This is a genomic window from Yoonia sp. R78084 (genome assembly GCF_044595625.1).
Lineage (GTDB): Bacteria > Pseudomonadota > Alphaproteobacteria > Rhodobacterales > Rhodobacteraceae > Yoonia.
In genome coordinates this window covers 840530-897667 of sequence record NZ_CP138993.1, presented here as the reverse complement: position 1 = coordinate 897667, position 57138 = coordinate 840530, and the positions used below count along the sequence as shown (strand labels likewise).

Here is a 57138-nt window from a genome sequence, read left to right as displayed (position 1 = left end):
TGGTGTGGATTATCGCAGCGTGATGCCCACCAATCTCTATGGTCCGGGTGATAATTTTCATCCTGAAAACAGCCATGTCCTGCCCGCGCTGATGCGCCGCTTTCATGAAGCCGCACAGCAAAGCCGCGATGAGGTTGTGATCTGGGGCAGTGGCACGCCACGGCGCGAATTCCTGCATGTCGACGATATGGCCACGGCCTCGCTCTTTGTGCTGGACCTGCCAAAGACCGACTATGACGCAAACACCGATCCGATGCTGAGCCACATCAATGTGGGCACCGGCACCGATATTTCGATCCTTGACCTGGCGCAGGCCGTGGCAAAGGTCACAGGATTTCAGGGCCGGATTACAACCGATCCTTCCAAACCTGACGGAACGCTGCGCAAACTGATGGATGTGGGACGACTGGCCAAAATGGGCTGGCGCGCGCAGATCAGTCTTGAGGATGGGATTGCGGAAACCTACCAATGGTATCTGGCGAATATCGAAAACCTGAGGGGTTAAAGGCTTATGGCGAACAAGATCAATCCGGTTCTGCTCTGCGGTGGTGCAGGGACACGGCTCTGGCCATTGTCGCGCAAATCCTATCCTAAACAGTTTGTAAAACTGATCGGCGAAGAAAGCCTGTTTCAGGCCTCGGCACGCAGGCTGTCTGGCGCGGATTTTACCGCGCCGTCAGTCGTGACAGCCGCGGATTTCCGGTTTGTTGTCCTGGAACAATTGGCAGCAGCGGAAATCGCCCCTGCCGATATCCTGATCGAACCTGCTGCCAAAAACACCGCGGCCGCGATTTGTGCTGCCGCATTGGCCCTTGAGGCCCGCACACCCGGCGCGCTGATGTTGATTGCCCCGTCGGACCATGTGATCCCCGACGCAGACCGGTTTCGCGCGACGGTCGCGGCCGCTGTGCCCGCAGCACTGGATGGCCAACTGGTCACCTTTGGCATCCGGCCAGACCGTCCCGAAACAGGATATGGCTGGCTTGCGCTCTCCAGTGTCCCAACAGCCGAGTTCGCACCGACACCACAACCGTTGAAGGGTTTCGTGGAGAAGCCCGATCTTGCGACGGCAGAGGCACTCTTGGCCGGCGGGATGCACCTGTGGAACGCAGGCATATTCCTGTTCTCGACAACCACGATCCTTGCCGCCTTTGCCGCGCATGCACCCCAGGTTCTCGCCGCGACCCGCGCCGCCTTTGAAACCGCCGAGGCCGATCTCTCCTTTACCCGCCTTGCCCCCGACGCTTGGGCCGATTGCCCCGAAATTTCCATCGACTACGCCGTGATGGAGCAGGCCAAGAACCTGACCGTCGTGCCCTATGGCGGCGCATGGTCCGACCTTGGTGATTGGCAGGCGGTGTGGCGCGACGGCAAAGCAGACGCGCAGGGTGTCGTTACATCCGGTCCGGCCACATCCATCGACTGCAAAGACACGCTGCTACAGGCAACCAGCGGCGCACAACAACTGGTTGGCATCGGGCTTGAAGGGTTGGTGGCCATCGCAATGCCCGATGCTGTTCTGGTCGCCCATAAAGACCGCACGCAGGACGTCAAAGAGGCGGTTATCAAACTCAAGGCCGCCGCTGTCCCGCAAGCCGAAACCCTGCCCCGCGACTACCGCCCTTGGGGGTGGTACGAAAGCCTCGTGGTCGGAACACGTTTTCAGGTAAAACGGATCGTCGTGCATCCGGGTGCGGCACTCTCGCTGCAAAGCCACCATCACCGCGCAGAACACTGGATCGTTGTCGAAGGGACCGCGAAAGTGACCATCGACGACAGTGTCCAGCTGTTGAGCGAGAACCAGTCTGTCTACATACCGTTGGGTGCCGTGCACCGCATGGAAAACCCCGGCAAGCTGCCACTGACACTGATCGAGGTGCAGACAGGGGGCTATCTGGGTGAAGATGACATCATCCGATACGACGATGTTTATGCCCGCGGTCAAGGAGCAAAAGGATGAGTGCGCTGACCTGCTTCAAGGCCTATGACATCCGCGGGCGGCTTGGCATCGATCTGGACGCTGGGATTGCCTACCGCATTGGCTGCGCCTTCGCCGAAGCCTTGGACGCAAAGACAGTCGTCCTCGGGCGTGATGTCAGGGCCTCGTCTGAGGAACTCGCGGCAAATGTTGCGCGCGGGTTGATGGATGCGGGATGTGATGTGCTTGATCTGGGGCTTGCAGGCACCGAAGAGATGTATTTCGCCACAACCCATTTCAATGCGGATGGCGGCATCTGCGTAACTGCTTCCCATAATCCGATGGATTATAACGGGATGAAAATGGTGCGGGCGGGGTCTGCGCCATTGGATGCAGCGAACGGTCTGGCGCGGATCAAAGCGCTGGCCGAGAAAAATGAATTCGCGGTTGCCGACACCGCTGGTGTGTTGCGTAATGTCGCTGCAGAAGCGCGTGTCGCCTATGTCGATTGCATGATGTCTTTCGTTGATCTGGACGCACTCAATCCGCTCAAGATTTTGGTAAACGCCGGACACGGGACGGCCGGACCGACCTTTGATGCCATTGCCGCAAAGCTTGAGGCACTTGGTGCGCCCCTGACATTTGAACGGCTGTTCCATGCGCCCGACGGCACCTTCCCGCAAGGTATCCCCAACCCGCTCTTGCCCGAGAACCGCCCCGCAACAGCATCGGCCGTGATCCAATCAGGCGCCGATTTCGGCGTCGCATGGGACGGCGATTTTGACCGCTGTTTCTTCTTTGACCACACGGGCAATTTTATCGACGGGGAGTATGTCGTGGGGCTCTTGGCCGAGGCGTTTCTGGCCAAAGAACCGGGGGCGAAAATCATCCATGATCCACGCATTATCTGGAACACCCAAGACATCGTCACCAAGGCAGGTGGGCATGCCGTGCAATCGCCCACAGGCCACGCATTTATCAAACAGGCGATGCGCGATGAGAACGCAATTTACGGCGGTGAAATGTCAGCGCACCACTATTTCCGTGACTTCGTGTTTTGTGACAGCGGTATGATCCCCTTGCTCTTGGTTGCAGAACTGGTCAGCCGCAACGGTCCTCTCGCGGATCTCGTGGCGCAGCGCAAGATTGCCTTCCCCTCATCGGGAGAAATCAATTTCTCGCTGGACGATCCAAAGGCCGCAATCGCCCGTGTGCGTGCGGAATATGCCCCGCACGCCATGGAGATCGACGAAACCGACGGTCTGGGAATGATCATGGGGGATTGGCGGTTCAATCTGCGCAGCTCTAACACCGAGCCGATTGTCCGGTTGAATGTCGAAGCGCGCGGAGATGCCAGTCTGGTCAGCGAAGGTGTTGCGCGTTTGACTGCGCTTCTGGTGCCCTAGACTCTCAGGTCAGGTCTCACGCAACCTCTGCCGAAACGCGCGTACCGATGGCATCGCGACCAAATAGGACCCGAAGAAGGCCGCCAGGAACGCCAGCACCGCCAGGAACGCGGCACGATTATTATTCCAGAGCAGCACCCCGCACACCTGCGGCGCGATGACAAATGGCGCAAGCACGAGAGTCGTGAGCGGGTTGGCAATATGCCGACGTTTCCGACCTAGCAAGCAAATCTCCAACCCGCGCATGACTAGTTGGTGAAAGTGCAAACGGTCCGGTGACATCGCATCTCTGTTTGCCCGGCTTCGCCGAAACATTGCAAAAAGAGTGTCCGCGAGTGGCCAGAACAGGGTCAGCAAAATCGCCCATGCGGATACTGCGGGGGCAAAAATCAGGATGGCGATGCCAAACCAACAGAGCACAAACCCGATCGTGTAGGCCCCGGCATCCCCAAGGAAAATCAAACCGAACGGGAAATTCACCATAAAGAACCCGAACACCACGGCAGCAAGCATCATGCTGAGCATGACCATCGTTGCATGCCCAGCCTGTAGCGAAATAAGGGCGATGGATACCGCAGCGCCGATCGCAGTCAGCGCTGCGAGACCGTTGACACCATCAATCAGGTTAAAGCCGTTCGCAACGCCCGCTGTGATCAACAAGGTGAATGGAACACCGATAAACCAATACTGCATCAGCAGGTCAAAATAAGGCACGCCAATACGTGGCAACCAGACGCCAAGCAGGACGATGACAATCAAACTGGCAAGACAAACCGCGAGCAGGCGCCTGCGCGGCGAAACCCGAAAGCCCAGATCTTCGCTGAGCCCGACAAGGAAAAGCAGCGTTGTTGCGATGATTACGCCCAGATAACTCTGCACGATCGTCGTTGGCGCAAAGACCACACTCAGGGCCAAAGCAAGAAAGATCGCCACGCCACCGATGCGAGGTGTCGGACGCGAATGCATTGATTGAACTGCATTCTCATCGTCCCCGCGGCCGCGCAACCGCGGGAAAACCTGCGCCAGTGCAATGATGCCCAAGCACCCCACAAACGATATCAACGCCAGATAGCCCTGATAATACTGGAAGAGTGGGGCCACTTCGGACTGCATCAATACCGCCAAATCTTCAATTCTAGATAGATTTATAGGGCCTCTTATACAGCAACACTGTCGTCATCAATAGTAATGCAAGGCAACTCTGGCTTGCGACGCGGCGAGGTTCCGCCTGTGCAGATCACGCGCCAGACACGCGCGTGACTAGAGGGGGCCGGTAACTATAAGCAAATTTGTTGCTTTGAATTTCAGGGGGCCAGGCCCTAGAACGGCACGTCATCGGCTTTGTCTGCACTTACCACATATTGCGCCACCACATGCTTTGATCCGGCCTTGTCGAATGCGATCACCAGCTTGTCACCCTCGATCCCGATCACTTCGCCATAGCCGAATTTCTGATGGAACACGCGCTCGCCTTCCGTAAAGGCGCTGACGGCGGTCATATCAATAGTCATATTGCGTGCTTCGGACGGCATTGCCATGCCGCGCTGTTGGCTGCGTGACTGCAACCGCCGCCAGCCGGGAGAGTTGTAGACATCCGCACTATGCGCCTTTTCATGCAGGTCGGACCCCACCATGCCCGCCATTGCGGGCGATGCGCTTGCCGCCATGCCGGCCGCACCATAGCCGCCGCCATAAAGACCCGGCGGCGTCAGCACCTCCACATGATCTTCTGGCAGTTCGTCGATAAAGCGGGACGGCATCGCCGATTGCCATTGGCCGTAAACACGCCGGTTTGCGGCAAAAGACACGATGCAAATCTCTTCGGCGCGGGTGATGCCGACATAGGCCAGTCGCCGCTCTTCTTCGAGGCCTTTGACCCCGCTTTCGTCCATTGAGCGTTGCGACGGGAACAACCCGTCCTCCCAGCCCGGCAGGAAGACAGCGGGGAACTCAAGGCCCTTGGCCGCGTGCAGGGTCATGATGCTGACCTTCTCGCCCTGCTCTTCGGTCTCATTGTCCATGATCAGGCTGACATGTTCGAGAAACCCTTGCAGGTTCTCAAAATTCTCCAGCGCTTTGACGAGCTCCTTGAGGTTCTCAAGCCGCCCCTCCGCCTCAACATCCTTGAATTTTCGTTGGTCTCCACGCGCAATTTCCACGTCGGTCTGCGGTGCAAAGAATGAGTTGATATAGCCGCTTTCCTCTAGTATCAGCTCGGCCAACTCTACATGGCTGTATTCACCTGCCGAGACTTGATCGTTCCATTGCGAAACGCGATCAAGAAATTCTGATACTGCGGTTGCAGCCTTTCCCTTCAGGCTGCCACGTTGAATGGCATGGGCAGCGGCGTCGATCGCGCTAATTTCCAAATCAGCAGCTAGGTCACTAATCGTTCGAATGTTCTTCGGTCCCATCCCCCGCTTCGGAACGTTGACAACCCGATCAAAAGCCATTTGATCGACCCTGTTCACGGCCAGCCGGAAATAGGCCATCGCATCCCTGATCTCCATGCGCTCATAGAAACGTGGCCCGCCGATCACACGGTATGGCAGGCCGATGGTCAGGAACCGGTCCTCAAAGGCCCGCATCTGATGGCTGGCGCGCACGAAGATCGCCATGTGATCAAGGCCCATGGGCGCCATGCCGCGCGTCCCGCGTTGCATCGCCTCCACCTCTTCGCCGATCCAGCGTGCCTCTTCCTCGCCATCCCAATGGCCGATCAGACGAACCTTTTCGCCGTCAGTCCGAGACGTGAACAAGGTCTTGCCCAACCGCCCCTTGTTGGCGGCAATCACACCGGAAGCCGCCGCCAGAATATGCGGTGTCGAGCGGTAATTTTCCTCCAACCGTACCACATGGGCGCCCGGAAAATCCTTCTCGAACCGCAGGATGTTGCCCACTTCGGCCCCGCGCCAGCCATAGATCGACTGGTCGTCATCGCCCACACAGCAGATATTCTTATGCGCGGCCGCCAACAGGCGCAGCCACATATATTGAGCGACGTTGGTATCCTGATACTCGTCCACCAGAATATAGCGGAACCAGCGTTGGTATTGATCCAGCACATCTTCGTGCTTTTGGAAAATCGTCACCATGTGCAAAAGGATATCGCCGAAATCGACCGCGTTCAGGTCCAGCAAACGGCGCTGATAGGCGGCATAAAGCTCGACCCCTTTGTGATCAAAGGCACCGCTATCGGCGACAGGTATCTTATCCGGCGTCAGCGCCTTGTTCTTCCAGCCATCAATAATGCCCGCCAGCATCCGCGCAGGCCAGCGTTTGTGATCTATGCCTGCAGCCTCGATCAGTTGCTTCATCAGGCGGATCTGATCGTCGGTATCCAGAATGGTGAAATTCGACTTGAGCCCCACCAGTTCGGCATGACGGCGCAACTGCTTGGCGCAAACCGAATGGAACGTCCCCAACCAAGGCATCCCCTCGACCGCTTCGCCCATCAAACCGCCGATGCGCGATTTCATCTCGCGCGCGGCTTTGTTGGTAAAGGTCACCGCCAATATCTCATGCGGGCGCGCCGTCCCTGTCGCTAGAAGATGGGTGATACGGGTGGTCAGCGCCTTCGTTTTTCCGGTCCCTGCCCCCGCCAACATCAAGACAGGCCCGCTCAAGGTCTCGACCGCCTCGCGCTGCGCGGGGTTCAAACCGTCCAAATAGGCCGCACTCGGCCGCGCCATCGCCCGCTGGCTCAGTGGCACGGCAGCCGCCTCAAAGGCATCATCTTCGGAAAAACTGCTCATCCTCCACACATAGCGCCAACGGGCGCGGGTGAAAAGCCTTGTTCTACTTCCGTTCTCATCGTTATTATTGGCCCGAAAAATATCCCCGCCGGAGGCTCCGACCCATTGCCAAGCACACCTGAGCCGCAATAGCGTCAGCCAATGACATACCATAGCCGCTACCCCGCCATTTCCGATCTCAAGGCCCGCGCGCGCAGGCGGATCCCGCATTTCGTGTGGGAATACCTCGACAGCGCCACAGGGGTAGAGGCCACACAGAGACGCAACCGCGCGCAGCTGGATCAGGTCTTATTCAACCCCTCGATCCTGCATGGCGAATTCAAACCCGATCTTTCGACAACCCTGCTGGGCCACACCCACCCGCTGCCGATTGGCATCGCTCCTGTTGGCATGTCCGGGCTGATCTGGCCCGGCGCGGAACAGATGCTGGCGCGCACGGCCGCCGCCGAAAACATCCCCTACGGGCTTTCCACTGTCGCGAGCCAGCTGCCGGAAGACGTAGGCCCCCATGCAGGCCCGCACGCATGGTTCCAGCTCTATCCGCCGCGCGACCCCGGCATCCGCGATGATCTTCTCAAGCGTGCCCGCGACAGCGGGTTCACCGCCATCGTGCTGACGGTGGATGTTCCCGTTGCATCGCGCCGCGAACGCCAGACCCGCGGAGGGCTGACACAACCGCCGAAACTCACGCCAAGACTGGCAATGCAGGCAGCGCAATGTCCCGCATGGCTGAACGGGATCCGCAAAACCGGCATGCCACGGCTGCGGCTGATGGAGAGCTATTCGGACATCAAAGGCACCCTGCCTTCGAACGAACATGTGGGGTATCTTTTGCGCACCTCGCCCGATTGGGATTATTTCAAAGCGCTTCGCGATGCATGGGACGGTCCGCTCATCGTCAAAGGCGTCAGTCTGCCCGAGGATGCCGCGCGCCTGACAGCGGAAGGCGCCGATGTGATCTGGGTCAGCAACCACGCAGGCCGACAGTTTGACGGCGGGCCTGCGACCATCGAAACCCTGCCACAGGTCCGCGCGGCTACCGATTTGCCAGTGATCTTTGACAGCGGGATCGAAGGTGGCCTCGACGTGCTGCGCGCGCTCGCATTGGGTGCGGATTTCGTCATGCTTGGCCGTGCCTTCCATTATGGCGTGGCTGCCCTGGGTGAACCGGGGGCCGCCCATGTGCTTGATATCCTACGACAAGACATGATCAGCAATATGGGCCAATTGGGCACACGGACTTTGGCCGATGTGCCCGCACGCCTACGCAAACCACCGCAATCGTCCTAGACGCGCGGCAGATTGCCGCTTAGTAATGCTGCAACTGCAAAGGAACGATCTATGGCTGACTTCAAGAAAATTCTCATCGCGAACCGCGGCGAAATCGCCATTCGCATTATGCGGGCTGCCAATGAAATGGGCAAAAAAACGGTCGCCGTCTTTGCCGAAGAAGACAAGCTGGGCCTGCACCGTTTTAAAGCCGATGAAGCCTACCGGATCGGCGAAGACCTTGGCCCCGTGGCGGCCTACCTCTCGATTGATGAAATCATCCGCGTCGCCAAGATGGCCGGTGCGGATGCGATCCATCCCGGCTATGGCCTTCTGTCCGAAAACCCCGATTTCGTCGATGCCTGCACCGCCAATGGCATCACCTTTATCGGGCCAAAGGCCGAAACCATGCGCCAGTTGGGTGACAAGGCTAGCGCACGCCGCGTGGCGATTGAAGCTGGCGTGCCCGTGATCCCCGCGACCGAAGTGCTGGGCGAAGACATGAAAGCGATCAAGAAAGAGGCGGCCGAGGTTGGCTATCCGTTGATGCTCAAGGCATCCTGGGGTGGTGGCGGGCGGGGCATGCGCCCCATCATGTCCGAAGCCGAACTGGAAGAAAAAGTTCTCGAAGGCCGCCGCGAGGCCGAGGCCGCTTTCGGCAATGGCGAGGGGTATCTCGAAAAGATGATCATGCGCGCCCGCCACGTGGAGGTGCAGATCCTCGGCGACAGCCACGGCCATATCTATCACCTGTGGGAGCGGGATTGTTCCGTCCAACGCCGCAACCAGAAGGTCGTGGAACGCGCCCCTGCCCCGTACCTCAGCGGCACCCAGCGTGAACAGCTGTGCAATCTGGGCAAGAAAATCTGCCAGCATGTGAACTACGAATGCGCAGGTACGGTCGAATTCCTGATGGATATGGACAGTGGCGAATTTTACTTCATCGAGGTGAACCCTCGCGTGCAGGTCGAACACACCGTGACCGAAGAGGTGACCGGCATCGACATCGTGCGCGCACAAATCCTGATCGCGGAAGGCAAATCACTCGTCGAGGCGACCGGTTGTGCCAGCCAGTATGATGTGAAACTTGACGGTCACGCCCTGCAATGCCGTGTGACGACCGAGGACCCCCAGAACAACTTTATCCCCGATTACGGGCGTATCCAGATGTACCGGTCTGCCACGGGTCCGGGCATCCGTCTGGACGGGGGCACTGCCTATTCCGGTGCCGTAATCACGCGCTATTATGACAGCCTGCTGACCAAAGTGACCGCCCGCGCGCCCACGCCTGAGATGGCGATTGCGCGGATGGACCGTGCCTTGCGTGAATTCCGTATTCGCGGCGTGTCGACCAATATCGCTTTCGTGGAAAACCTGCTCAAGCATCCGACATTCCTGAACAATGAATACCATACCAAATTCATTGACGAGACACCGGACCTTTTCAAATTTTCCAAGCGCCGTGACCGTGCCACGAAAATCCTGACCTATATCGCGGATATCACCGTGAACGGGCACCCCGAAACCACAGGCCGCCCGCGTCCTGCCGCGGATGTGAAACCACCGCGCCCGCCGGTCAAGCCGACCACCGACGTCACCCCCGGCACCCGCAATATCCTTGACGAATTCGGACCAGAGGCGGTCGCCGATTGGATGCGTGAGCAAAAACAGCTTTTGATCACTGACACCACGATGCGTGACGGGCACCAGTCTTTGCTGGCCACGCGCATGCGCTCGATTGATATGATCAACGCAGCGCCCGCCTATGCCGCCAAAATGCATCAGCTTTTCAGCGTCGAATGCTGGGGCGGTGCGACCTTTGATGTGGCGTATCGTTTCTTGCAGGAATGTCCTTGGCAGCGCCTGCGCGATATCCGCGCGGTGATGCCCAATATCATGACACAGATGTTGCTGCGCGCCTCGAACGGCGTGGGCTACACCAACTACCCTGACAATGTGGTGCAAAGTTTTGTGGCGCAGGCGGCAAGTTCCGGCGTGGATGTGTTCCGCGTCTTCGACAGCCTGAACTGGGTTGAAAACATGCGTGTCGCCATGGACGCGGTGATCAAGGCCAACAAAGTCTGTGAAGGCACGATCTGCTACACGGGCGACCTGCTGGACCCGAACCGCTCCAAATACGATCTGAAATATTATGTCGGCATGGCCAAAGAGCTGGAGGCCGCAGGCGCGCATGTGCTGGGTCTGAAGGATATGGCGGGTTTGATGAAACCTGCGGCGGCAACAGCGCTGGTGAAGGCACTGAAAGAAGAGACTAACCTGCCGATCCATTTCCACACGCATGACACTTCGGGTGCAGCTATTGCAACCGTGCTTGCGGCCACTGCCGCGGGCGTGGATTGTGTGGATGCGGCGATGGACGCGCTGTCGGGCAATACTTCACAACCCACCCTGGGCTCGATTGTCGAGGCGCTGCGCGGTGACGCCCGCGACACAGGCCTTGATATCGCGGCGATCCGCGAGATCAGCAACTACTTCGAACAGGTCCGCGCCCATTACACGGCGTTTGAAAGCGGACTACAGGCCCCGGCATCCGAGGTTTACCTGCACGAAATGCCCGGCGGTCAGTTCACCAACCTCAAAGCGCAGGCGCGGTCCTTGGGGCTTGAGGAACGCTGGCACGAGGTCGCACAGACCTATGCCGATGTGAACGCGATGTTTGGTGATATCGTGAAGGTTACGCCCTCGTCCAAAGTTGTGGGCGACATGGCATTGATGATGGTCAGCCAGAACCTGACGCGCGCACAGGTTGAAGACCCTGATGTTGACGTGGTTTTCCCCGACAGCGTCGTCGACATGATGCACGGCGATCTGGGGCAACCACCGGGTGGGTGGCCTGCGGCAATCCAGAAGAAAATCCTGAAAGGCGAAAAACCGATTACGGACCGTCCGGGCAAGCACCTTGCCCCTGTCGATCTGGAAGCCGCGCGCGCCGACTTGTCATCCCAGCTTGAAGGCAAAGCGGTGGATGACGAGGACCTGAACGGCTATCTAATGTACCCCAAGGTGTTCCTTGATTACATGGGCCGCCACCGGACCTATGGCCCCGTGCGCACTCTGCCGACCAAAACCTTCTTTTACGGGATGGAACCCGGCGAGGAGATCACAGCCGAGATCGACCCCGGCAAAACCCTCGAAATCCGCCTGCAAGCCGTCGCCGATATGAACGAGGACGGGGAGGTCAAAGTGTTCTTTGAACTGAACGGGCAACCGCGCACCATCCGTGTCATGAACCGGCTTGCGGCATCAGAGAAAGTGTCGCGCCCCAAGGCCGAAAACGGCAACCCCAACCATATCGGCGCACCGATGCCGGGAGTTGTGGCAACTGTCGCGGCGGTCGTCGGCAAGAAAGTGAAACAGGGTGACCTGCTCTTGACCATTGAGGCGATGAAGATGGAAACGGGGATCCATGCCGAGCGCGATGCCGTTGTCAAAGCCGTGCATGTGCAGGCGGGCAGCCAGATTGATGCCAAAGACCTGTTGGTGGAGTTCGAGTAGTCGAAAAGGCATAGAGGTCGGTTCCAGACAAAGGTAAGCATGGTGCATAAAATCCTGTTCGTCACCGACCCGCACATTTGTGCGCCCGGACAGCGGATTATTGGCCTCGACCCGTCGCTTCGCCTTGCTGCCGTGCTTGATGCGGCGATACTTGCGCATCCTGATGCCGCAGCTTTGGTGCTTTTGGGTGACCTGACCCATCATGGACTGGCCGCGGAATACGAGGAATTGGACCGTATTCTGGGCGCGGTCTCTGTCCCGATCATTCCCATGATCGGCAATCATGACAGACGCGACGCGTTTCTGGCCCGTTTCCCCGATGCGCCACAAACGCCGCAGGGCCATATCCAAACGTGGCGCGATATCGGTGATCACCGGATTATCACAATGGATTCGCTTGATGGCCCGCCTTATCATCATGGCCAGCACGCGGGTTTGCTCTGTCCTGATCGTCTTGCATTTCTGGAAGACGCCCTCGCCACCCGCGCAGGCCGGCACGCGATCGTCTGCATTCATCACCCGCCGTTTGACACAGGTGTCATCGGGATGGACCGGATCAAACTGCGCAACGGATCCGATGTTATTGATCTGCTGGCAAGGCATGCCAACCTGCATCTGGTCTGCGGGCATTTGCACCAGACGGTTTCGGGCAACACCCGCGGCGTGCCATGGACCGTTTTCAAAAGCCCCTGCCACCAAGGGGTGGTGGAGCTGGTCAAACAGAGTTCAAGCCTTTCGACCGATGAGCCGGGTGCCTATGGATTGGGGCTGTTGAGCGCGAATGGGCTGATTATCCACAGCATCGACGTCGGTACCGGCGCGCGCGTGGTCGACGGGTATGCCGCCGCCACATAGCCGCTGTCGCGCGGATACCGAAAAAACATCAATCGGTGCGATTTTGGTCTTGCGGAACCGCGCAACTCTTTATAGATCACGGCTCACGAAACGGATGCGGGCGTAGCTCAGGGGTAGAGCATAACCTTGCCAAGGTTAGGGTCGTGAGTTCGAATCTCATCGCCCGCTCCATTTCGAAACGCCAAAGGGCCGCAGCACTTGCTACGGCCCTTTGGCGTTTCGTGGGGCGCAGACCAGTCAGACCACCTAGCTTGCCTGGGCAGCAACGGGCGGTGGCGCTTGCAGAAAATGTGGCAGTGCTGTTTTGCGAAAGAGCGCCGCAACCTCAGCCGGCACAGGATCATTTGTGTGCTGGAACACCACGCTTTCGGCAGCAGCCACCATCTCCGACAAGGCCGGTGCCGCAATCGCAACATCGGCATAATCTGGCTCTTCGTTGTCCCAATCATCTGCCACTTCGGTCAACTGTGCATGCAACAAAAGCAAAGGTTCAAGCTGCGGTGTTTCGAACACTTCCGGCACCTCGGTAACAGCCGCGTCCTCAACAAAGACCGGCAAGTGTATCGGCGCACTTACCGCAGACAGCGCCAGCTTTCCCAAGACCCGCGCCGTCGTATCATGCCCGACCAGCCCATAAAGGCTTGGGATCAGCTCGAACAGGTCATCGGTTTGTTCTGCTGTCCGGTCTGTCACAAGAATCGCGCTGAGATGAGGGTTTCTCCGCTCAGCGGACAGGGCGATCGCGTGGGTCAGCTGCCCCTCGATGCGCTCATCCATAACCAGCAGATCAATGGTATCCAACCGGATCAGCGCATGGGCAAGCGCCTGCGTATCAACCGACAGGATCTGGAAACCCTTGTCGATCAGCGCGTGGGCGGTGGAAAGGGATGCGGCGGCATCGTTGCGTAATATGAGGGCTTTCATCGGATTCTCCTGATCAGTGACTTTCCGCATGACCATACGAATCGAACCCTTAAATATTGTTGAAAATGCTACAGCATAATGCGTCAGGCTTGGCCCCTGCCCCAGTTCCGCCTATAGAGCAGGGGAAACACCAAAGGACGCGACACCATGCGGACAGCTACTATCACCCGCCAAACGGCAGAAACCGATATTTCGGTAACGATCAACCTTGATGGCACAGGCGTTTATGACAACCAGACCGGCGTGGGCTTTTTCGACCACATGCTGGACCAGCTGTCGCGCCATGCGCTGATCGACATGACGATCCGCGCCAAAGGTGATCTGCACATCGACGATCACCACACGGTCGAGGATGTCGGCATTGCTTTGGGTCAGGCCCTCACACAAGCACTGGGCGATAAACGCGGCATCCGCCGCTACGGCAGCTGCCACCTCGCGATGGATGACGCACAAGTCCGCTGTGCGCTTGATCTGTCGGCGCGCCCGTACCTGATTTGCAACCTCGATCTGCCGTTCGGCAAAATCGGCACGTTCGATACCGAACTGGTGCGCGAGTTCTTTCAGGCGCTCAGCACGCATGGCGGCATCACGCTGCACATCGACAAACTGCACGGTTTCAACGCCCACCACATCGCCGAGGCTGCGTTCAAAGCGGTCGCGCGCGCGCTGCGTGAAGCTGTCGAAACCGATCCGCGCAAAGCAGACGCCATTCCATCGACCAAGGGCAGCCTATGACAACTGCTCTGGTTGATTACGACAGCGGCAACCTGCACTCTGCGCAAAAGGCGTTCGAGCGTATGGCGGCTGAGGTCGGGTCGGGTTCCATCGTTGTGACCTCTGATCCGGATGTTGTCGCCAGGGCGGACCGGATCGTGCTGCCCGGGGATGGCGCATTCCCGCACTGCCGCTCCGAACTCTTCGCGCGCAGCGGTCTGGCCGAGGCAATCGTCGAGGCCGTGACAACCCGTGCGCGGCCTTTCTTTGGTATCTGCGTGGGGATGCAGATGATGGCGACCACCGGCCATGAATATGAAGAAACACCCGGTTTCGGTTGGGTCGCGGGTGATATCCGCAAGATCACGCCTGCTGATCCCAAACTGAAGGTCCCGCATATGGGCTGGAACGATCTGGTGATCGACCATCCGCATCCGGTGCTGGAAGGCATTGCGACTGGGGACCATGCCTATTTCGTTCATTCCTTTGCGATGGATGTAACCCACCCGTCCGAGCGTCTGGCCCATGTGGACTATGGCGGTGACGTCACTGCGATCATCGGGCGTGACACCATGATCGGGACGCAGTTCCACCCCGAAAAAAGCCAGGATGCAGGATTGCGCATGATCGGCAACTTCCTGCGTTGGAAACCCTGACGGCTATGGATCTAACCCGCATTGTCGCCGACATCGGTGCGGAAATGGCCGCTGCCCCTGACCGTGGCGCGGTGGCGGATTATATCCCCGAACTTGGCGCGGTTGATCCCGCGCATTTCGGCATGGCGATTGTGACAGCGGACGGACAAGAGGTGCACACGGGCGATGCGTCGATGCCCTTCTCGATCCAGAGCATTTCCAAGGTCTTCACACTGGCGCTGGCCTTGGGCCGCTTGGGCGACCAGCTTTGGGCGCGTGTGGGGCGTGAACCCTCTGGCCTTGCGTTCAATTCGATCCTGCAACTGGAATCCGAACATGGCATTCCACGCAACCCCTTCATCAACGCAGGCGCTTTGGTCACAACCGATGCCATTCTTGCCGGCCACGCCCCGCGCGAAGCCTTGGGGGAAATCCTGCGTTTTATCCGTGCGGCAGCAAGCGACGATGATATCCACATCAACCCAGCGGTCGCGCAGTCCGAGCAAGACACAGGCGACCGCAATCTGGCGCTGGCACATTTCATGCGGGCCCATGGGAACATGAAAAATCCCCCTGCCCTGACCTGCGGCACATATTTCCATCAATGCGCCATCGAGATGACCTGTCTGCAACTGGCCCGCGCGGGGCGTTTCCTGATGGGTGGCACGGGCGCGCCAAACCTTGTCAGCCCCGATCGCGTCCGCCGCCTGAATGCGCTGATGATGACCTGCGGGCACTATAACGGATCTGGCGAATTTGCCTTCCGCGTGGGGCTTCCGGGCAAAAGCGGTGTCGGCGGTGGTATTCTGGCCATCGTACCGGGATGCGCGTCTATCGCGGTATGGTCCCCCGGTCTGGACCAGAACGGCAATTCGCAACTGGGGACTTTGGCGGTGGAACGGCTGGTGCATGCCACCGGATGGTCGGTTTTCAGCTGATGCTTCGAAATTACCTTGCAGAGGCAGCGCGGCCATTGGCAAACAGGGCCTAAGAACAAACGCTGACAGAGGTGAAACGATGCAGAAACTGACACGCCGCGCGATAAGTGCCGGTGCAATTGCCTTGCTTGCCGGTTGCGGGAGAAGCGCCCGCCAATCTGAAACACCGAGCCGCCGGAATATCCCGCTCTATCCCAATGAGACGCCTGAACTGCGCCGTCTGATCAACAAATACGCTGATGTGCATGGGATTCCTGTCACGCTCCTGCACCGTGTGATCGTCCGCGAAAGCACACACAATCCTGCCGCACGCAACGGGCCCTATTACGGGCTGATGCAAATCCACCCGCAAACAGCGCGCTCCATGGGCTATCGCGGCGCACCCGAAGGGCTGTTGGACGCCGAAACCAACCTGATCTACGCGGGGCGCTACCTGCGCGGGGCATGGCTGGTGTCGGACGGGGACGAGGCGACTGCCGTCAGCTGGTACGCGCGGGGCTATTACTATGAGGCCAAGCGGCGCGGATTGCTGGAAGAGACAGGGTTACGATGAAGGATGAATTGAACTGGGCAAATGACCGCTAAGCGGACAAAGCGCCATTTCGCTGTGGCTGCGCGGAGAGCAGCTTTGAAACCTGCCATGCAACAGACAATTAGCTCTTAATCCGAGTTTGAATTGAACACCGCGGAACAGTATTGTACGAGACACCACGAAAACACATCCAGCACGTCGGAAAGTCGCTTGCATGTTCAGAGTAATAATTGGACCTTTGGCAGCCGTTCTCGCCTTCGCGGCCACGCCCATTTCCGCGCAGGGCGGCCCGTTGCCCCTGCCGATAGAAGCGCTGCTGACACTTGGCGAACGTCCAGATCTGGATGGCGCCGAGTTCAGCCAGTCTCTAGGCAGCATTCTGTCCTCTACCGCTACGGATCGAGTTTTGCCCGAAATGCCGTTTCATGACCCATATCTTTGGTACTTCCAACACACGCTTGATGTGCAAAGCTCTGACCCAACCAGAATTGTGGAGTGCTCGCGCCACGGGCTCGCAACACGCGCATGGTTTGCGGAAAATCGGAAAAGCGGCTTCAAGAGTGTTCTCTTAGAGGCGGCAATTCCATCCTTGCCGAACGACCAGCATATGTGGCCCGAAGGTGCTATCGCACAGCTTAACTGTGCGTTCTTTTTCGGAGAGGTCGACACGGCCTTTTCAGGACTGACTGAAGCAGACGCGCGAGCGGTACTGTCAGAGTTTCAGACAGTCTCGGAGCCGATGGAGCCCGAGTTGCAGACGCTCATTTATGGATCCGACGGCTACAAAGTTAGCGGGAGTGGTGGAAAATCCAGCTCAAGTATGCAAGTCGCCTACGCTGCACTGATCCGAATTGGAAACGGCCAGGTGTTTTCATTCACCAATTTTCTGATCAACCCTGGGTCCTAGCCGTGTCTCGCCTTAGCGTCTTGTGATTTTGAAAATTGACGGCGTGAAGCGGATGTTCGTGCTCGGCTCAGCATCCGTTAAAATGGGCTCTAAGCTGACATTTATTCACCAAAAAAACCCCCGCGTTGCGGGGGTTTTCGAGCCTCGTGGTGGTCCGGCCTTAGCCTAAGCGCTGCCAGTTCTGGCTGGAGCACAACAGGCCGCCCGCCACGCAACCACGTAGGCGCAGGCTGTTGCCGTTCACATCCATTTTCCCGATGTAGATCTTGTTATTGGATGGACGCCAGACCGATCCTTCGTAGGCCCCGCCACCCTGTGGGACCATGTCGATCACCAGCGTCTTGCCGATGTTCTCGGACTGATACTCCCCATCAGCGTTGAACGTCCGGCTGATCACGCCACAGACAGCGGCACCGCATGGGGCGATTGTGATATGCGCATATGCGCCGTCATCTACCTCGGTCTGCCACACGCCAAGGGCCGCGTCTTGGGCGGATGCAGTGGCCGCAAAGGCAAACAGTGAAGCTGCCAAAATCAAAAATTTCTTCATACTCAATTCCTCCCTGAGTTCTGATGCCGATCATGAGAGCGAAATGCCTTTGCGATCAAGAAGGACGTTGGGTCAAAGCCCGCGTTGCAATCCCGCGCTGCCCATGCATAAACGCGCACAAACGCGAAAGGTGTCCTGACGATGATCCTCTATCCTGCCATTGACCTCAAAGACGGAAACGCAGTGCGGCTTGTGCATGGCGACATGGATCAGACGACAGTCTTTAACGAGGACCCCGCAGCACAGGCGATGGCATTCGTGGCCGCAGGCTGTGCGTGGTTGCATCTGGTCGATCTTAACGGCGCTTTTGCGGGTGAACCCGTGAACGCGGCACCCGTCGAGGCCATTCTGAAAGCCTGCCCTGTGCCCGCACAACTGGGTGGCGGCATCCGCGACATGGCCACGATTGAACGCTGGCTCGACAAAGGGTTGGCGCGCGTGATTCTGGGAACCGTCGCCGTGGAAAACCCCGATCTGGTCCGCGAAGCGGCACGCGCCTTCCCCGGCCAGGTGGCGGTCGGTCTTGATGCGCGCAACGGGCGCGTTGCCACACGCGGATGGGCGGAAGAAACCGACGTGATGGTCACCGACCTTGCCAAATCATTCGAGGACGCAGGGATTGCCGCGATCATCTACACTGACATTCTGCGCGATGGCGCCATGAAAGGCCCCAACATTGATGCGACCGCTGACCTCGCACGCGCCGTCAATATCCCCGTTATCGCCTCAGGTGGCGTCTCGTCGATGGAAGACCTGACGGCCCTGAAAGCAACCGGCGTGATTTCGGGCGCGATATCGGGCCGTGCGCTTTATGACGGGGCGATTGATCTCAAAGCGGCTCTGGCAGCACTTCGCTAGCTCCTTTTCTTTGAAAAAACCCCGAACAGCACGCTTGCGGCACGCCCTGCCCGCGCTTAGACAGAACCCATGCTGAAAACCCGTATCATCCCCTGTCTGGACGTCGCCGAAGGCCGTGTCGTCAAAGGCGTGAACTTTGTTGACCTGATCGACGCAGGCGATCCGGTCGACGCCGCGATTGCCTATAATGCGGCGGGTGCGGATGAGCTTTGCTTCCTCGATATCATGGCCACGCAGGAAAACCGCGGCACGATGTTTGATCTTGCCACCCGCACCGCCGAGCAGTGCTTTATGCCGCTGACCATCGGGGGCGGTGTGCGCACGCACCATGACGTGCGTGATCTGCTGCTGGCAGGAGCCGATAAGGTCAGCTTTAACTCTGCCGCTGTCGCCAACCCCGATGTCGTGGCCGAGGCCGCCATGCGGTTCGGGTCGCAATGCATCGTCGTGGCGATTGACGCCAAGACAGTCGCCCCCGGCAAATGGGAGATTTTCACCCATGGCGGACGACGTGCAACGGGCATTGATGCGGTGGAATTCGCCAAAACTGTTGTGGAAAAAGGCGCGGGTGAAATCCTGCTCACATCCATGGACCGCGACGGCACCAAAGCAGGGTTCAACCTGCCCCTGACCCGCGCAATATCCGACGCGGTCGATGTGCCTGTGATCGCATCCGGCGGCGTGGGCACACTGGATCACCTTGTCGAAGGCGTGACCGAAGGTGGCGCCTCTGCCGTCCTTGCCGCGTCAATCTTCCACTTTGGCACCTACACGATCGGCGAAGCCAAGGCCCATATGGCCGCCGCTGGCATCCCTGTGAGGCTGACATGACCCTGAACGACCTGTCCGAGATCATCGCCGCACGCAAATCCGCTGATCCTGACAGCAGCTGGACCGCGAAACTCCTGTCCCAAGGACCGGAAAAATGCGCAGAAAAATTCGGTGAAGAGGCGATTGAGGCCATTATCGAGGCGGTGAAGGGCGACAAGGCGCGCCTGACATCCGAGGCGGCGGATGTGCTTTATCACCTGCTCGTTATGCTGGCCGCCTGTGATGTGGCACTGGAAGATGTGATTGCGGAATTGGCTGCGCGCCAAGGCACGTCCGGTATCGCCGAGAAAGCCGCGCGCGGCTAACTGCGCACGACCCACAAAACGACTACCTTCCGCGAGAGACCCATTCGAGGATCTTTGACGAAATCCGTTCGTCCTCGGCCTGCTGTCGTGCCTGCTCGGCCTCTTGTTCCGCCAGTGCTGCCAGACGCGCCTCTTCTGCCAGGCGTGCCTCTCGGGCCTGACGCGCCGCTTCAATCGCTGCAGCGCGTTCAGCCTCAAGCCGCTTTTGTTCTTCCGCCTCCAAGGTTTCGCGATTGAACTCTTCAATCCACTCGGGCTTGAAACCATCGCGCCTTGGCGTCACCTCTTTGCGTGGGGCGGGTGTTTCGACGCGCTTCTGGGCATCTTCGCTCAAGACATGCTTGTTGGTTTCCTCGATAAGCTCGCTCAAGGTTTTTGTCAGGGTCTTGTTTTCCGGTATCTTGACCGTTTTGACCTTCTTGGTTTCCTGCTCGATCAGGTCCAACCATTCCTTCGCAGACTGGATGCGCTCTTTGGGCGACACGCGCATTGCCTGGTCGATTGCTTGCAAAAATGCGGTTTCATATTGGGGAAAGCGCCCTGTGATGGGCTCATAAGGATCAGCTTCACCGCCCGCCATCGCTGACACGCGGGTTTGACTGTTGGGCGGTGCCTCACCCGAAATCAGGTGGTACATGGTGGCGGCCAGTGCATAAAGGTCACTGCAAGGACCCTGCACACCGCCTGCAACGTAGAATTCATGCGGTGAATAGCCGTCTTTGACAACGAGCATCGTCGACACGGCACTGGTCTTCTGGCTCGCATCCTCACGGGCTGCACCAAAGTCGATCAATGCAGGTGTGCCCCATTTATCCAATAGGATGTTGTCGGGTGAAATATCACGGTGCAGCAGGTCATTATTGTGGACCAGATCAATGGCATCCAGCACCTTCACCAGAATATCGCGCACCTGATCAGGGCTCAGCGCGTCATTGTCATCCTCGATCACATCAAGCAGATCGCGCCCTTCGAACAGATCCAGCACCATATAGGCGGTGCCATTTTCCTCGAACGCCTGATGGACGCTGACGATATTGGGGTGGCGCAACTTGGCAATACTGCGCGCCTCGCGCATGAACATCTCGACGATCTTGCGGTATTGCGCATCATGGGCGGGTGCGTTGACGGTCACGCGGTTACCGAAACGCATACAGACTGACTCAGGAAAACATTCTTTGATGACGACAGGGCGTTCCAGAAACGTGTCCATGGCCAGATAGGTGATCCCGAATCCACCCGCGCCGATCTGACGGTCGATCTTGAACTTGCCATCCAGCAGTTCCAAACCGGTTGGCAGGCCCTGACCCTGACTTTCGTAGGTCTGCGATGCGTCAATGATGCGTGTTTCTTGCATTGATTATCCATAGTCGTGAAGCACAACGGAAAAACAAAGACTGATACTGGAACTAACCTATAGGTGTGACGGCGGGCCCATGAGTCAACGACGAAACATTTGCAATTTAATGCGTATAGAATCGGCTTACCGCACCATCTCGTTAAGCCTGTCCGGCAATTGTGCCATTCTTGTGGCACGTTAGGACTTTTTTAATAAAATCGTTCGTTTACAACTGCAACTTTGACGAGATTATGCCCGTGGCAAAACCCGCCATGCGCAATTCCGAGAACAGTCTCTGGTATTCGATCTTCGGACAACGGTCCTCGATAACATCGACACCGCGGGCTTGCGCCTCTGCTGCGGCCCGCGGATGTGTCACACCAATTTGCATCCAGATTGTTTGTAGGTCGGGCCAACGTGCAAGTGATGCAGTGACGATTGGCGGGACCTGTTCCGAACGGCGAAAGATATCGACCATATCGACCTCATCGGGAATGTCGGACAGGTCGCCATAGACCTTTTCCCCCAAGAGCGTCTGACCTGCCAAACCGGGATTCACAGGGATGATCCGGTAGCCTTTCAGGCTCAGATAGCGGGCGACATAAAAGCTGGGGCGGACTTCATTTGCCGACACGCCAACGATCGCAATCGTTTTCGTGCGCTTCAGAATCGTACGGAGGTGCTCATCAGAATAGCTCATGGCGCAACTTACACCGGACAATCCAAAGAAAAAAGCGCCCGGCAAAACCGGGCGCAAGTCGTGGAACGAGGGACAGTGAGACAAAGCGCGCGTGTTCCGGAGACGCGCTTTCAATTCTTATCTTTGCACGGGAGGTGCACAAACGAAGGGGTACTCAGTCAAATGTGATGCGGCGTGTGCAATGCGCGATGACGGGTCAGTCGAAAATCTCGTCAACCACATCTTCGACAACATCCCATATTTGCGACATCACGCGGCGGCCAAAGCCCTTGGATTTCTTGCGCTTTACGGGCCGCTCATACCGGTATTCGGGATATTTCTCGACCCGTTTGCGCGGCGTTGGACGGGCGGGTGCGGCCGTTGGCGCAGTTTGCTTTGGCAGCATCTTGAGCGCCCGCAGGGGCGCGCCACAGTTGCTGCATGTCAGCTCATGCCGGTCGTGGCCGCGCAGGACAAGGGCCGCTTTGGTGCCGCAATAACAACATGTCGCAATCTTTGTGGCACCCATCAATCCGGTCCTGTCCTTCAGCCTTTGACAGCATATAGGGCAACTGCCGCAGCATTTGAGACGTTGAGCGAACCAAATCCGGCTGCTGCGTCGATTTTCACCAGTTCGTCGCAGGTTTCGCGCGTTTTTTCACGCAATCCCGGCCCTTCTGCGCCCATCACAAGCGCCACAGGACGGTCGCGCTTGCCTTCGACCGCTGCCTCAATAGTGGTTTCGGCCTCACCATCAAGGCCCAGCACAAGATAGCCCATGCCCTTCAGCGCCTCCATGGCATCCGCCAGATTGCGCACCCGCAAATAGGGTTGCCGTTCCAGAGCACCACTGGCCGTTTTCGCCAAAGCGCCTGTCTCGGGGGCGGAATGACGCTGGACCGCGACAACAGCGCGCGCGCCGAATACCTCGGCAGAGCGCAGGATCGCACCCACATTGTGGGGATCGGTCACGCGGTCAAGCAGCACAATGCGTGGCGGCATGGGGCCATCGCCAAGCGCCACATCTTGCAGGCTGCCCCAATCGAGCGGTTTGACTTCCAGTGCCGCCCCCTGATGCACCGACTGCGGATCAAGCGGCGCTGCGAATTTGCGCGGATCGGAGATCTCAGGTTCCATCCCGCTTTGCGCCACGGCATCGCCGAGGCGTTCCAGCGCATTGCGCGTCACCACCAGCCGCAGCTTGGTACGGGCAGGATTTTCCAGCGCGTCACGCACCGCATGCAGACCAAACAGCCAAACGGTTTCCTGCGCGGCAATCCTTTTGCCCTGCTCTTTTGCAATCACCCACTTTGGCTTTTTCATCTGCTTTCCTATCGCGCATGTTCGCCCCCGCGATACCCCACTCGGGCGTGGCTGTGAAGAGGATCACATTTAACCCCACTTTTGCGGTTGACGCACCCTAGGGGCGCGGGTAATCAGCGCTTGGTTGGGCGACAGGCCGCAAGGTGTGGCAGGGGACTGTAACTCCCTCGAGGCGACTCACGCCTGGTTCGATTCCAGGGTCGCCCACCATTCTTCAGACAATGTGAGTCAGCCACGACGCAGTGCAGGTGCCTTACCGGCAGACCCGGCGCGCCTTGTACGGGCGGCTAGCTGCGACGCACACATCATCGCCAACCGGTCGCGCGGGGGCAGTTGACCCTCGACGTGGACTTGCTGTTCCGCGATGATGAGATGACAGTCAAAGGGCGGGTCGTTTTCGATACCCTTGACATGATCGCACGTCCCTCGGAAAGCCGGACCAAATGCAACAGACCACCACCGACCGATTGAAGACAGCCCTGTTGCTGTTGTCCGTCGCAGGCCTGTTGGCGGGTCTTGCGCTCTACTTCACTGGCCGCACTGATACCGCCAGCTTCCTGTGGTTTCTAGGCGTTCTGCCTGTACTCGTGGCGCTTGTGGTCGAGATCATCCGCAGCCTCTGGCAAGGCGAAGTCGGATTGGACATCGTCGCTGCGCTCTCAATGACCGCCGCACTTGTCTTTGGTGAAACACTGGCCGCAGCCGTGGTGGCGGTCATGTATTCCGGCGGCACGTTTCTGGAAAGCTTCGCCGAAGGTCGCGCGCGCCGTGAAATGCATGACCTGTTGTCACGCGTGCCCCGCACGGCAACCCGACACAAGAATGGTGGTTTGGAAGACATCCCGCTGGAGGACATTCAACCGGATGACCTCTTGCTGATCCGGCAGGGCGACGTTGTTCCCGTCGATGGCACGGTCGCCTCGGAGGGCGCTTTCGTTGACACGTCAGCACTTACAGGTGAATCGCTGCCCGTGCGTCTGCTCCGCGGCGCAGAGGCCTTGAGCGGCGCGACAAATGCGGGCGAACCCTTTGACCTGACAGCGACGCGGTTGGCCGAGGACAGCACCTATGCCGGAATCGTGCGTCTGGTCGAAGAGGCCCAACGCTCCAAGGCGCCCATGGCACGCCTCGCGGATCGGTGGTCCCTCGGATTTCTTGCCGTCACAGTTTCGATTGCTTTTGCCGCATGGTGGTTCACCGGCGACCCGATCAGAGCCGTCGCTGTGCTTGTAGTCGCAACACCCTGCCCTTTGATCCTTGCCGTGCCCGTCGCACTGGTGGCCGGTCTGTCGCGCGCCGCGCATTTCGGCATTTTGATCAAAGGTGCCGGACCGCTTGAGACGATGGCCCGGATCGGGACGCTGATCCTCGACAAGACCGGCACGCTGACAGACGGGCGACCGCAGATTGTGTCCATTGACAGCCGCGACGGCAGTGATGGCGATGAAATCCTGCGCCTTGCCGCGGCACTTGATCAGGTGTCGAAGCACCCGGTCGCCCAAGCCGTCGTCGCGGCGGCGAAAGCACGCGATCTTGCGTTACCGATACCGTCAGCGGTTACCGAGATCCCCGGAGAGGGGGTGATTGGCCAAGTCGAGGGAAACAGCGTGATCGTGGGCGGAGCCGATTTTGTCGCCCAACGTATCGGGCATCCGGAGGACGATCACCCCGCTGGCGCAGCAGGTTCCGTTCTTGTTGCCATTGCGGTTGACGGCAAAATGGCCGGATATCTCGTGATGGCCGATCCCTTGCGTGACGGGACAGACGCCATGCTTGCACGACTGCGCCGCGAAGGGATCACACGCCTACTTCTGGCTACTGGCGACAGGGCGGCGGTCGCAGAGCGGATCACCAAGGGTCTCGGGTTCGACAGTGTCCAGGCGGGGCTGACACCCGATATGAAGGTAGACCTGGTGCTGGAAGAGCGCAAAAGCAGCCCGGTGATGATGGTTGGAGACGGCGTGAATGATGCGCCGGCCCTTGCCGCCGCAGATGTAGGCGTCGCCATGGGCGCGCGGGGTGCTGCCGCATCGGCCGAGGCGGCAGATGTTGTTTTGCTGGTGGACAGGGTTGACCGTCTGGGTCAGGGGATCGAGATCGCGCGCCGTGCCCGCCGTATCGCGATTGAAAGTGTGGTCGCAGGTATCGGCCTGTCGGTTGCAGGCATGATTGCCGCAGCCTTCGGTTATCTGACGCCGGTTCAAGGGGCGCTGTTGCAAGAAGCGATCGACGTGGCTGTCATTCTGAACGCGCTGCGTGCGCTTTGGATTGAACCGGCTGGCACAGCGGAAAACCGGAACACGTTCGGAGCTGACAGCGAAGCACCGGTATAGGCTGGACGAAAACAGCGAATTCATCCAATGTTACAGGGAAATCTTAAAGTAGTGCAGCCGGCCGTCTCCACGCAGGAGATAAAGCCCTGCGTCGTCAGTTCAGGTCCGGTTCCTTAATGATCCCCAAGATAATCCATCAAACATGGCGCGATCATAACCTGCCGGTCCCGAAAGCATGGCCCGAGAGCTGGCAGCGACATAATCCGGATTGGGAATACCGTCTTTGGACCGACGACGATCTGCTTGCATTCGTTCGGCAATGTTACCCCGAGTTGGAGGCGCTTTATCTGTCGTATCCAAAGCCGGTGCAGCGGGCGGACATGGCCCGCTATCTGATCTTGCACCACCACGGCGGCGTCTACGCTGATATCGACACGGAATGTATGGCCCCGCTTGATATTATCGCAGGCGAAGAGCGGATCATCTTTTCCGCAGAACCGCTTGAGCAGGCATTCCATGCACATCGGCTGGGCATGGATCTGGTACTGTCAAACGCGGTGATGGCAAGCCCCAAGGGACACCCGTTCTGGCCCTATCTCTGCAAGGCGATGATCCGTTGTCAGCATGGCAAGGCGCATATCCTTGAAACAACGGGGCCGCTTTTGCTGACAGGGGCGTATGAGACCTATCGCGACAAGGATACAATCTCGGTCAGTTCCTGCCATCTCTTCAATCCGCTCAATATGGCATTGACCGCCAGCCCCAGCCCCCGTTTCGGGGACTACGCGCATCACACAGTTGCGCACCATTATTGGGGCAGTACCTGGTTCTCTCGGACCAGAAACACACGGCGCATGCGTTTGGAATTGAAATTGCGCAGAGCGATCCACCGGCTCACCCGTGGTCCTGTGCTGACAAGGACAGAAATGGCAAAGCAGATTGATACGGCTGTCCTGCACCGACCGATCAACGCGCAAGAGTTGAATATCTCCATTCTGATCCCTGTCCGCGACGCAGCCCCGTTCCTTGAACGCTGTTTTGAGCTTCTGACACAGCTGACCTACCCCAAAGACCGCCTCAAGATCGTCTTTTGCGAAGGCGATAGCCGCGATGACACGAAGGAAAGGCTTGCTGAACTGGTATCGACCCACAAAAACATGTTTCGCGCCATTGAAGTGACCACACTGGAAGTCAACTCAACCCTCGACCGCGCCAAACGATGGTTGCCTGCCTTGCAGCGCGAACGCCGGTCAAATCTGGCAAAGGTCCGCAATCATCTGATTGATCATGGGATCACGGAGAACGACGATTGGGCACTCTGGATTGATGTTGACGTCTGCGATTACGCGCCCGATATCATCGAACGCCTGCTGTCGGAACACGAGAAAGTCGTGACACCTGACTGTGTGTTGGACTGGGACGGGCCAAGCTATGATAGGAACGCTTTCAACGATGCCGGCGAACGCAAGAACCTGACCTACTACAGGTGGGTCAGGAACGGCATCTACATGCCGCCCGCGCATCACCGCGCGCGCAGGCATCTTCATGTGTTGCGGTCTTTGGAGCGCGTGCCATTGGCATCTGTCGGTGGAACGATGCTCTTGGTCCATGCTGCGGTTCATAAGGCTGGCCTGCGGTTTCCCGAACTGCCCTATGATGACTTGCTTGAAACCGAAGGCTTCGGGCGCATGTGTTGCGATTTTGGAGTACTGCCGATCGGGCTGCCAAATGTGCAAATCCGCCACGTCAGGAATTAGGGGATGCGTGCATAACGCGCGCCTGTTGCACCTCGCCTCTGCGCACGGCTAGAAAGGCAAAAGTCTTACAGGATCAGACCACCTATGGCCAAGCCGCCAAAATCGATAGCCACTTACAACATCCTGATCATCGGGCAAGGCGGACGTCTTGAATATGAGGCGCTGCTTTTCGCAGCCTCGTTGCGCAGCTATGCGCCCAAGTTCACGGGCAAGCTCTATGTTGCCGAACCGCAGCCCGGCCCGCTGTGGGAACGCGACCCGCGCATGTCCGCACCCGTCAAAGCACAGCTTGCCGCCTTGGGTGCACAGGTTGTCCCCTTCGTCTCCCGCCATTTCGGCCAGTCCTATCCTTACGGCAACAAGATCGAAGGATTACAGGTCCTGCCCGCAGGCGAGCCCTTTATCTTCTTCGATACCGACACGCTGATCACCGGTGAATTGGCCGATATCCCTTTCGATTTCACACGCCCTGCCGCATCCATGCAACGCGAGGGCACATGGCCTGTCGAAGAACTGTACTGGCCCGGCTACACCGCGATATGGAAGTCGCTTTATGACCGTTTCGGGCTGGATTTTGAAAGCTCGCTCGACCACGCGCAGCCGGATGAATACTGGGAACGCTATCTCTACTTCAACGCCGGTTGGTTTTTCGGGGCCGATCCCGCAGAGTTCGGTCAGAGGTTTACCGATTATGCGGTCAGCGTGCGCGACAACCCTCCGAATGAACTGGTAATCCAGCCACTTGATCCCTGGCTCGACCAGATCGTCCTGCCCTTGGTTATTCATGGCTTGGGTGGTGGCAGACCGGGGCCGGAACTGGCGGGGCTCGACGGGGGTGTCAGCTACCATTACCGGCTCTTGCCGCTGTTCTATGCAACTGCGACAGATCGACAGGTGGCCGTGCTGGAAGAGGTCACGGCCCCCAACAAGATCAAGAAGCTGCTCAAGCTTTACGAGCCGTTCAAGCGGATGGTCTATCAGGGACGCGGTACAAAAGTGCGAGCTCTTTTCGATCGTGACAACCTGCCACACCACGAAAAAGCGATCCGGAACAAGATCAAGGCGGCAGGATTCTGGATGCGATGACTGCGGCGCTGGTGCGCGCGCATATTAAAGGCGACTGGAAACGCCTGGAATATCGACGGTTCCAAACACGCGCCCTGTCGGTGAGCCTGTAGGTGAGCCGCCCACAGGTTCCTCACTGACACCCAAGGTCAGAATACCTTCAACGGCGGCAATCTCCGGTGGCATCGCAATCCTGACTGTGTCGCCCTGCGGCCAGAGCCCCACAGATGTGGCTGGCTCTCCCTCGCCATGCGCCCAGACTTGCAAAATACGGCCTTCGGGGGCGGCACCAGCCGTGCGGGTCAGAAAGACCTCATTGGTCGATTTATCGACAACGGCCACGACACGGAAATCCCCGGCTTCGGAAACGATCTCTGCCGTATAGAGCGGCCCACCGTCCGCAGGAGGATTGCCAAGACCGGAGGAGAGCAAAAACACCAGCAAAAGCACGCTCAGGGCACTGATCCCCTGCCAGAGCCAAAGCCGCGCCCACCACGGTTTACGTTCTGGCGTCGGGAACAGTTCCGCAAAAAGCGCCTGCTTGACGGCAGGCCGCGGCGCAACCGGTGCCAGTTCTTCAGTCATCGACGCCAAGCGCATTTCCCAATCGGTTACGGCCTGTGCGAAGGCGCGGTCGGTCGCCAACAAACGCTTGGCCTCGGCCAATTCCTCGCCCGTCAACAGCCCCATCGCATACTCTGCGGCCATGACGTCCATCTCGTCGGGTGCTTGCTCTGTGGTCATCGTGCCATACACTCCCGCAGGGCTATCAGGCTCCGGCGCAACCATGTGCGCATCGTGTTGAGCGGCACATTAAACTGCTCGGACAGTTCCTGATAGCTTTGCCCCTGAAGATATGCGCCCGAAATCGCGGCACGGCGGTCCGCGTCCAACTCATCCAGGCACTGTGTAATGCGTTTTGCCTCGGAATGGGCAATTGCCGCCTGTTCTGGCGACATCCCGGGAGCAGGGAGCCGTTCGCTATAATCGGCGACATCGTGATCCACGTGACGCGCCCGCAGGCGGTCAATGGCCGTATTCCGCGCAATCGTGATGAGCCATGTCATCGGCGAATGCCCCGTCACCTGATAGCGACCGGCATTCTTCCAGACTTTGACGTAGGTCTCTTGCATGGCATCCTCGGCTGCTGCGCGTTCAGTCAACACACGCAGACAGACAGCGAATAGTTTCCCCGAGGTGGCATCATAAAGTTCCGAGAACGCCGTTTGATTGCCCAAAGCGGTTTGCGCAATCAGCGCTTCTATTTTGTCGCGGCCATCAGTTTTCATTGTTTATCAATATCAGAAGGCCACGCATGGGTTACAAATGTTCCGAAGAGACTATCGGCAAAACTTTGGGTTGGCCAACGTCTTTCTCAAACCAAAAAACTAGAGCCGCGTGAAACTTTATCCAGTGGTCTCACGTGTTTTCGTCGATCTGCCGGACATAACGTCCCGTGGAATAACGATGGAGAGACATATGAAGACATTTATTTCAGCAATCGCCCTGAGCATCGCCGCAACCGGCGCATTTGCAGCCGCCCATGCCGTGACACCCTCGGTCGAAGCCGCCAACCAGTCCGTCGCCAACGGCATCGTCAGCGCAAGCATGGTTGTCGCAGCCGAGAACGGCTGGATGGTTGTGCACAGAACCGATGCGACGATGGCACCGGGCCCTGTGGTCGGTTACGCGCCGCTGCGCAAAGGTGACAACGTTGATGTCGCAGCAATCCTGACCGAAGAAGTGGCCGCCGGTGACATGCTCATGCTCATGGTCCACTCCGAGGCCGGTGGTACGATGACAGGCGGCTTTGAATACACACTTGGTGCCGTGGAAGACGGCCCGATCCGCGTTGACGGAGACCTTGTGATGGCTGTGATCACCGCCGAGTAAGCGCCAGAAATTCTTTGGCCCAAGGTTCCGAGTTTTGCGTTTCTGATATCGGGTCAGAGAAACGGATCGCCCGCAGCACCGTCCCCGGGTTGCGGGCGATCCCTCTTAGGTCGCGAAGACGCCGTCCATATCGGCGTAGCCTTTGACTTCAATCGGGTTGCCGGACGGATCACGGAAAAACATGGTCCATTGCTCACCCGGCTCACCTTTAAAGCGCACGGAGGGTGCGATGATAAAATCGGTCTGACGCTCTTCAAGGCGCCCGGCCAATGCGGTCCAGTCTTCTAGCGGCAGGACAATCCCGAAATGGGGCATCGGCACCATGTGGTCGCCCACTTTGCCTGTCGGTTCATTGGCAAAGGGCGTGCCCAAGTGCAGGCTGAGCTGATGGCCGAAAAAGTCGAAATCCACCCAGGTATCGGTCGAACGCCCTTCGGTTGCACCCAATGCACCGGAATAGAATTCTCGGGACTCGTCCAAATCCAAAACATGAAAGGCAAAATGGAATGGGTGCGGCATGATCTTGTCCTTTGCGTATGAGGGCCGTTGAGGTGTTCCGGCTTTCCGCCTACACCTAGCGGCAACAATTTTCAAAGGGGAGACCAGAAATGACCGACGGCCCAAGCTATGGCTTTGACACGCTGCAAATTCACGCAGGCGCCCGCCCTGATCCGGCAACAGGCGCGCGCCAAGTGCCGATCTACCAGACCACCGCCTATGTGTTCCGCGATGCAGACCACGCGGCGGCTTTGTTCAACCTCCAAGAGGTGGGTTACATCTATTCCCGCCTGACCAATCCGACAGTTGCCGCCCTGCAAGAACGCATCGCGACACTTGAAGGCGGTGTTGGCGGTGTGTGCTGTTCGTCCGGTCACGCGGCGCAAATCATGGCGCTCTTCCCGCTGATGCAGCCGGGGCGCAACATTGTCGCGTCCAGCCGCCTCTATGGTGGCACCGTCACGCAGTTCAGCCAGACGATCAAACGCTTTGGCTGGTCTGCGAAATTCGTGGACTTTGATGATCATGCCGCAGTCGCGGCCGCCATCGACGACGACACCCGCGCGGTGTTCTGCGAAGCCATCGCCAACCCGGGCGGCCATATCACCGACCTTGATGCGATCTCGGCCATTTCCGATGCGGCAGGCATTCCTTTGATCGTCGATAACACATCCGCCACGCCGTACCTGTGCCGCCCGATTGAACATGGCGCAACACTGGTCGTCCACTCCACCACAAAATACCTGACAGGCAATGGCACCGTCACCGGTGGATGCGTCGTTGACAGCGGAAAATTCGACTGGGCCGCGAATGATAAATTCCCGTCCCTCAGCCAGCCCGAGCCTGCCTATCACGGCCTGAAATTTGCCGAGACATTCGGCCCACTGGCCTTTACGTTCCACGGCATTGCCATCGGTCTGCGCGATCTGGGCATGACAATGAACCCGCAAGCCGCGCATTACACGCTGATGGGGATCGAAACTCTGTCGCTGCGCATGGAACGTCATGTCGAGAACGCGATGAAGATCGCAAAATGGCTCGAGGATGATCCGCGCACAGAATACGTGACTTATGCCGGGCTTGAGAGCTCACCCTATTCCAAACTGGTGCCAAAAATCTGCCCCAAGGGTGCAGGTGCCTTGTTCACCGTCGCCGTAAAGGGCGGCTATGACGCCTGTATCAAGCTCGTCGATAGCCTCGAGATATTTAGCCATGTGGCTAACCTTGGGGATACGCGCAGTCTGATCATCCACTCGGCCTCGACCACGCACCGCCAGTTGACGGCAGAGCAACAAGAGGCCGCAGGTGCTGGCCCGGGCATCGTGCGTTTGTCAATCGGGATCGAGGATGCCGACGATCTGATTGCCGATCTCGATCAGGCCTTGGCAAAAGCCACAGCCTAACACTAAGAAACCCGTCCGTGCCCTTGGCGTGGGCGGGTTTCTGCTTTAGGGTTCCGGCATGGGGGCAAAACGCGTTTTGCCTGTGGGACCAACATGCTAGAGCGTGACAATGATCACCAACTTTGCGCTATCGCTTTCGCTTGACGGAATTGAGCTGCTTCATCGCGTGCCGCGCGGCTGGCGGCCGGTTGGACGCGTCGATGTGGCCAGCAAAACGCTTGAGGAAGATCTGAGCGCGCTGCGTGAAAAGGCCCTGTTGATCGAACCCGACGGCCTCCGGACCAAACTGGTGATTCCGCTCGATCAGATCAAATACCTTGCACTGGATGGGACACGCACCACCGAGGATGACATTCACGCCGCGTTGGATGGCGCCACACCCTATGCGCTGGGTGATCTGGTCATTGATAGTGAAAAAAGTGGCGGACGCACCCATGTTGCCGCTGTCGCACGCGAGACACTCAACGAGGCAGAGGCCTTTGCCGATGCCCATGGTTTTCAGCCAGTAGCCTTTGTCGCAGTACCCGAACCCTTCACCTTTCAAAAAGAAGTCTTCTTTGGCCCGACAGATATGGCCCGAAGCATTGTTGGCCCTGACGCCATCATTGAACGCGATGATCTTCCGGTCATGCCGGTCGGCACGCGGATCAAATCGCGCCTTCTGGTGTTCGATGAGCCCGAAAATGTGGAAGAGGACACGTATAAAGACGACCTCGCCATATTGATGGCATCACAGGATACGCCCGCACCGGTTGCGCCCGAGACCGGGGTCATCGCTGAGGCCGAAAAAGCCCCTACACCGGTCGTGCCAAGACAGGCGATGTGGATTGACCGTATCCCGCCCGAGCATCATGCGCGGACCACTGCGGAAATGCCTGAAACCGCACCCGCCTCTATAGCGGCCAGCGTTGCATTGGCACAACCTGCGCTGTTCGATCTGGTTATCCCCGAGCATCACCGCAAAACGCCCAAGAAGGCAAAGTCACCGCTTGTTGCCGTATTTGGCGGACAAAAAAGTGCAGCCCCTGCCGTGTCGCTCGGTACACCGGCATCACAGGTAGCGGCCCCCGCGATTGCACCGCAAGCGAACCGGCCGACAGCTCCGGACGCAAGTCACCCTAAAAGCGCACCAGAGACGAACAAACGCCCTGCCCTGATTGCCGCTGGTATTGCTGCGGCCGCTTTGGTGTTGGGTGGCGTCATCTGGTCCCAGCAGACGACGACTGAAACAGCCGCCCTTGCGCCAGAGCCTCCAGTTGCAACCGAAGAGGTGGTCATCGCGCAGGCACCATTAGAACAGTCGAACGTTGAGCAAGCGGCACCAGAAGCAGGCCCAGAGATTGCCGAGTTTGCGATCCCGGATCTTACCGCGCCACAGGCGACCGGCAGTGAACTTGCGACAACCGGACCGGAAGCCCCTGCGACACGCAGCACTGCACCAGCAGAACTAGCGGTTGCCGCAGCGGACGCACCCCTGACAACAGTGCAGGCCCCGCCTGCCCCACCGGTCGAGGAAACAGAAACAGCCGAAGCCACAGTCGGGTCCCCCGTCCTGCGCGCTCAGGTACTCAGCCCCGACGAGGCCGAACGCATCTATGACGCAACAGGTGTCTGGCAGCGTGCCCCACGGTTCTTTGACATCCCGTCGGGCGCAATTCCGTTGGCATTTGATCGCCCTGCGGACGTAACCGCACCTGACCGGATCAAACGGCCCGACATGGCGCAGCTTGACGGGTTTGAAACCGATCTCAGTTTTATTGCCCCGGCCAATCCCCCCGCACCCGACGTGACATTTGCGCGTGACGCGGACGGGTTCATTCTGGCAACCGAGGAAGGCACCGTTACGCCGGAAGGTGCCTTGGTCTTTGCGGGGCTGCCTGACCTTGCAATCACGCCACGCCCGGAACTCAGCCAAGCTGATCTGGAGCGCTTTGCGCTTCTCGCGCCGGCCCCTGAAGGTGTGGTGATCATCCCGGGCACGCCGGCTGTCGTGCCACCTTTGCGCCCTGCGGATGCGGCATTGCCCGAACCGGAAGAGGCGCCGGAGGAAACAGACGTTGCCTCTGCCACACCTACACCGGAGGCGCCAACACCCGGCGCTGTTGGCCTTGGAGGGCTTGAGCTCCAGAACACCGGCGCGATTTCACTTGATACAGCCGTCGTGGAAGAACGCGCGCTTGTTGATCTGCGCCCCCGCCTGCGCCCACAGGGGCTTGCGGCAAGGGTCGATCCTGGCACGCCGGATATCACCGATATTCTGGCAGGTATCGCGGCCGAGGATGCGACATTGCGGTTTGACAACAGCACCGCACTGGCCGTTGTGCTGTCAATCCGCCCTGATGCTCGCCCGTCAAACTTTGCCAATGTCGTCGCTGCCGCTGCCCGCACTCAACCACAGCCAGCGGCCCCTGCACCATCAGCCCCCGAAAGTGCCGCGCCTGTCGTTGCTGCCGCGCCGGTCGCACCACAGAATGTCCAGCCCGTGCCGGGCGGTGTTGCACGTGCGGCCACGCAAGAAGACGCGATCCGCCTGCGTGAGATCAATCTGATCGGTGTCTATGGACGCCCCAACGCCCGCCGCGCTCTCGTCCGCCTGAGCAACGGGCGCTACGTGCGCGTCGAGATCGGGAGCGAGCTTGATGGCGGGCAGGTCACCGCCATCGGCGATAGCGCGCTGAATTACGTCAAACGCGGGCGGACCTACGCGATCGAATTGCCCTAGCTAGCTTGCCTTCAGAACACCACGGTCGATCTGGTCGGCTTCGATGCTCTCAAACAGCGCCTTGAAGTTCCCTTCGCCAAAGCCGTCATCGCCCTTGCGCTGGATGAACTCGAAAAAGATCGGGCCGATCACGGTCTTGGAGAAGATCTGCAAAAGGATGCGGGTTTCGCCGCCGTCCACAACACCCTCACCGTCAATCAGGATACCGTGCTTCATCATCCGCTCTTTGGGCTCATCATGGCCCACAACGCGGGTGTAGCTCAGGTCATAATAGGCCACGGGCGGCTTGGGCATGAACTTGATACCCCGCAAGGCAATCTCGTCGGTCGCGTCATAAAGGTCATGCGCGCCTACCGCGATATGCTGGATACCCTCGCCCTTGTACCGCTTGAGGTATTCGACGATCTGCCCCGTTTCCCCGCGGTCTTCGTTGATCGGGATGCGGATCCGCCCGCAGGGAGACGTCAGCGCGCGCGACAAGAGGCCGGTGAACTTGCCCTCGATATCAAAGAACCGGATCTCGCGGAAATTGAAAAGGTCACCATAGAACCTGAACCACAGGTCCATGTTCCCCTTGTGCACATTATGTGTGAGGTGATCGAGATAGTGGAAACCGACCCCCGCAGGGTGTGCGTCTGAGACCCAGTCAAATTCGGCGTTATAGGGGTTCGCTTCATAATACTGGTCAACGAAATAGATCAGGCTGCCGCCGATGCCGACGATTGCAGGCACGTCCAATGCCTTTCCATCGCCCTCATAGGGAACCGCCCCTTTGCTGACCGCATGTTCGAAGGCATGCTGCGCATCAACGACACGCCAGCCCATCGACGGCGCACAGGGGCCATGTTCGTCGACAAAGGCGCGCGCGTGGCTGCCCGGTTCATTGTTGATCACATAGGTGATATCGCCTTGCTGCCAAAGCTCGATATCTTTGGTCTTGTGCGTGGCGGTGTGGGTATAGCCCATCTGCGCAAACAGTGTGCGCAGGGTCTCTGGCTCTGGATGGGCAAATTCGACAAATTCGAAACCATCTGTCCCAGCTGGGTTTTCAGCGCTGATTGTGGCTTTCGGGGCGTCGTGGGGAAAAGGTCCCATGGGTGATCTCCTATGCGTTTGGGAGACAATACAGCGAAATACCTGCAAATAATGCGCAATATTTCATTAAATGATTGATAATTATACGCATTTACCGCATATTATATAGTATTTACGCAGGATTTATGCATGACATTGGACGCCGCCGACCTTTCATTGCTGGCCATGCTGCAACGCGATTCCGCCAAAACGGCGCAGGAACTGGGTGATGCACTGAATATGTCCGCCTCACAGGCAGGACGCCGCAAACAGCGGCTTGAAGCGGAAGGCTATATCGCAGGCTACCGCGCTTTTCTTTCACCGGAGAAAGTGGGGCTTTCGGTACAGGGTTTCATTCAGGTGGTCATGGCCACCCATACCGAAAAGAACGCGCGTGATTTTGTGCAATTGACCAGAACACGCCCCGAGATCGTTGGTGCGTGGACACTGACCGGAGAGGCCGATTATCTGTTGCGGGTCTATTGTCGCGATCTTGCGGCGCTGAACCTGCTGGTCCAACAGGTGCTATTGCCCCACCCCGCCGTCAGCCGTGTGCAAAGCCAGATTGTGATGGAACGGATCAAGCCCGACGCACCCTTGCCACTTTAGGTAAAGCAGCGTGGATATTTCCCCATTCCTCCTTTCCAATGGAGGATGCCACGTTACAATGAACTAGACCCAATTCGCCAGACCAGCGCACCTCGCGCCGGTCAAGAGAGAGCCTGATCTTCATGGAATCCTTCCTGTTTCAAGCGACAATCTATCTCGGCGCCGCAGTCATCGCGGTGCCGCTGGCCGCGCGTCTGGGGCTTGGGTCGGTGCTGGGGTATCTGCTGGCAGGGATCGTGATTGGACCTGTCGCCGGGTTGGTCGGCAGCGAGACGCAGGATTTACAGCATTTCGCGGAATTCGGCGTTGTGATGATGCTGTTCCTGATCGGGCTCGAGCTTGATCCGCGCGCGCTGTGGAATATGCGTCAGAGGTTGCTGGGCTTGGGCGGCTTGCAGATCTTGTTGACCATGTTGGCGATCAGCAGTGGCGCTGTGGCGATGGGTTATGATCTGTCAACGGCGGTGGCGGTGGGGATGATCTTTGCGCTCTCATCCACAGCGATCGTGTTGCAGACCCTGACAGAAAAGGGCCTGATGCAGACCAGCGGCGGGCGTTCGACATTTTCGGTGCTGCTGGCGCAGGATATCGCCGTAATTCCGATGCTGGCGCTCTTGCCCCTGCTGGCCGTGCCCGCAGTGATGAGCCTTGCGCCGGACGGGTCGATGGTGCGTGCGGCGACCGAACATGGCGACGAACACCATGCTGTTGTCAGCCTTGTTGACGGCCTGCCTGGTTGGGGTGTGACGCTGGTCACATTGGGGGCCGTCGCCATTGTCATTCTCGCGGGCACCTTCCTGACCCGCCCTGTCTTTCGCTACATCCATCACGCCCGTCTGCGCGAAATGTATACGGCGCTTGCGCTGCTCATGGTGGTGGCCACGGCTGTCTTGATGACAATGGTGGGACTATCGCCTGCCTTGGGCACGTTCCTTGCAGGCGTTGTCCTTGCCAACTCGGAGTTCCGGCACGAGTTGGAAAGCGACCTTGCCCCGTTCAAAGGGCTGCTTCTGGGGCTCTTCTTTATCACCGTGGGTGCAGGGATCGACTTTACGCTGTTGTTTGGTGATCCGGCGCGCATTCTGGCCCTTGCCCTTGCGGTGATGCTGATCAAGGGCCTCATCCTCTATGCTTTGGCGCTTTTGTTCAAATTGCACAAAAAAGACCGCTGGCTTTTCACGCTCGGCCTCGCGCAAGCCGGTGAATTCGGCTTCGTGCTGATCTCTTTTTCGCTGCAACAAGGCGTTCTGACAGATGCTCTCGGCGGGCAGCTTTTGCTGGTCACGGCCCTTTCCATGCTGATCACGCCCCTGCTCTTCATCGTTTATGAGATGATCATCAAACGCATGAGTGACGTCGAAGAGGCCGAGCATGACGAAGTCGATGAACAAGGCACCGTCATCATCGCGGGGATCGGGCGGTTCGGGCAAATCGTGAACCGTCTTGTGCAAAGCGCGGGGGTCAACACGGTGGTGGTCGATAATGATCTTTCCACGGTCCAGATGATGCGAAAATTCGGGTTCCGCGGTTTCTTTGGTGACCCGACACGCCCTGATCTGCTGAATGCGGCGGGTCTGGAAGATGCGAAAATCCTCGTCGTTGCACTGGACGATCGCGAGGCGGCCAACAAGCTTGTCAGCTATGCCCGCAAGGCGCGGCCCGATTTGCACATCATCGCCCGCGCACGCGACCGTGTGCATGTCTACGAACTTTACGATGCGGGCGCCGATGACATCGTGCGGGAACTGTTTGACAGCTCGCTCCGAGCGGGCCGCTATGCGCTGGAAAACCTCGGGCTTTCCGAATTCGAGGCCGCCGAGGTCGAGCAAGCCTTTTATCAACACGATCGCAAGGCGCTGCGCGAGCTGGCGGAACTGTGGAAACCGGGCGTTCCGATCACGGAAATTCCCGAATATGTGGCACGGGCACGCGAGCTCAACAATACGCTGGAATTGGAGCTTACCGCACGCCAACAGGCCAACGAGAAAAAGCGCGCTTGAGTAACCCCGAACTCCAGAAAGATTGAGGGCTACCCGTCAGCGACGCCCGCCTCGGCAAAAGTTGCCATGCCGGAATGACAGGCGACTGCACCTTTCAGGACACCGATTGCAAGGGCGGCGCCCGATCCTTCACCCAGACGCAGCCCCAGTTGCAGCAAAGGCTGTTTGCCCAAAGCATCCAGCAACTGCTGGTGTGCACCCTCTGCGCTCAGATGCCCCGCAACAGTATGATCCAGCGCACCATCCACGGCCTTTGCCAGACTGGCCGCAGCGGCACAGCAAATGAACCCGTCAAGGATCACGGGGATCCGGTGATGGCGTGCAGCGGCAATCGCCCCCGCCATGCCCGCAAGTTCGCGCCCGCCCAGACAGCGCAGTGCCTCGAGCGGGTCAGTTGTTGCGTGAAGCGCGACACCGCGCGCAACCACATCGGTCTTGCGCGCCAGTCCGTCGTCATCCACGCCTGTGCCGCGCCCCGTCCAGTCAGAAGCAAGCCCACCAAGAACGGCCACCGCAACAGCGGCAGCAGAGGTGGTGTTGCCAATGCCCATCTCACCTGTCACCAAAAGGTCAGACTTTGGATCGACAGCGGTCCATCCGGTTTGAAGCGCTTCAATAAATTCGCTCTCTGTCATGGCGGGCGCTGTTGTGAAATCCGCGGTCGGCATATCAAGCGCGATTGGATAGACATCCATCTTTGCGCCAAAAGCCTTTGAGAGTTGATTGATCGCCGCACCACCATGTTCGAAATTCGCGACCATCTGCGCGGTAACTTCAGGCGGAAAGGCCGAAACCCCCTGCGCGCAGACCCCGTGGTTGCCTGCAAAGATAATCACTTGCGGTGATGTGATCTCCGGCCGCGCATCGCCGCGCCAAGCAGCATACCAGATTGCCAGATCCTCCAAACGCCCCAGTGCACCGGGTGGTTTTGTCAGTTGCCCGTTGCGGTCCTGCGCGCCCTTGCGGGCATCCTCGTTCGGGCCGGGGGCGGCCGCCAGCAGGTCACGGAAGCCGGAAATGGTTGAAAATGGCGCTTGCATCAGGTCCTCGCTCGGGTCAACTCTTGCTCTTGTTTAACCTATGGCGCGCTGATGAAAAGGCCACGGAAGGACGCATTTTGTACAAACACGACAACAGCTTGATCGCCGCGATTGATCTGCCTGCCGCACTTGGGTTGTTGACACGGTTGCCTGTGGCGATTGATAGCACCCGCGCGATGGATCGCGGTGCGGCCTCGGCCTGGGCCTATTCGCTGGTGGGTGTTGTGCTGGGCGTCATTCTGGCGGCGGCGACGTCTGTGATGCTTTGGCTAGGCGTGCCTTCGGGGATTGTGGCGGGGTTGGTGCTGGCTGGCACAGTGATCCTTACCGGCGCCATGCACGAGGACGGTTTGGCCGATAGCGCCGATGGTCTTTGGGGGGGCTGGGACAAAGCCCGCCGCTTGGAGATCATGAAGGACAGCAATATCGGCGTGTACGGCGTTTGTGCGGTTGGCCTGTCACTTTTGCTGCGCTGGCTTGCGCTGGTGGTGATCGTGTCGATGGGGGCCTATTGGGTGGCTTTCATTGCGGCAGGTGTTGTCAGCCGTGCGGCGATGGTGGTGCTGATGGGGATGCTGCCAAACGCCCGCGATGGCGGCTTAAGCAGATCGGTTGGCCGCCCACCGACCGGAACGGTTTGGGTGGCGGTGGCGATTGCAATCGGGTTTGCGCTGCTGTGCGGATATCCGTGGGTCATCATGACAGCCGCAATCGCAGCCCTGTGCTGCGGCGCGATCGCACGTGCCAAAATCGGCGGTCAGACCGGCGATATTCTGGGGGCCACGCAGCAAGTGACGGAAATCGTTGCGCTGATCACAATCGTGGTCTCGATTACTTAAGGTAACGCCTCGCAGGCCAAGGCGGTCGCAAAAGACCCTCGGTCGATATGCGCACCGATGCTGCGGCTCGTCAGCTGACCGTCGATCAGGCTTGTCGCCATGACGTCGGTCCAATCCGCGTTGGCGGTAATCATCTCAGGTCCTGCGCCGCAATCACGGATGCCGCCGCCGATATCGCGCTCGCCGATCCGGTGATTGGTCAGGCCGGGCAAATCAGCCACGGGCACCAAAGCAGCATCCGTATAGCGCCAAACGCGCAACATTTTGGCCAGATGCGGGCGGTCGATATAGGCGATTTCAATCGCGCCGTCCCCGTCCAGATCAGCAACCCCGACAGGTGCCAACCAGCGGTTCGTTTGCCCGATATGGGGGGTCGCTGCAATCTTGCCTGTCTCATCATAGACGGCCAGCTGCGCGCCAGCACTGGCAAGGGTTTCCACGACGATCACTTCGGGGGACACGTCGCCGTCAATATCCGCAAGGCGCGGCGCCACATCCTCGAACACGCGGTCCCCAGACAGCACAAAACGGCGCGTGCCAGTATCTGTTGTGATTTCCAGCGCACCCCACTCGATCGCGTCGCCCAGAATACCGTGGGCATAGCGATCAGTCGGTGCGGCGTAGTCTGCCGAAACAATCGTTTCAGCGCAGGCAGAGCTGGCCATGACGGCCACCCATGCCATGGTCCGTATCAAATCTGCTTTTCCGGCATCTGCACGCGCAGACCGTCCAGAGCATCAGTGACTTTCAACTGGCAGGTCAGGCGGGATTTGACGGGATCAGGTTCGTAGGCAAAATCCAGCATGTCCTCTTCCATCGCATCCTTGGCGGGAAGTTTCTCGACCCATGCGTCATCAACGTACACGTGGCATGTGGAGCAGGCGCAAGCGCCACCGCAATCGGCCTCGATGCCGGGAATGCCGTTGTCACGTGCACCTTCCATCACGGTGAGCCCGTTGGCGACGTCCACAACATGCTCTTTGCCGCTGTGTTCCACGTAAGTAATCTTGGCCATTCTTGTCTGTCCCTTATGAAATCGTTCTGGTCCGGCATTAAGTAGTGCACGTTATTCACGCTCGCCACCCCCAATTTGACAGATATCGGTCGCTGACAACTTTGTGCACCGGGGGAACACGCAACCTGGCTGTTGGCTCAAGCCCGTCTTGGGAACCGGATTATCGTATGAAAAAGGCGGCCTCGGAGGCCGCCTTTTTATCGCAAATGTGAACGCTTAGTCTTCCAGCACGAGGGCCACAAAGCGCGGGTCTCCACCGCGGCGCACCAAGAGCAGAAGCGATTTACGCCCGGCCTCTGTGGCTGCTTCAATCCGGTCTTCCAGATCCGAAATCGTAGCCACTGCCTCTTGGCCGGCCTCGGTGATGACGTCACCTTCCAGCAGGCCTTTGGATGCAGCCTCGGAGTCGGGGTCGATCGCTGTGATCACCAGGCCCGTGTCGACAGTCAAAGAAAACTGATCGGTCAGTTCAGGGGTGATTTCAGAGAGCGTCAGACCAAGAATTTCGGACTGCTCCGGCTCGGCCTCTTCCGTTGACGCAGGGAATGCTACCGCCTCAGAGGTTTCACGCCGCCCCAGGACAACAAGCAGATCTTCCATCTCACCGTTGCGCAGCACGCCTACGGGCACTTCTGTACCTACCGGGGAGTTGCCGACGATCCGCACCAGTTCGCGGGTATCTTCAATTTCGATCCCGTCGAAATTCAGGATCACGTCACCAGCGAGCATCCCAGCGTTCTCTGCAGGTCCGGGCGGTACATCAGTGACAAGCGCACCACGGGCCATATCAAGACCTTCGATTGCATCAACCATGTCCGGTGTGACGTCCTGAATACGCACACCCAACCAGCCGCGGCGTGTTTCGCCGAATTCGATCAGCTGGTCCACCACATTGGTCACAACAGCCGATGACATCGCAAAACCGATACCGATCGAGCCGCCATTAGGCGAGAGGATCGCGGTGTTCACGCCGATGACTTCACCGTCCATATTGAACAATGGACCACCCGAGTTACCACGGTTGATGGCTGCGTCGGTCTGGATGTAGTCGTCATAGGTGCCGGAAAGCGCACGGTTGCGGGCAGACACGATGCCGGCAGAGACCGAAAAGCCCTGCCCCAGCGGGTTCCCCATCGCCATCACCCAGTCACCGACGCGCGCCCCTTCGGCGTTGCTGTCGCCGAATTCAACGAATGGCAGGTTGTCGAGGTCAACTTTCAGAACGGCGATATCGGTGTTGGGGTCGGTGCCGATCAGCTCGGCAGGTACACCGGGTTCACCGCCCGGGAAGAATTCAATCAGGATTTCATCCGCACCTTCAATCACGTGGTTGTTGGTCACGATGAAACCATCCTCGGAGATCACGAAACCGGAGCCCAGCGCCGACGAACGGCGTGTGCCTTGTCCCGGCCCCCGGTCAAGATCGTTGAAGAAATCCTCAAATGGTGACCCGTCAGGAACAAGCCCCTGAGGCCCTGTCCGACCGGCCACGGTCGTGCTGGTCGTGATGTTGACGACGGCCGGGCTGACCTGTTCGGCCAGATCAGCGAATGTTTCGGGACGTTGCTGCGCGCTGGCGAATGTCACCTGCGCAAGGACCATGGCGAAAGCGACCGCCAAGGTCGTGACGAAAGCCATCAAAAGACCACGCGTGCGCTGCTGATCTCGACTGACTGCGATTGCCTTGGACTTCACGGCAAATCTCCTTTTGTTGAAACCGGGGCGCAAGACCGCGACCCTACTCATCTTCTGATGTTCTATGTAGGGCGCGAATTGTGCAACGCAAACTTCACATTCAAATTCTCAACACCACGTGAATTATTGTGCAAGCCCTGAAACACTGGCTAGGCAGCCAGGCCAAAAAGAAAGGGCCAGCACGGTGGCTGGCCCTTCCAGTTACTATAACCCAATTGGTTACTCGCCTGCGGCGCGACCCTGATCGGACTTCAGATAGTTGAAGAACTCGTTATCAGGCGACAGAACCATGGTCGAATTGCCCGGGGTCAATGAACGCTGATAGGCTGTCATGGAGCGATAGAATTCAAAGAATTCAGGATCCGCACCAAAGGCCTGCGCGAAGATCTCGTTCCGGCGGGCATCGGCCTCACCCTGAATGATCTGGCTTTCGCGTTCGGCCTCGGACACCAGCTCGATGACGGTACGGTCGGCACCGGCGCGAATACGCTGGGCCGCTTCATTACCACGGGCGCGTTCGTCGGCGGCTTCACGGTCACGCTCGGCCTTCATCCGCTCATATGTCGCGTTGAGGTTTTCCATCGGAAGGTCGGTCCGCTTCAGGCGCACGTCAAGCACCTGCAAACCCAGAGGGCGCGCCTCTTCAATCGCCTGATTGCGAATGCGCAACATCAGCGCGGCACGATCCACCGACAGAATGTCGTTGGATGTCACCGAACCCAGCACCTCGCGGGTTTCAGCCCGCAGAATACTGTCGAGACGACGGGCCGCAGCTTCCTCGCCACCCGTACCGACGGCACGACGGAACTGCTCCACATCGACAATGCGGTATCGTGCAAAGGCATCGACCACCAGGCGGCGGTCATCCGCAGGTGTCACCTCGAGGGGTTCCAAATCACGGCTCAGAATGCGGTCGTCGTAACGCACCACTTCCTGGATGAGCGGTATCTTGAACCCCAGACCCGGGTCCTCCTTGACACTCACGATCTGGCCGAACTGGAGCACCAGCGCCTTCTCGCGTTCATCCACAACAAAGACCGAAGACAGCGCGCCGATCAAAACAACCGCAACTGCGGGCAAAAGAAATGCTGATTTACGCATCAGTTGGTTCCTCCAGTTGTCGGTGTGCGACGCAGTTCATTCAACGGCAGGTATGGCACGACGCCCTGACCACCTTCTTGACCTTCGTCCAGCAGGATGATGTCGACACCACCCAGCACGCTTTCCATTGTCTCCAGATAGAGACGCTTGCGGGTGACCTCAGGCGCTTTTGCATATTCCGCCAAAACAGCGCTGAAACGGCTCGCCTCACCTTCGGCTTCGTTCACCACGCGGGCGCGGTAGCCTTCGGCTTGCTCAAGGATCTGGGCCGCCCGGCCACGGGCTTCAGCAACCACCTGATTGGCATAGGCATCGGCCACGTTCTGAACGCGGTCACGTTCCTGCTCGGCATCCTGTACCGCGCGGAATGACGCGATGACCGGTTCGGGCGGATCGGCTTTGTCAAAGTTGACGCGGATGACTGAGATGCCCGAGTCGTAGCTGTCGAGCGTTTCCTGAATCATGTCGCGCAGGCGGTCAGCAATGGCGCCACGATCACGGTTGAGGATCGGGGCCAGTTCCGACTGGGAAATGATCTCGCGCATAGCTGATTCAGAGACGGCTTCGATCGTCTGCGGCGGGTTGGCAAGGTTGAATAGATACTCTTCCGGATTGATGATATTCCAGACGACCTGAAAATCGATGTCGACGATGTTTTCATCGCCTGTCAGCATCAAACCCGCTTCTGATCCGGTGCGGCTGGTGCCGATGTCGATGTTCCGCTCTGTCGTCACAGCAAGCACTTCGCGCGTCACAACGGGCCACGGCGCAAAGTTCAGACCGGGTTCACCGATTTCCAGAAAGTCACCCAAGAACAGCTCGACCGCACGTTCTTCGGGACGCACTGTGTAGAAAGAGGCATAGAGCCATAGACCAATAGCTGCGAGAATACCCAGACCGACCGTACCGCGTGTGACCTGTGGACCACCGCCGCCGCTGCCGCCTTGTCCATTGCCGCCACCGCCGCCGCCCATCAGGACACGCAGTTGTTCACGACCTTTATTCACCAGCTCGTCAATTTCGGGAATACTCGGGCCGTCGTTGTTGGGCTTGCGACCGCCGCTACCGCGGTTGTCGTCATTGTTGCCCCCACCTGAGCCATTATTTCCGCCGCCGCCCCACGGGCCACCGTTGTTGCCTGCCATTGTCTTCCTATGCTTCCTTTCAGCGTGTTCCACTAACGTGAACTGTCATTGTGCATGTGTGGCTTGATTTCGTGAAATCAAGCGCTGCGCACGGGTTCCTTCATTGTCACAAGTTCTTCGGCCATTGTCGGGTGAACCGCAACAGTGCGGTCGAAATCCTCTTTTGTTGCCCCCATTTTCACGGCAATCCCTGCTAGCTGGATCATCTCGCCCGCTTGATCTGCGACGATATGACAGCCCAGCACTTTGCGGGTTTCTTTGCTGACCACAAGTTTCATCAAGACCCTGTCCTCACGCCCCGCAAAGGAGTGGTTCATTGGTTTGAAGGATGTGCAATAGACATCGATCGGTTCTTTTTCGCGCGCTTCCTCTTCTGTCAGACCGACGGTGCCAAGTTCGGGCTGCGTAAAGACAGCAGACGGGATCAGTTCGTGATCCACCGCTGTCGGATTGCCCTTAAAGACCGTCTCCACGAAGGCCATGCCTTCGCGGATCGCAACGGGTGTCAGTTGTACGCGGTTGGTCACATCCCCGATCGCATAGATCGAGGGGACGCGTGTCTGGCTGTACTCATCGACAACGATTTCGCCACGACGGCCAACTTCAACGCCCGCATCCTCAAGCCCCATATCATCAGTATTGGGTGCGCGCCCGGTGGCGAACATGACCTGATCATAGACCTTTTCGGTGCCATTGGTGGCCTTGACCCAGATACCATGCCCAGCTGATTTCTGCGGCAATGTTGCAGGTTTGCCGCCTTCCATGGGAACGCTTTTGTGCACGCCCGCCAGATCCTCGGCTGTTGCGGCGCGCATCTCGACGATGTTGGTCCCAAGGTGCAGATCGACGCCTTTGGCACGCATCCCTTCGGCCACCAGACCGCGGGCCTCGTCATCAAAGCCGCGCAGAATTTGGGCACCGCGGTAGAATTGCGTCACCTGCACACCCAGCCCGTTCAGGATGCCTGCAAACTCTGACGCAATGTAGCCGCCCCCCACAATCAGGATGGATTTCGGCATCTCGTCCAGCAAAAAAATCTCGTTCGAGGTAATGCCCAGTTCGGCCCCGGGCATATCGGGAATGATGGGGCGCCCGCCGGTTGCGATGAGAATGTGCTTGGCTGTCACATCCTTGCCCGTTGACAGCGTCACTGTGTGAGGGTCTTTCACCTTTGCGCGGGCATCAATGATTTCGACACCCGAACCATCCAAGAGCTTGCGGTAAATGCCTTCCAGACGGTCCAGCTCGGTGTTCAGCTTGGCGCTGAACTTGGACCAGTCAAATGGCCCCTCCTGCACGTCCCAGCCGTAAGCACGGGCGTCGTCGAACATCTCGGAATAGCCCGAGGCAAACACCATCAACTTTTTTGGCACACAGCCGCGGATCACGCAGGTGCCGCCCATGCGGTATTCTTCGGCCAGCCCCACCTTCGCCCCTGTTGCGGCCGCGACGCGCGCCGCGCGAACACCGCCAGAGCCACCACCGATCACAAAAAGATCATAGTCGAAAGTCATGTTTTGGCTCCGTTTTCTGCCTCTGGCGGGCTTGAAGGTAGATTGGGACGCGCGGCCTGCACGGCGGCGGTGATAGCATCCACCGCATCTGGGGTCAGCATCTTGCGGCTGCAACCGATGTAACGATCTTTCACGTCACCTTGATGGCGATAGGCAAAGACCAAAGCACGTTGATCCGCTCCCAGGCTCGCCCATTGCAACTCATCCCACTTGAACGAGACAGTGCGCAGCGGGCGATGCAGTGTCAGACCATCCGGGTCCAACCGGCCCAGACTGGGGGTGCGCAGATAGCTATAGGCGATAAATACAGCCCAGACCCCGCATAAAAGACCAAGGACAACCTCGATCGCGGTGCCCGAAGTGATAAAATCGTACCAGAGCCAACTGACCATCGAGAACGTCAGAATGGTAAAGAAATGCTGGCGCTGTGTGCGTTTGAATTCCATGGATCAGGGATCAGTCCGCGATATCGACAAAGATGTTGTCATCATCATCCAGCACATCGAACCGGATCACATTGGACGCATTATTGGTGATGTCACGGGTGGTCACACGGCCATCGCCGTAACCCACGATGACGACATCGCAGATATCAATAAAGAGACCGTTTTCCACAACGCCGGGTATCTGGTTGATCACAAAGCTGAGCTGGCGGGGATTCCCGATCCGTTTGAGATGCAGATCAAGGATAAAGTTCCCCTCGTCCGTCACAAAAGGCTGATCGCCCTTCATCCGCAACACAACATCACGCCCCAAGACATCCATGCCGGTCAGGGTTTCAGCGATCAGCCCTTGGGTGATCGACAGCCCGAAAGGTACGACTTCGACAGGCAGAGGAAATGCGCCGAGTGTGTCGACTTTCTTGCTCGCGTCGGCGACGACGATCATGCGGTCGCTTGCCGTGGCCACGATCTTTTCATGGAGATGCGCGCCACCTCCGCCCTTGATCAAGGTCAGGTTCTCATCAAACTCATCGGCCCCGTCAAAGGTCAGATCAAGCCACTTGGCCTCATCCAGTGTGATGATGTCTATCCCGACTTTCGTGGCCAGCATGGCTGTCCGCTTGGACGTGGGCACGCCTTTGATCCGGAGGCCCTCTTCGCGCACCATCTCGCCGAGACATTGCACCAGCCATTCTGCAGTGGATCCTGTGCCAAGGCCAACTTTCATCCCGGATTCAACAAATTCCGTCGCTTGCTTGGCCGCGACGAATTTTGCTTTGTCGATGGGGGACAGCTCACCAGACATCAATCCACTCCGAAATCTTTACCGGCGCTTTATAGGCAAGAAAAACGCTGTGTGCGAGGCCCCAATTGACGAAAGGTCATGTCGCGCGCTGCAGGCTGCGTTTTTCGCGGGCGGATGTCGCATTTGGCAAGTGAACAGCCTGCATGTTCCGCTACACACGCATCATGAGCCAGATCTTGCGCCTGCACTACGCCCCTGACAACGCCTCGCTTTGCGTGCGACTGGCGCTTGAGGAAATGGCCGTGCCTTATCAGACTGTTCTGGTCGACCGCGCAGCCCAAGCGCAAAAATCCCCTGCATATCTGGCGCTCAACCCCAATGGGCTGATCCCTGTTCTTGAAACGCCCCACGGGCCGGTGTTTGAAACCGCCGCAATCCTGATGTGGCTGGCCGAGACGCATGACAAATTGATGCCGCCTGTAGGCACGCCCGCACGGATGCACGCGCTGCAATGGATGTTCTGGCTCGCCAATACCCTGCATCCCACATTGCGGATGACGTTCTATCCAAGCCAGTACACGGGCAGCGACAGCGGCGCGGTCCTAAACATGACCCAACAGCGCTTGCGTGCGCAGCTTGATCTGCTGGCGGCCACGCAAACCACCCCGTGGCTGGACAGTGAGGCCGGCAGTCTCCACGCCTGCTATCTTGCGCCAATGCTGCGGTGGGCGGCACTGTATGGTGGCGGTGAAGATTGGTTTGATCTTGAAAACTGGCCGCGACTGGCGGCATTTACCAAACGTATGGACGCGCGCGAAAGTACCATCCGGGCGGCAGTTGCGGAAGGTTTGGGACCCACCCCGTTTTCGCGACCGGCACCTTGCACCCCACCAGAAGGATCAGCGCTCTAGCATGTTTTTATCGGTTTTCGATATGTTCAAAGTGGGCGTCGGCCCCTCCTCGTCCCACACCATCGGACCGATGGTGGCTGCTGCACGGTTTCTGGACCATTTGCGCGCGTTGCCTTTCGGGGTTGCGGGTGTGCGCGCGTCGCTACACGGCAGTCTGGCTTTCACGGGCATCGGCCATGCCACAGACCGTGCCGTGATCCTTGGTCTCGCGGGATTTCGGGCTGATGATTATGATGCCAGCAAAGCGGAGGCGGAACTTACCCGCATCACGGCAAAGCATACCGTGACACCGGATGGCCTCGGAACGCTGGCATTTCACCCCAAGGACGATCTGCTTTTTGACTATGGCCCCGCTTTGCCCGGTCACGCCAATGGCCTGATCCTCTCCGGCACAGACGCACAGGGCGATGTCATCACCCAAGTCACCTATTATTCCATCGGCGGCGGGTTCGTGTTGACCGAAGCCGAATTGAACGCCGGCAAAGACAGTGACACAGGCGCCCCCGTCCCTTTCCCGTTCCAGACTGCGCAAGAGATGCTGGAGATGGCCGCCAAATCCGGCAAGACCATCGCCGCCATGAAGCGGGCCAACGAACTTTCACGGATGCCCGGTGCCGATCTGGACAAGGGCCTGGCGCGGATTTGGGAGGTCATGAACAACTGCATCAACCGCGGGCTTGAGACTGGCGGTATCTTGCCCGGCGGGTTGCAGGTGCGCAGGCGCGCCAAGGGCATTTATGACGCGCTGCAGGCCGAGCGGGGCATGAACCTGACCGCGCCCCACACGATCAATGATTTCATGTCGACCTATGCGATGGCTGTGAACGAGGAAAACGCCGCCGGTGGGCAGGTTGTGACCGCGCCCACCAATGGCGCAGCTGGCGTGATCCCTGCGACGATCCGCTATTGGCTGGATCATGTGCCGGGTGCCACGGCAACGCGGGTGCCGGAATTCCTGCTGACGGCGGCGGCCGTGGGTGGGTTGATCAAATACAACGCCTCGATTTCCGGCGCCGAATGCGGCTGTCAGGCCGAAGTCGGAAGCGCCGCTGCCATGGCCGCGGCCGGCCTTGCGGCCGTTCTTGGCGGCACCCCCGAGCAGATTGAAAACGCAGCGGAAATCGCGCTGGAACATCACTTGGGCATGACCTGCGATCCCGTGAAAGGGCTCGTGCAAGTTCCCTGTATTGAGCGCAATGGACTGGGGGCGATCAAGGCTGTTTCTGCGGCGTCTTTGGCCTTGCGCGGCGATGGTGTGCATCTTGTCTCGCTGGATGTCGCGATTGAGACGATGCGCCAGACCGGTATGGATATGAGCGAGAAATACAAGGAAACAGCGCTGGGTGGTTTGGCGGTGAACGTGCCCAATTGCTAAAGCCAGCTTTTGACGCAGGCGCGTTCCCTGCCTAGGGTGAAATGATGTCGACCGACCGTCCCTTTCTTGGCGTCATGCTGATGCTGTGCTTTTGCGTGCTGGCCCCGCTGGGTGACAGCATTGCAAAGATATTGGGCGGCACGGTGGTGCTTATGGTGCTGCTTTTTGCGCGGTTTGCTGTACAGGCTCTGATGCTCTTGCCGGTTGTGGCGATCAACGGCCAAAGCCTGCGCCTGCCCCGCGCGCTTTGGAAATGGACGCTGGTCCGCACGGTGCTGCATATTCTGGGCATCGGCCTGATGTTCAGCGCATTACGTTATCTGCCACTGGCCGATGCGCTGGCGATTGCATTCGTTATGCCGTTTATCATGTTGATTTTGGGCCATTTCGCCATGGGCGAAGAGGTGGGCATGCACCGTATGGTGGCCTGCGCTATCGGCTTTCTCGGCACGCTTCTGGTGATCCAGCCCAACTTTGTCGAGGTGGGTTATCCCGCTCTGTTGCCATTGGGCGTTGCTGTGGTCTTTGCGCTTTTCATGATGGTGACCCGCAAGGTGGCGCGCGCGCTTGATCCGATCAGACTACAGGCCATCAGCGGGGTGCAAGCGAGTGTGATCATTCTTGCGCTCTATCTTCTTTTTCCGGCGGCAACTGGCACGGTAACATTCAGCTATGATGCGGCAACATGGGGGCTTTTGGTCGCTTTGGGCGTGCTGGGCACCTTTGCGCATCTGTTTATGACTTGGAGCCTGCGGTTCGCACCCGCGTCGACCCTTGCGCCGATGCAGTATCTCGAAATCCCCTTCGGCACGGCGATTGGCTGGATCGTCTTTTCCGATTTGCCGAACGGGCTGGCCGCGATCGGTATCTGCATCACTGTTGGCGCAGGGCTCTATATTATTTTGCGCGAACGGCAGCTTTCATTGCAACCGCCAGCAGGTCACGCGGCAGGGTAACCAGAAGAGGTCCATCGGTCTCAATTGTAACCTCGCCCCCCGTTGCTTCGTTTGAAGGGCTGCTGAATCCGTCCGGCGTCATGCGGGTCTGCGCGAAAGGCCAGCGCACCCCGCTGAAAGTGACTTTCGCCTCTCCCAAAGACATGAGCGATATACGGGTCGCGGGCGGGACCGCAAAAGTTATGCGGCCGAGAGGCGCCACGAAGCTTACATCATGCGCATCAAGCAGTAGAACCGCCCTTTCGGGATGCCGCGCCAGGACGTTCAGCACCGAAAGCGCATGGTCCAAACGGCCCCCGGTAAACCCCAGGCCCAGCACCACAGGCGCGCTGACCCGCGTGAGTGCCTTTTCAAAATCTGTTGTCGACTGCTCGGCAATATGAGTGAGCTGCTCTGCAAATGTGGCACGTGCCGCGTCCGAAAGGCTATCGAGATCCCCGATAACCGCCGCCGGTGTCACACCGGCCGCCAAGAGGTGATCTGCACCGCCGTCCACGCCTACAAAGCTGTTCACAAGGGAAAATACCGCCGAAATGGCGTCGTCGGCTATTGGGGCTCCTCCAACGAGGCAAATTGCGTTATTACTTGAAACAATCGGTTTGATTGGCAATGATTGCACCTCTATTCACAAACATTCCTCAAAAGGGTCATAATATGATCCTCAATGGGACGTGTTCTTGTTTTCAATTAAGAATGACTATGTGTCCAGCGGGCCGCCGCTGATTAACGAAAGAAAGCGCTTAATGATGGATGAAAACACGCAAGTCCTTGATGTGACCTACGGCAACTTCTCTTGCCGCCTGGAAGGTTTCGAAGATTCTGTCGAGACAATGAAAATGGTTGTGTCTTTCTTCCATGATCTTGCCGGTCACGATCGCTTTATGGACACAGAGCCTCTTGCACCCGACATGGCCACGCTTGCCCGCCTGACCGAAGAACAGACAGGTGTCGCGGTCGATATCGAGGGTGAAGGCAATCGCGTCAGCCTGCGCGTCCGCCAGCCCGAAGAGGATATGGCCCCTGCTGCGTTGGAAGAAGAAGATGGCGCAGATGACTATTTTGACGATGAAGAAGCGTACGACACTGCGCCCGAAGAGGCCGACGATGAGGATGATGACGGATCATACGCCGACAATCTTGCCAGCGTTGCCGACAAGCTGGAGCGTATGCGCGCTGCGGCAGCTGAGCGCAAAAGCGCATCAAGCGCGGAAGAGTTTTCGGAAGACCTGAGCGAGCCTGCCGCTCCGGCGGTCAATCCGCTGTCGCAGCGTCTTTCCGATCTGGTCAAGCGGACAACGGCTGCGGCTGCCGCTGCTCCGATCGAGGATGACACCCCCAAGGCGCAGGCAGTCGAGAGCGAAGATGAAGACTTTGATGATGATTTGAACGTCTTCGACACCGCAGAGTATGACGAAGATATTGCAGCCGCCCTTGCCGCTGAGGAAGAGGACGACGAACTGATGGTCGCTGATCGCGGGGCGGATGAGCCGGTTGCTGCGGATACCTCGGACGAGGATGACGAATTCGAAGATGACGTTGTCGCAGCGCAACCAGATGAGCACGTCGAAGACGACGACGACGACTTTGAAGATGAATATGCGACCGATGATGCAGACGATGTTGAAGCCGAGCAGGACGAAGAGCCGCTCATTCTGACCGCAAAGCAGGCGTCCCAGATCGAAGATGATGACTATGATGACGATGACGAATTCGACCTTGAGGCCGAAGTCGCCAAGGTCGAAGCCGAGATCGCAGCACGTCAGGGCAATGAATTCGCCCGTCCCGGCCTGCCCCGCCATGTCGAAGACGCCATGAGCCGGATCATGTCGCAGACGGATCAACACCTGAACCAGCCCGAAAACCGCCGCCACCGTGATGCGTTTGCGCAGCTGAAAGCCGCAGTCGCCGCGACAGAAGCCGCACGGCAACTCGGCGACAAGGGTGCGGACAAGCGCGACCCGGATGAAGTCTACAAAGACGATCTCGGCGCGCATGAAGCAAAGGATAAGGGTGACGGCAAACCGATACCACCGCTCAAGCTCGTGAAGTCGCAAGAGGTCAAGCCCGGTGCGGGTGATCGCCAGACACTGCAGCGGCCTGAAAACAATGCACCTGCAAGTGCGGGCTCGATGGAGGCCGCATCCGAGCGCCTGCGCAAGATTGCGACATTGAAGGAAGCTGACGCAAAGCCGGAAACCAACGATTTTGCTGACTTTGCCGCTGCACACGGTGCGTCGGATCTGACAGACCAACTGGAAGCCGCTGGTGCCTATATCTGCTTTGTTGAAGGTGAAGATGACTTTTCACGCCCGCAGGTGATGAAAATGGTTCAATCTGCCTCGGACAGCGAGATTTCCCGCGAAGACGGTCTGCGCAGCTTTGGCCGCCTTCTGCGTCAGGCCCGCCTGATCAAACTTCCGAACGGGCGGTTTCAGGTTGCGGAAAACACTCAGTATCGCCCTGACGGGTACAAGGCCGCGCAAGGCTAAGTTATTAACGAATAAATAAAGGCGGGGTTTTGCCCCGCCTTTTTTATTTCTGCGTGTTCTCTGGCGCATCCGGATCAGGTTGCCCGATCCCTTTGAACACCCATTTGAGCGGGAATGCCCAACCGATGCCCAGCGCGACATAGACAAAGAATTCCACGATCAACGGAAAGCGCACCTCTTGGGTCATCATATAGCTCATGATGGTCACGGCCACGATGATGTAGACGGGCAAGCCCACGACCAGCACAAAGAGAGCCAGTTTTTTCCGCGCTTTATATGTCATCTATCCTCAATCTGCGAATGGGTCGGTCACCAGAATGGTGTCTTCTCTTTCAGGTGAGGTGGAAACTAGGGCGACAGGACATTGGATCAACTCTTCAATACGTCGCACGTATTTGATCGCCTGCGCTGGCAAGTCCGCCCATGAGCGCGCGCCTTCGGTCGATTCGGACCAGCCCTCGATCTCTTCATAGACCGGTGTGCAGCGGGCCTGTTGATCGGCGGCAGTCGGCAGGTAATCCATCTTTTCCCCGTCAAGCTCATAGCCCACGCAAATCTTGAGCGTCTCGAAGCCGTCCAACACATCAAGCTTGGTCAGCGAAATGCCTGTCACACCCGAGGTTGCACAGGTCTGGCGCACCAAAGCCGCATCAAACCAGCCGCAGCGGCGCTTGCGTCCTGTGACGGTGCCGAACTCATGCCCCCGCTCGCCTAGACGCTGGCCATCGGCATCATGCAGCTCGGTCGGGAACGGCCCCTCGCCCACGCGGGTGGTATAGGCCTTCACGATCCCCAGCACATAATCAATCGCCGTCGGGCCCACGCCCACACCGGTGGCAGCCTGCCCTGCGATCACGTTCGAGGATGTCACGAAAGGATATGTGCCAAAGTCGATATCCAGCAGCGCACCCTGCGCGCCTTCGAACAGAATACGCTTGCCCGCCTTGCGCTGCTCGTTCAGCACTTTCCAGACAGGGGCTGCGAAAGGCAGGATTTCGGCTGCAATCTCTTTGAGTTGCGCCACCAGCGCATCACGGTCAACAGGTGCGATACCCAGCCCTTTGCGCAGTGGGTCATGGTGCTGCAACGCACGGTCAACGCGGGCTTCCAAAGTGGCCGCATCAGCGAGATCAGCGACACGGACGGAACGACGGCCAACCTTGTCTTCGTAAGCTGGCCCAATGCCACGGCCTGTCGTGCCGATCTTGGTGCCTTTGCTGGCGGCCTCTTCACGGGCGCGGTCGAGCTCACCGTGAATCGGCAGGATCAGCGGCGTGTTCTCCGCGATCATCAGCGTGCTGGGGTCAATCACGACGCCCTGTTTGCGGATCGAGGCGATTTCCTTGACCAGATGCCAAGGGTCGAGGACCACGCCATTGCCGATCACCGACAGTTTCCCGCCACGCACCACGCCCGAAGGCAGCGCGTTCAGCTTGAACACCTCGCCATCAATCACAAGCGTATGGCCCGCGTTATGGCCCCCTTGAAAGCGCGCGATCACATCAGCCCGCTCCGAGAGCCAATCAACGATCTTGCCTTTGCCTTCATCGCCCCATTGCGCACCGACGACCACTACGTTTGCCATGAATATTCATTCCTTTGCAGATTGCGTCCCCCCTATATCGCTGCCCCCACGAATGGGAAACCGCAAATTTGCGACCCTAGACAGGGCGGGCAGACCTCGGCATTGTCGGCCCACGGAAAAGAAGTGAGGCATATCATGGGTTTTGTCATTCGTTGGGTCTTTGCCCTTTTGTTGCTGATGGCGACCTATAATCCGACACAATGGAATTATGTGCGCTGGAGCATGGCGAATTATGAAACGCAGCTGTCTTTGACAGTGTTGTTCGGTCTCCTCCTTCTTGTGGGATATATAATCTATCTGCGTGCCACCCTGCGCTCTATCGGGATATTCGGGATGCTGCTGATCTTGGCCGTTGTCGGCACAATCCTGTGGGTTCTGTTCGATCAGGGTGTGATTAGTCTGGACAATCCTTCCGTAAATACGTGGATCGGGATCTTTGCCCTTTCGATCGTTCTGGCGGTGGGTTTGTCGTGGTCAATTGTGCGCCGCAAGCTCAGCGGACAGGCTGATGTGGATGACATCGACGAATAAGCGGGTTTTCAGGGGTTGCGGGACGGCCCCAAGACTTTTAGATACCGCTTGTTCTTGAACGCCCCGAAAGGCCCGAAATGGAAAATGTCGTCCTCATCATTCACCTGATCCTCGCGCTCAGCCTGATCGGTACTGTGCTTTTGCAGCGCTCCGAGGGTGGTGGTCTTGGGATGGGCGGCGGTGGCGGTGCAACCGGTTCACGCCCTGCGCCGACCGCGATGAGCAAATTTACATGGGCACTGGCTGCGGCATTTATCTGCACATCCATCGCGCTGACCCTGATCGCAGCAAGCAACACGGCCGGGTCTTCGGTTGCTGACCGGTTCGGCGCCGATCCGGTACAGGAGGGTGTTCCTGTCCCTGATCTGGGTGACAGTCTTTTGCCACCTTCCCTGAATGGTGATGACCCGCTGCTGCCAGCGGGCGAGTAAATACTACCTGTTGCCCTGCTGCTATGTAGGGCAACATGATGTTGGGTCAGCGGTTGCCAATCGCGTCCGAATCCACTACAGATCAAATCCCGTGATGATGCGAATTTTCGGGTTCGCTTTCCCACAGTTTTTGGAATTTTTCACGGGGGTCTCCTGCCAATGGCGCGTTTCATTTTCATTACCGGCGGCGTTGTCTCCTCACTTGGCAAAGGGCTTGCATCCGCCGCTTTGGGCGCTTTGTTGCAGGCGCGGGGTTATTCAGTGCGCCTGCGCAAGCTTGACCCATATCTCAACGTTGATCCCGGAACGATGTCACCCTTCGAGCACGGCGAGGTGTTCGTCACCGACGATGGCGCAGAAACCGATCTGGACCTTGGCCACTACGAACGCTTCACAGGCGTGCCTGCGCGCAAGACTGACTCGGTCAGCTCAGGGCGCATCTATTCCAACGTGCTCGAAAAAGAACGGCGCGGCGATTATCTGGGCAAGACCATTCAGGTCGTTCCCCATGTGACCAACGAGATCAAAGACTTTATCAGCATCGGCGAAGACGAAGTTGATTTCATGCTCTGTGAGATCGGTGGCACAGTCGGTGACATCGAAGGCCTGCCATTCTTTGAAGCGATCCGCCAATTCTCACATGACAAACCGCGCGGCCAGTGCATTTTCATGCACCTGACATTGCTGCCCTATCTGGCGGCGTCCGGTGAGCTGAAGACGAAACCGACGCAACACTCGGTCAAGGAATTGCAGTCCATCGGCATCGCGCCCGATATCC

54 protein-coding genes and 2 tRNA genes (2 of these 56 only partly in view) are annotated in these 57138 nt (G+C 58.5%); 32 read left to right on the top strand and 24 right to left on the bottom strand.

Translation table 11 applies throughout. From position 1 onward, the window contains the following. The 3 genes in view from SJY29_RS04690 to SJY29_RS04680 are tightly spaced (at most 6 nt apart) and all read left to right on the top strand, a layout consistent with a single transcriptional unit that may run on beyond the window. On the top strand, positions 1 to 505 hold the 3' portion of the coding sequence (locus SJY29_RS04690) for a GDP-L-fucose synthase family protein (protein WP_400087407.1). The gene continues 455 nt to the left of window position 1, outside the view; the window shows 505 of its 960 coding nt (coding positions 456-960); its start codon lies beyond the left edge, outside the window; the stop codon is at positions 503 to 505. Between the two features lie 6 nt (positions 506 to 511). Beyond that, positions 512 to 1960, top strand: coding sequence for a mannose-1-phosphate guanylyltransferase/mannose-6-phosphate isomerase (locus tag SJY29_RS04685; RefSeq protein ID WP_400087404.1), 1449 nt, complete (start codon positions 512 to 514; stop codon positions 1958 to 1960). After that, positions 1957 to 3324 (top strand): phosphomannomutase, encoded by a 1368-nt coding sequence (locus tag SJY29_RS04680; protein ID WP_400087401.1) that lies wholly within the window; start codon positions 1957 to 1959, stop codon positions 3322 to 3324. Before SJY29_RS04685 ends, SJY29_RS04680 begins: the two co-directional genes overlap by 4 nt. Before the next feature lie 9 nt (positions 3325 to 3333). On the opposite strand, the gene SJY29_RS04675 is transcribed toward SJY29_RS04680, so the two are convergent. Further along, the gene (locus SJY29_RS04675) at positions 3334 to 4437 is read right to left on the bottom strand and encodes a glycosyltransferase (protein WP_400087398.1); all 1104 of its coding nucleotides are present in this window, start codon (positions 4435 to 4437) and stop codon (positions 3334 to 3336) included. A 206-nt stretch (positions 4438 to 4643) separates the two neighbouring features. Next, positions 4644 to 7079, bottom strand: coding sequence for an ATP-dependent helicase (locus SJY29_RS04670; protein ID WP_400087394.1), 2436 nt, complete (start codon positions 7077 to 7079; stop codon positions 4644 to 4646). Between the two features lie 141 nt (positions 7080 to 7220). Between SJY29_RS04670 and SJY29_RS04665 the strand changes: the two genes are divergently transcribed. The 4 genes from SJY29_RS04665 to SJY29_RS04650 all read left to right on the top strand — a co-directional run bounded on the left by SJY29_RS04665 (position 7221) and on the right by SJY29_RS04650 (position 12890). Continuing rightward, entirely contained in the window at positions 7221 to 8369 is a 1149-nt protein-coding gene (locus tag SJY29_RS04665) for an alpha-hydroxy acid oxidase (RefSeq protein WP_400087391.1), read from the top strand. A gap of 51 nt (positions 8370 to 8420) precedes the next feature. Then, positions 8421 to 11864 (top strand): pyruvate carboxylase, encoded by a 3444-nt coding sequence (locus SJY29_RS04660; protein ID WP_400087388.1) that lies wholly within the window; start codon positions 8421 to 8423, stop codon positions 11862 to 11864. A gap of 39 nt (positions 11865 to 11903) precedes the next feature. Next, entirely contained in the window at positions 11904 to 12719 is an 816-nt protein-coding gene (locus tag SJY29_RS04655) for a metallophosphoesterase (protein ID WP_400087385.1), read from the top strand. 96 nt (positions 12720 to 12815) lie between these two features. Continuing rightward, positions 12816 to 12890: transfer RNA gene (locus SJY29_RS04650), tRNA-Gly, on the top strand. Between the two features lie 75 nt (positions 12891 to 12965). Here SJY29_RS04650 and SJY29_RS04645 read toward each other — a convergent pair. Further along, positions 12966 to 13643, bottom strand: a complete 678-nt coding sequence (locus SJY29_RS04645) for an imidazoleglycerol-phosphate dehydratase (RefSeq protein WP_400087382.1) — start codon at positions 13641 to 13643, stop codon at positions 12966 to 12968. Positions 13644 to 13790: 147 nt separating this feature from the next. On the opposite strand from SJY29_RS04645, the gene hisB reads away from it, so the two are divergent. The 5 genes from hisB to SJY29_RS04620 all read left to right on the top strand — a co-directional run bounded on the left by hisB (position 13791) and on the right by SJY29_RS04620 (position 17369). Further along, complete coding sequence (gene hisB / locus SJY29_RS04640; protein ID WP_110280306.1) at positions 13791 to 14378, top strand: imidazoleglycerol-phosphate dehydratase HisB; 588 nt, start codon at positions 13791 to 13793, stop codon at positions 14376 to 14378. Next, entirely contained in the window at positions 14375 to 15013 is a 639-nt protein-coding gene (gene hisH / locus SJY29_RS04635; RefSeq protein WP_400087379.1) for an imidazole glycerol phosphate synthase subunit HisH, read from the top strand. The genes hisB and hisH overlap by 4 nt, the downstream gene beginning before the upstream one ends. 5 nt (positions 15014 to 15018) lie before the next feature. Continuing rightward, on the top strand, positions 15019 to 15930 hold the full coding sequence (locus SJY29_RS04630) for a glutaminase (protein WP_400087376.1): 912 nt from the start codon (positions 15019 to 15021) through the stop codon (positions 15928 to 15930). A 79-nt stretch (positions 15931 to 16009) separates the two neighbouring features. Then, positions 16010 to 16483 (top strand): transglycosylase SLT domain-containing protein, encoded by a 474-nt coding sequence (locus tag SJY29_RS04625; RefSeq protein WP_400087373.1) that lies wholly within the window; start codon positions 16010 to 16012, stop codon positions 16481 to 16483. A gap of 217 nt (positions 16484 to 16700) precedes the next feature. Beyond that, on the top strand, positions 16701 to 17369 hold the full coding sequence (locus tag SJY29_RS04620; RefSeq protein WP_400087370.1) for a hypothetical protein: 669 nt from the start codon (positions 16701 to 16703) through the stop codon (positions 17367 to 17369). Positions 17370 to 17529: 160 nt separating this feature from the next. Here the strand turns inward: SJY29_RS04620 and SJY29_RS04615 are convergent, their stop codons facing one another. Continuing rightward, a complete protein-coding gene (locus tag SJY29_RS04615; protein WP_400087368.1) occupies positions 17530 to 17919 on the bottom strand; it encodes a DUF2147 domain-containing protein in 390 nt (129 codons plus the stop codon). A 141-nt stretch (positions 17920 to 18060) separates the two neighbouring features. On the opposite strand from SJY29_RS04615, the gene hisA reads away from it, so the two are divergent. The 3 genes from hisA to SJY29_RS04600 all read left to right on the top strand — a co-directional run bounded on the left by hisA (position 18061) and on the right by SJY29_RS04600 (position 19913). Next, complete coding sequence (gene hisA / locus SJY29_RS04610; RefSeq protein ID WP_400087365.1) at positions 18061 to 18777, top strand: 1-(5-phosphoribosyl)-5-[(5-phosphoribosylamino)methylideneamino]imidazole-4-carboxamide isomerase; 717 nt, start codon at positions 18061 to 18063, stop codon at positions 18775 to 18777. A 69-nt stretch (positions 18778 to 18846) separates the two neighbouring features. Further along, on the top strand, positions 18847 to 19608 hold the full coding sequence (gene hisF, locus SJY29_RS04605; protein WP_400087362.1) for an imidazole glycerol phosphate synthase subunit HisF: 762 nt from the start codon (positions 18847 to 18849) through the stop codon (positions 19606 to 19608). Next, positions 19605 to 19913: a phosphoribosyl-ATP diphosphatase gene (locus SJY29_RS04600; protein WP_400087360.1), complete on the top strand. Its 309-nt coding sequence runs from the start codon at positions 19605 to 19607 to the stop codon at positions 19911 to 19913. Before hisF ends, SJY29_RS04600 begins: the two co-directional genes overlap by 4 nt. Positions 19914 to 19935: 22 nt before the next feature. Here the strand turns inward: SJY29_RS04600 and SJY29_RS04595 are convergent, their stop codons facing one another. The 4 genes from SJY29_RS04595 to rlmB form a co-directional block, all read right to left on the bottom strand. Beyond that, entirely contained in the window at positions 19936 to 21267 is a 1332-nt protein-coding gene (locus tag SJY29_RS04595; protein ID WP_400087357.1) for a serine/threonine protein kinase, read from the bottom strand. A 208-nt stretch (positions 21268 to 21475) separates the two neighbouring features. Next, a complete protein-coding gene (locus SJY29_RS04590) occupies positions 21476 to 21949 on the bottom strand; it encodes a CoA-binding protein (protein ID WP_400087354.1) in 474 nt (157 codons plus the stop codon). Positions 21950 to 22145: 196 nt separating this feature from the next. After that, entirely contained in the window at positions 22146 to 22457 is a 312-nt protein-coding gene (locus SJY29_RS04585) for a hypothetical protein (protein ID WP_400087351.1), read from the bottom strand. Between the two features lie 17 nt (positions 22458 to 22474). Then, entirely contained in the window at positions 22475 to 23251 is a 777-nt protein-coding gene (gene rlmB, locus SJY29_RS04580; protein ID WP_110280319.1) for a 23S rRNA (guanosine(2251)-2'-O)-methyltransferase RlmB, read from the bottom strand. 126 nt (positions 23252 to 23377) lie between these two features. Here rlmB and SJY29_RS04575 point away from each other — a divergent pair. The 4 genes from SJY29_RS04575 to SJY29_RS04560 all read left to right on the top strand — a co-directional run bounded on the left by SJY29_RS04575 (position 23378) and on the right by SJY29_RS04560 (position 28367). Further along, a tRNA-Tyr gene (locus SJY29_RS04575) sits at positions 23378 to 23461 on the top strand. Between the two features lie 233 nt (positions 23462 to 23694). Beyond that, on the top strand, positions 23695 to 25584 hold the full coding sequence (locus tag SJY29_RS04570) for a heavy metal translocating P-type ATPase (RefSeq protein WP_400087348.1): 1890 nt from the start codon (positions 23695 to 23697) through the stop codon (positions 25582 to 25584). A 116-nt stretch (positions 25585 to 25700) separates the two neighbouring features. Next, a complete protein-coding gene (locus SJY29_RS04565; protein WP_400087345.1) occupies positions 25701 to 27281 on the top strand; it encodes a glycosyltransferase in 1581 nt (526 codons plus the stop codon). 84 nt (positions 27282 to 27365) lie between these two features. Then, positions 27366 to 28367, top strand: coding sequence for a hypothetical protein (locus SJY29_RS04560; RefSeq protein ID WP_400087342.1), 1002 nt, complete (start codon positions 27366 to 27368; stop codon positions 28365 to 28367). Between the two features lie 24 nt (positions 28368 to 28391). Here the strand turns inward: SJY29_RS04560 and SJY29_RS04555 are convergent, their stop codons facing one another. Continuing rightward, positions 28392 to 29090 carry an anti-sigma factor domain-containing protein gene (locus SJY29_RS04555; RefSeq protein ID WP_400087339.1) on the bottom strand — a complete coding sequence of 233 codons (699 nt, stop codon included), beginning with the start codon at positions 29088 to 29090 and terminating at the stop codon, positions 28392 to 28394. Further along, the gene (locus tag SJY29_RS04550) at positions 29087 to 29635 is read right to left on the bottom strand and encodes a sigma-70 family RNA polymerase sigma factor (RefSeq protein ID WP_400087337.1); all 549 of its coding nucleotides are present in this window, start codon (positions 29633 to 29635) and stop codon (positions 29087 to 29089) included. The genes SJY29_RS04555 and SJY29_RS04550 overlap by 4 nt, the downstream gene beginning before the upstream one ends. A 190-nt stretch (positions 29636 to 29825) precedes the next feature. On the opposite strand from SJY29_RS04550, the gene SJY29_RS04545 reads away from it, so the two are divergent. Beyond that, positions 29826 to 30239, top strand: a complete 414-nt coding sequence (locus SJY29_RS04545) for a hypothetical protein (RefSeq protein WP_400087334.1) — start codon at positions 29826 to 29828, stop codon at positions 30237 to 30239. 105 nt (positions 30240 to 30344) lie between these two features. On the opposite strand, the gene SJY29_RS04540 is transcribed toward SJY29_RS04545, so the two are convergent. Beyond that, the gene (locus SJY29_RS04540) at positions 30345 to 30758 is read right to left on the bottom strand and encodes a VOC family protein (protein ID WP_110280326.1); all 414 of its coding nucleotides are present in this window, start codon (positions 30756 to 30758) and stop codon (positions 30345 to 30347) included. An 89-nt stretch (positions 30759 to 30847) separates the two neighbouring features. Here SJY29_RS04540 and SJY29_RS04535 point away from each other — a divergent pair, with 89 nt between their 5' ends. Then, positions 30848 to 32140, top strand: a complete 1293-nt coding sequence (locus SJY29_RS04535) for an O-acetylhomoserine aminocarboxypropyltransferase/cysteine synthase family protein (RefSeq protein ID WP_076658905.1) — start codon at positions 30848 to 30850, stop codon at positions 32138 to 32140. Between the two features lie 103 nt (positions 32141 to 32243). Beyond that, positions 32244 to 34862, top strand: coding sequence for a hypothetical protein (locus SJY29_RS04530; protein WP_400087330.1), 2619 nt, complete (start codon positions 32244 to 32246; stop codon positions 34860 to 34862). Here SJY29_RS04530 and hppD read toward each other — a convergent pair whose 3' ends face one another. Then, on the bottom strand, positions 34863 to 35957 hold the full coding sequence (gene hppD, locus SJY29_RS04525) for a 4-hydroxyphenylpyruvate dioxygenase (RefSeq protein ID WP_400087327.1): 1095 nt from the start codon (positions 35955 to 35957) through the stop codon (positions 34863 to 34865). Positions 35958 to 36086: 129 nt separating this feature from the next. Between hppD and SJY29_RS04520 the strand changes: the two genes are divergently transcribed. Continuing rightward, positions 36087 to 36545, top strand: a complete 459-nt coding sequence (locus SJY29_RS04520; protein ID WP_055296722.1) for an Lrp/AsnC family transcriptional regulator — start codon at positions 36087 to 36089, stop codon at positions 36543 to 36545. A 122-nt stretch (positions 36546 to 36667) separates the two neighbouring features. Continuing rightward, positions 36668 to 38545, top strand: coding sequence for a cation:proton antiporter (locus tag SJY29_RS04515; protein ID WP_400087324.1), 1878 nt, complete (start codon positions 36668 to 36670; stop codon positions 38543 to 38545). 29 nt (positions 38546 to 38574) lie between these two features. Here SJY29_RS04515 and cobT read toward each other — a convergent pair whose 3' ends face one another. Beyond that, on the bottom strand, positions 38575 to 39585 hold the full coding sequence (gene cobT, locus SJY29_RS04510; RefSeq protein WP_400087321.1) for a nicotinate-nucleotide--dimethylbenzimidazole phosphoribosyltransferase: 1011 nt from the start codon (positions 39583 to 39585) through the stop codon (positions 38575 to 38577). Between the two features lie 77 nt (positions 39586 to 39662). On the opposite strand from cobT, the gene cobS reads away from it, so the two are divergent. Then, positions 39663 to 40424, top strand: coding sequence for an adenosylcobinamide-GDP ribazoletransferase (gene cobS, locus SJY29_RS04505; protein ID WP_400087319.1), 762 nt, complete (start codon positions 39663 to 39665; stop codon positions 40422 to 40424). Here cobS and SJY29_RS04500 read toward each other — a convergent pair. The 8 genes from SJY29_RS04500 to rpiA all read right to left on the bottom strand — a co-directional run bounded on the left by SJY29_RS04500 (position 40421) and on the right by rpiA (position 48142). Beyond that, positions 40421 to 41107: an FG-GAP repeat domain-containing protein gene (locus SJY29_RS04500; protein WP_400087316.1), complete on the bottom strand. Its 687-nt coding sequence runs from the start codon at positions 41105 to 41107 to the stop codon at positions 40421 to 40423. The two genes, cobS and SJY29_RS04500, sit on opposite strands and share 4 nt — an antisense overlap. Positions 41108 to 41115: 8 nt before the next feature. Further along, positions 41116 to 41439, bottom strand: coding sequence for a 2Fe-2S iron-sulfur cluster-binding protein (locus SJY29_RS04495; protein ID WP_400087313.1), 324 nt, complete (start codon positions 41437 to 41439; stop codon positions 41116 to 41118). Between the two features lie 216 nt (positions 41440 to 41655). Continuing rightward, a complete protein-coding gene (locus tag SJY29_RS04490; RefSeq protein ID WP_400088833.1) occupies positions 41656 to 43077 on the bottom strand; it encodes a Do family serine endopeptidase in 1422 nt (473 codons plus the stop codon). A gap of 276 nt (positions 43078 to 43353) precedes the next feature. Further along, on the bottom strand, positions 43354 to 44235 hold the full coding sequence (hflC, locus tag SJY29_RS04485; RefSeq protein WP_110280336.1) for a protease modulator HflC: 882 nt from the start codon (positions 44233 to 44235) through the stop codon (positions 43354 to 43356). Next, on the bottom strand, positions 44235 to 45380 hold the full coding sequence (gene hflK, locus SJY29_RS04480; RefSeq protein ID WP_110280337.1) for an FtsH protease activity modulator HflK: 1146 nt from the start codon (positions 45378 to 45380) through the stop codon (positions 44235 to 44237). The genes hflC and hflK overlap by 1 nt, the downstream gene beginning before the upstream one ends. 77 nt (positions 45381 to 45457) lie before the next feature. Beyond that, complete coding sequence (gene gor, locus SJY29_RS04475; protein WP_400087309.1) at positions 45458 to 46894, bottom strand: glutathione-disulfide reductase; 1437 nt, start codon at positions 46892 to 46894, stop codon at positions 45458 to 45460. Further along, positions 46891 to 47340, bottom strand: coding sequence for a hypothetical protein (locus tag SJY29_RS04470; RefSeq protein WP_400087306.1), 450 nt, complete (start codon positions 47338 to 47340; stop codon positions 46891 to 46893). Before SJY29_RS04470 ends, gor begins: the two co-directional genes overlap by 4 nt. Before the next feature lie 10 nt (positions 47341 to 47350). Then, positions 47351 to 48142: a ribose-5-phosphate isomerase RpiA gene (gene rpiA / locus SJY29_RS04465; protein ID WP_400087304.1), complete on the bottom strand. Its 792-nt coding sequence runs from the start codon at positions 48140 to 48142 to the stop codon at positions 47351 to 47353. A gap of 143 nt (positions 48143 to 48285) precedes the next feature. Between rpiA and SJY29_RS04460 the strand changes: the two genes are divergently transcribed. The 3 genes from SJY29_RS04460 to SJY29_RS04450 are packed head-to-tail and all read left to right on the top strand — an operon-like array spanning position 48286 to position 51324. Continuing rightward, positions 48286 to 48993 carry a glutathione S-transferase family protein gene (locus SJY29_RS04460; RefSeq protein WP_400087301.1) on the top strand — a complete coding sequence of 236 codons (708 nt, stop codon included), beginning with the start codon at positions 48286 to 48288 and terminating at the stop codon, positions 48991 to 48993. 1 nt (position 48994) lies between these two features. Then, positions 48995 to 50368, top strand: coding sequence for an L-serine ammonia-lyase (locus tag SJY29_RS04455; protein ID WP_400087298.1), 1374 nt, complete (start codon positions 48995 to 48997; stop codon positions 50366 to 50368). A gap of 44 nt (positions 50369 to 50412) precedes the next feature. Then, the gene (locus tag SJY29_RS04450) at positions 50413 to 51324 is read left to right on the top strand and encodes a DMT family transporter (RefSeq protein WP_400087295.1); all 912 of its coding nucleotides are present in this window, start codon (positions 50413 to 50415) and stop codon (positions 51322 to 51324) included. Here SJY29_RS04450 and SJY29_RS04445 read toward each other — a convergent pair. Continuing rightward, entirely contained in the window at positions 51266 to 51838 is a 573-nt protein-coding gene (locus SJY29_RS04445) for a thiamine diphosphokinase (RefSeq protein ID WP_400087292.1), read from the bottom strand. The two genes, SJY29_RS04450 and SJY29_RS04445, sit on opposite strands and share 59 nt — an antisense overlap. Before the next feature lie 229 nt (positions 51839 to 52067). Between SJY29_RS04445 and SJY29_RS04440 the strand changes: the two genes are divergently transcribed. After that, on the top strand, positions 52068 to 53813 hold the full coding sequence (locus SJY29_RS04440) for a hypothetical protein (protein WP_400087290.1): 1746 nt from the start codon (positions 52068 to 52070) through the stop codon (positions 53811 to 53813). Positions 53814 to 53856: 43 nt separating this feature from the next. On the opposite strand, the gene SJY29_RS04435 is transcribed toward SJY29_RS04440, so the two are convergent. Together SJY29_RS04435 and SJY29_RS04430 are read right to left on the bottom strand one after the other, a co-directional pair. Beyond that, entirely contained in the window at positions 53857 to 54096 is a 240-nt protein-coding gene (locus SJY29_RS04435; protein WP_400087287.1) for a DUF2842 domain-containing protein, read from the bottom strand. A 6-nt stretch (positions 54097 to 54102) separates the two neighbouring features. Beyond that, the gene (locus tag SJY29_RS04430) at positions 54103 to 55398 is read right to left on the bottom strand and encodes an adenylosuccinate synthase (protein WP_400087284.1); all 1296 of its coding nucleotides are present in this window, start codon (positions 55396 to 55398) and stop codon (positions 54103 to 54105) included. Positions 55399 to 55533: 135 nt separating this feature from the next. Between SJY29_RS04430 and SJY29_RS04425 the strand changes: the two genes are divergently transcribed. The 3 genes from SJY29_RS04425 to SJY29_RS04415 form a co-directional block, all read left to right on the top strand. Beyond that, a complete protein-coding gene (locus tag SJY29_RS04425) occupies positions 55534 to 55929 on the top strand; it encodes a DUF6524 family protein (RefSeq protein WP_400087281.1) in 396 nt (131 codons plus the stop codon). A gap of 77 nt (positions 55930 to 56006) precedes the next feature. Further along, complete coding sequence (secG, locus tag SJY29_RS04420; RefSeq protein ID WP_400087278.1) at positions 56007 to 56360, top strand: preprotein translocase subunit SecG; 354 nt, start codon at positions 56007 to 56009, stop codon at positions 56358 to 56360. A 159-nt stretch (positions 56361 to 56519) separates the two neighbouring features. Then, positions 56520 to 57138, top strand: the beginning of a protein-coding gene (locus SJY29_RS04415) for a CTP synthase (protein WP_400087275.1). Its footprint extends 1025 nt past the window's final position; the window shows 619 of its 1644 coding nt (coding positions 1-619); its start codon is at positions 56520 to 56522; its stop codon lies off the right edge, out of view.

Coding starts and splice junctions, on each gene's coding strand:
- SJY29_RS04685 (WP_400087404.1), top strand. CDS start 512: ATGGCGAACAAGATCAATCCGGTTCTGCTCTGCGGTGGTGCAGGGACA.
- SJY29_RS04680 (WP_400087401.1), top strand. CDS start 1,957: ATGAGTGCGCTGACCTGCTTCAAGGCCTATGACATCCGCGGGCGGCTT.
- SJY29_RS04675 (WP_400087398.1), bottom strand. CDS start 4,437: ATGCAGTCCGAAGTGGCCCCACTCTTCCAGTATTATCAGGGCTATCTG.
- SJY29_RS04670 (WP_400087394.1), bottom strand. CDS start 7,079: ATGAGCAGTTTTTCCGAAGATGATGCCTTTGAGGCGGCTGCCGTGCCA.
- SJY29_RS04665 (WP_400087391.1), top strand. CDS start 7,221: ATGACATACCATAGCCGCTACCCCGCCATTTCCGATCTCAAGGCCCGC.
- SJY29_RS04660 (WP_400087388.1), top strand. CDS start 8,421: ATGGCTGACTTCAAGAAAATTCTCATCGCGAACCGCGGCGAAATCGCC.
- SJY29_RS04655 (WP_400087385.1), top strand. CDS start 11,904: ATGGTGCATAAAATCCTGTTCGTCACCGACCCGCACATTTGTGCGCCC.
- SJY29_RS04645 (WP_400087382.1), bottom strand. CDS start 13,643: ATGAAAGCCCTCATATTACGCAACGATGCCGCCGCATCCCTTTCCACC.
- hisB (WP_110280306.1), top strand. CDS start 13,791: ATGCGGACAGCTACTATCACCCGCCAAACGGCAGAAACCGATATTTCG.
- hisH (WP_400087379.1), top strand. CDS start 14,375: ATGACAACTGCTCTGGTTGATTACGACAGCGGCAACCTGCACTCTGCG.
- SJY29_RS04630 (WP_400087376.1), top strand. CDS start 15,019: ATGGATCTAACCCGCATTGTCGCCGACATCGGTGCGGAAATGGCCGCT.
- SJY29_RS04625 (WP_400087373.1), top strand. CDS start 16,010: ATGCAGAAACTGACACGCCGCGCGATAAGTGCCGGTGCAATTGCCTTG.
- SJY29_RS04615 (WP_400087368.1), bottom strand. CDS start 17,919: ATGAAGAAATTTTTGATTTTGGCAGCTTCACTGTTTGCCTTTGCGGCC.
- hisA (WP_400087365.1), top strand. CDS start 18,061: ATGATCCTCTATCCTGCCATTGACCTCAAAGACGGAAACGCAGTGCGG.
- hisF (WP_400087362.1), top strand. CDS start 18,847: ATGCTGAAAACCCGTATCATCCCCTGTCTGGACGTCGCCGAAGGCCGT.
- SJY29_RS04600 (WP_400087360.1), top strand. CDS start 19,605: ATGACCCTGAACGACCTGTCCGAGATCATCGCCGCACGCAAATCCGCT.
- SJY29_RS04595 (WP_400087357.1), bottom strand. CDS start 21,267: ATGCAAGAAACACGCATCATTGACGCATCGCAGACCTACGAAAGTCAG.
- SJY29_RS04590 (WP_400087354.1), bottom strand. CDS start 21,949: ATGAGCTATTCTGATGAGCACCTCCGTACGATTCTGAAGCGCACGAAA.
- SJY29_RS04585 (WP_400087351.1), bottom strand. CDS start 22,457: ATGGGTGCCACAAAGATTGCGACATGTTGTTATTGCGGCACCAAAGCG.
- rlmB (WP_110280319.1), bottom strand. CDS start 23,251: ATGAAAAAGCCAAAGTGGGTGATTGCAAAAGAGCAGGGCAAAAGGATT.
- SJY29_RS04570 (WP_400087348.1), top strand. CDS start 23,695: ATGCAACAGACCACCACCGACCGATTGAAGACAGCCCTGTTGCTGTTG.
- SJY29_RS04565 (WP_400087345.1), top strand. CDS start 25,701: ATGATCCCCAAGATAATCCATCAAACATGGCGCGATCATAACCTGCCG.
- SJY29_RS04560 (WP_400087342.1), top strand. CDS start 27,366: ATGGCCAAGCCGCCAAAATCGATAGCCACTTACAACATCCTGATCATC.
- SJY29_RS04555 (WP_400087339.1), bottom strand. CDS start 29,090: ATGACCACAGAGCAAGCACCCGACGAGATGGACGTCATGGCCGCAGAG.
- SJY29_RS04550 (WP_400087337.1), bottom strand. CDS start 29,635: ATGAAAACTGATGGCCGCGACAAAATAGAAGCGCTGATTGCGCAAACC.
- SJY29_RS04545 (WP_400087334.1), top strand. CDS start 29,826: ATGAAGACATTTATTTCAGCAATCGCCCTGAGCATCGCCGCAACCGGC.
- SJY29_RS04540 (WP_110280326.1), bottom strand. CDS start 30,758: ATGCCGCACCCATTCCATTTTGCCTTTCATGTTTTGGATTTGGACGAG.
- SJY29_RS04535 (WP_076658905.1), top strand. CDS start 30,848: ATGACCGACGGCCCAAGCTATGGCTTTGACACGCTGCAAATTCACGCA.
- hppD (WP_400087327.1), bottom strand. CDS start 35,957: ATGGGACCTTTTCCCCACGACGCCCCGAAAGCCACAATCAGCGCTGAA.
- SJY29_RS04520 (WP_055296722.1), top strand. CDS start 36,087: ATGACATTGGACGCCGCCGACCTTTCATTGCTGGCCATGCTGCAACGC.
- SJY29_RS04515 (WP_400087324.1), top strand. CDS start 36,668: ATGGAATCCTTCCTGTTTCAAGCGACAATCTATCTCGGCGCCGCAGTC.
- cobT (WP_400087321.1), bottom strand. CDS start 39,585: ATGCAAGCGCCATTTTCAACCATTTCCGGCTTCCGTGACCTGCTGGCG.
- SJY29_RS04500 (WP_400087316.1), bottom strand. CDS start 41,107: ATGGCATGGGTGGCCGTCATGGCCAGCTCTGCCTGCGCTGAAACGATT.
- SJY29_RS04495 (WP_400087313.1), bottom strand. CDS start 41,439: ATGGCCAAGATTACTTACGTGGAACACAGCGGCAAAGAGCATGTTGTG.
- SJY29_RS04490 (WP_400088833.1), bottom strand. CDS start 43,077: ATGGCTTTCGTCACGACCTTGGCGGTCGCTTTCGCCATGGTCCTTGCG.
- hflC (WP_110280336.1), bottom strand. CDS start 44,235: ATGCGTAAATCAGCATTTCTTTTGCCCGCAGTTGCGGTTGTTTTGATC.
- hflK (WP_110280337.1), bottom strand. CDS start 45,380: ATGGCAGGCAACAACGGTGGCCCGTGGGGCGGCGGCGGAAATAATGGC.
- gor (WP_400087309.1), bottom strand. CDS start 46,894: ATGACTTTCGACTATGATCTTTTTGTGATCGGTGGTGGCTCTGGCGGT.
- SJY29_RS04470 (WP_400087306.1), bottom strand. CDS start 47,340: ATGGAATTCAAACGCACACAGCGCCAGCATTTCTTTACCATTCTGACG.
- rpiA (WP_400087304.1), bottom strand. CDS start 48,142: ATGTCTGGTGAGCTGTCCCCCATCGACAAAGCAAAATTCGTCGCGGCC.
- SJY29_RS04460 (WP_400087301.1), top strand. CDS start 48,286: ATGTTCCGCTACACACGCATCATGAGCCAGATCTTGCGCCTGCACTAC.
- SJY29_RS04455 (WP_400087298.1), top strand. CDS start 48,995: ATGTTTTTATCGGTTTTCGATATGTTCAAAGTGGGCGTCGGCCCCTCC.
- SJY29_RS04450 (WP_400087295.1), top strand. CDS start 50,413: ATGTCGACCGACCGTCCCTTTCTTGGCGTCATGCTGATGCTGTGCTTT.
- SJY29_RS04440 (WP_400087290.1), top strand. CDS start 52,068: ATGATGGATGAAAACACGCAAGTCCTTGATGTGACCTACGGCAACTTC.
- SJY29_RS04435 (WP_400087287.1), bottom strand. CDS start 54,096: ATGACATATAAAGCGCGGAAAAAACTGGCTCTCTTTGTGCTGGTCGTG.
- SJY29_RS04430 (WP_400087284.1), bottom strand. CDS start 55,398: ATGGCAAACGTAGTGGTCGTCGGTGCGCAATGGGGCGATGAAGGCAAA.
- SJY29_RS04425 (WP_400087281.1), top strand. CDS start 55,534: ATGGGTTTTGTCATTCGTTGGGTCTTTGCCCTTTTGTTGCTGATGGCG.
- secG (WP_400087278.1), top strand. CDS start 56,007: ATGGAAAATGTCGTCCTCATCATTCACCTGATCCTCGCGCTCAGCCTG.